Source organism: Nonomuraea sp. 3N208 (assembly GCF_052245935.1).
GTDB lineage: Bacteria > Actinomycetota > Actinomycetes > Streptosporangiales > Streptosporangiaceae > Nonomuraea.
This window is the reverse complement of the sequence record NZ_JBQQBR010000044.1, coordinates 1-54,109: the sequence shown is the minus strand read 5'-3', so window position 1 is coordinate 54,109 and position 54,109 is coordinate 1. Positions and strand designations below refer to the sequence as shown.

The 54,109-nt window shown below is 67.1% G+C and carries 57 protein-coding genes and 8 pseudogenes (1 of these 65 cut by a window edge); 35 read left to right on the top strand and 30 right to left on the bottom strand.

All coding sequences use genetic code 11. From position 1 onward, the window contains the following. Positions 1 to 806, bottom strand: partial view of a purine-cytosine permease family protein gene (locus tag ACTWPT_RS47050; RefSeq protein ID WP_443184051.1) — the 5' portion only. It extends 640 nt beyond the left edge of the window; only the first 806 of its 1,446 coding nucleotides appear in the window; the start codon lies at positions 804 to 806; its stop codon lies beyond the left edge, outside the window. A 211-nt stretch (positions 807 to 1,017) separates the two neighbouring features. Further along, a complete protein-coding gene (locus tag ACTWPT_RS47045) occupies positions 1,018 to 2,043 on the bottom strand; it encodes a methyltransferase (protein WP_443184050.1) in 1,026 nt (341 codons plus the stop codon). Positions 2,044 to 2,409: 366 nt separating this feature from the next. Between ACTWPT_RS47045 and ACTWPT_RS47040 the strand changes: the two genes are divergently transcribed. Continuing rightward, positions 2,410 to 2,952 (top strand): helix-turn-helix domain-containing protein, encoded by a 543-nt coding sequence (locus tag ACTWPT_RS47040; protein ID WP_443184049.1) that lies wholly within the window; start codon positions 2,410 to 2,412, stop codon positions 2,950 to 2,952. A 486-nt stretch (positions 2,953 to 3,438) separates the two neighbouring features. On the opposite strand, the gene ACTWPT_RS47035 is transcribed toward ACTWPT_RS47040, so the two are convergent. The 4 genes from ACTWPT_RS47035 to ACTWPT_RS47020 form a co-directional block, all read right to left on the bottom strand. Further along, on the bottom strand, positions 3,439 to 4,416 hold the full coding sequence (locus tag ACTWPT_RS47035) for a trypsin-like serine peptidase (RefSeq protein ID WP_443184048.1): 978 nt from the start codon (positions 4,414 to 4,416) through the stop codon (positions 3,439 to 3,441). Between the two features lie 106 nt (positions 4,417 to 4,522). Next, positions 4,523 to 5,173, bottom strand: a complete 651-nt coding sequence (locus ACTWPT_RS47030; RefSeq protein WP_443184047.1) for a hypothetical protein — start codon at positions 5,171 to 5,173, stop codon at positions 4,523 to 4,525. 310 nt (positions 5,174 to 5,483) lie between these two features. Then, positions 5,484 to 6,179 (bottom strand): NmrA family NAD(P)-binding protein, encoded by a 696-nt coding sequence (locus tag ACTWPT_RS47025; protein ID WP_443184046.1) that lies wholly within the window; start codon positions 6,177 to 6,179, stop codon positions 5,484 to 5,486. A 374-nt stretch (positions 6,180 to 6,553) separates the two neighbouring features. Then, the gene (locus tag ACTWPT_RS47020; RefSeq protein WP_443184045.1) at positions 6,554 to 7,165 is read right to left on the bottom strand and encodes a hypothetical protein; all 612 of its coding nucleotides are present in this window, start codon (positions 7,163 to 7,165) and stop codon (positions 6,554 to 6,556) included. A 10-nt stretch (positions 7,166 to 7,175) separates the two neighbouring features. Between ACTWPT_RS47020 and ACTWPT_RS47015 the strand changes: the two genes are divergently transcribed. Next, positions 7,176 to 7,337, top strand: a complete 162-nt coding sequence (locus ACTWPT_RS47015; protein ID WP_443184044.1) for a hypothetical protein — start codon at positions 7,176 to 7,178, stop codon at positions 7,335 to 7,337. A gap of 31 nt (positions 7,338 to 7,368) precedes the next feature. Here the strand turns inward: ACTWPT_RS47015 and ACTWPT_RS47010 are convergent, their stop codons facing one another. Both ACTWPT_RS47010 and ACTWPT_RS47005 read right to left on the bottom strand, forming a co-directional pair. Beyond that, positions 7,369 to 8,121, bottom strand: coding sequence for an SDR family NAD(P)-dependent oxidoreductase (locus ACTWPT_RS47010; RefSeq protein ID WP_443184043.1), 753 nt, complete (start codon positions 8,119 to 8,121; stop codon positions 7,369 to 7,371). A 26-nt stretch (positions 8,122 to 8,147) separates the two neighbouring features. Further along, positions 8,148 to 9,017, bottom strand: coding sequence for a helix-turn-helix transcriptional regulator (locus ACTWPT_RS47005; RefSeq protein WP_443184042.1), 870 nt, complete (start codon positions 9,015 to 9,017; stop codon positions 8,148 to 8,150). Between the two features lie 210 nt (positions 9,018 to 9,227). Here ACTWPT_RS47005 and ACTWPT_RS47000 point away from each other — a divergent pair, with 210 nt between their 5' ends. Further along, positions 9,228 to 9,809: a recombinase family protein gene (locus tag ACTWPT_RS47000; protein WP_443184041.1), complete on the top strand. Its 582-nt coding sequence runs from the start codon at positions 9,228 to 9,230 to the stop codon at positions 9,807 to 9,809. Between the two features lie 178 nt (positions 9,810 to 9,987). Here the strand turns inward: ACTWPT_RS47000 and ACTWPT_RS46995 are convergent, their stop codons facing one another. Then, on the bottom strand, positions 9,988 to 10,341 hold the full coding sequence (locus ACTWPT_RS46995; RefSeq protein WP_443184040.1) for a winged helix-turn-helix transcriptional regulator: 354 nt from the start codon (positions 10,339 to 10,341) through the stop codon (positions 9,988 to 9,990). Positions 10,342 to 10,511: 170 nt separating this feature from the next. Here ACTWPT_RS46995 and ACTWPT_RS46990 point away from each other — a divergent pair, with 170 nt between their 5' ends. Continuing rightward, entirely contained in the window at positions 10,512 to 11,387 is an 876-nt protein-coding gene (locus ACTWPT_RS46990) for an NAD(P)-dependent oxidoreductase (RefSeq protein WP_443184085.1), read from the top strand. Between the two features lie 11 nt (positions 11,388 to 11,398). On the opposite strand, the gene ACTWPT_RS46985 is transcribed toward ACTWPT_RS46990, so the two are convergent. Further along, positions 11,399 to 11,980 (bottom strand): TetR/AcrR family transcriptional regulator, encoded by a 582-nt coding sequence (locus ACTWPT_RS46985; protein ID WP_443184039.1) that lies wholly within the window; start codon positions 11,978 to 11,980, stop codon positions 11,399 to 11,401. A gap of 90 nt (positions 11,981 to 12,070) precedes the next feature. On the opposite strand from ACTWPT_RS46985, the gene ACTWPT_RS46980 reads away from it, so the two are divergent. From ACTWPT_RS46980 to ACTWPT_RS46960, 5 genes are all read left to right on the top strand, one after another. After that, complete coding sequence (locus ACTWPT_RS46980) at positions 12,071 to 12,931, top strand: NAD(P)-dependent oxidoreductase (protein WP_443184038.1); 861 nt, start codon at positions 12,071 to 12,073, stop codon at positions 12,929 to 12,931. A 958-nt stretch (positions 12,932 to 13,889) separates the two neighbouring features. Continuing rightward, positions 13,890 to 14,462 (top strand): ATP-binding protein, encoded by a 573-nt coding sequence (locus tag ACTWPT_RS46975; protein ID WP_443184037.1) that lies wholly within the window; start codon positions 13,890 to 13,892, stop codon positions 14,460 to 14,462. Next, positions 14,408 to 15,172, top strand: coding sequence for an alpha/beta fold hydrolase (locus ACTWPT_RS46970; RefSeq protein WP_443184036.1), 765 nt, complete (start codon positions 14,408 to 14,410; stop codon positions 15,170 to 15,172). The genes ACTWPT_RS46975 and ACTWPT_RS46970 overlap by 55 nt, the downstream gene beginning before the upstream one ends. Positions 15,173 to 15,193: 21 nt before the next feature. Beyond that, positions 15,194 to 16,468, top strand: coding sequence for a cytochrome P450 (locus ACTWPT_RS46965; RefSeq protein ID WP_443184035.1), 1,275 nt, complete (start codon positions 15,194 to 15,196; stop codon positions 16,466 to 16,468). Then, a complete protein-coding gene (locus ACTWPT_RS46960; RefSeq protein ID WP_443184034.1) occupies positions 16,465 to 17,163 on the top strand; it encodes an IclR family transcriptional regulator in 699 nt (232 codons plus the stop codon). Before ACTWPT_RS46965 ends, ACTWPT_RS46960 begins: the two co-directional genes overlap by 4 nt. A 682-nt stretch (positions 17,164 to 17,845) precedes the next feature. Here the strand turns inward: ACTWPT_RS46960 and ACTWPT_RS46955 are convergent. From ACTWPT_RS46955 to ACTWPT_RS46945, 3 genes and pseudogenes are all read right to left on the bottom strand, one after another. Further along, positions 17,846 to 18,232, bottom strand: a pseudogene (locus ACTWPT_RS46955) (transposase family protein); the annotation flags it as partial. Further along, on the bottom strand, positions 18,228 to 18,482 hold the full coding sequence (locus tag ACTWPT_RS46950) for a hypothetical protein (protein WP_443184033.1): 255 nt from the start codon (positions 18,480 to 18,482) through the stop codon (positions 18,228 to 18,230). The pseudogene ACTWPT_RS46955 and the gene ACTWPT_RS46950, both read right to left, overlap by 5 nt. Before the next feature lie 53 nt (positions 18,483 to 18,535). Further along, on the bottom strand, positions 18,536 to 19,105 hold the full coding sequence (locus tag ACTWPT_RS46945) for a TetR/AcrR family transcriptional regulator (RefSeq protein WP_443184032.1): 570 nt from the start codon (positions 19,103 to 19,105) through the stop codon (positions 18,536 to 18,538). Between the two features lie 97 nt (positions 19,106 to 19,202). On the opposite strand from ACTWPT_RS46945, the gene ACTWPT_RS46940 reads away from it, so the two are divergent. Both ACTWPT_RS46940 and ACTWPT_RS46935 read left to right on the top strand, forming a co-directional pair. Further along, positions 19,203 to 20,237 carry an aldo/keto reductase gene (locus tag ACTWPT_RS46940; protein WP_443184031.1) on the top strand — a complete coding sequence of 345 codons (1,035 nt, stop codon included), beginning with the start codon at positions 19,203 to 19,205 and terminating at the stop codon, positions 20,235 to 20,237. A 328-nt stretch (positions 20,238 to 20,565) separates the two neighbouring features. Next, a complete protein-coding gene (locus ACTWPT_RS46935) occupies positions 20,566 to 20,877 on the top strand; it encodes a hypothetical protein (RefSeq protein WP_443184030.1) in 312 nt (103 codons plus the stop codon). 125 nt (positions 20,878 to 21,002) lie between these two features. Here the strand turns inward: ACTWPT_RS46935 and ACTWPT_RS46930 are convergent, their stop codons facing one another. The 3 genes from ACTWPT_RS46930 to ACTWPT_RS46920 form a co-directional block, all read right to left on the bottom strand. Continuing rightward, positions 21,003 to 23,009, bottom strand: a complete 2,007-nt coding sequence (locus tag ACTWPT_RS46930; RefSeq protein WP_443184029.1) for a hypothetical protein — start codon at positions 23,007 to 23,009, stop codon at positions 21,003 to 21,005. Positions 23,010 to 23,179: 170 nt separating this feature from the next. Further along, a complete protein-coding gene (locus tag ACTWPT_RS46925) occupies positions 23,180 to 23,722 on the bottom strand; it encodes an NUDIX domain-containing protein (RefSeq protein WP_443184028.1) in 543 nt (180 codons plus the stop codon). A gap of 100 nt (positions 23,723 to 23,822) precedes the next feature. Next, a complete protein-coding gene (locus ACTWPT_RS46920) occupies positions 23,823 to 24,470 on the bottom strand; it encodes a dihydrofolate reductase family protein (RefSeq protein WP_443184027.1) in 648 nt (215 codons plus the stop codon). 650 nt (positions 24,471 to 25,120) lie between these two features. Between ACTWPT_RS46920 and ACTWPT_RS46915 the strand changes: the two genes are divergently transcribed. Both ACTWPT_RS46915 and ACTWPT_RS46910 read left to right on the top strand, forming a co-directional pair. Beyond that, the gene (locus ACTWPT_RS46915; RefSeq protein ID WP_443184026.1) at positions 25,121 to 25,426 is read left to right on the top strand and encodes a winged helix-turn-helix domain-containing protein; all 306 of its coding nucleotides are present in this window, start codon (positions 25,121 to 25,123) and stop codon (positions 25,424 to 25,426) included. 108 nt (positions 25,427 to 25,534) lie between these two features. Beyond that, a complete protein-coding gene (locus ACTWPT_RS46910; RefSeq protein ID WP_443184025.1) occupies positions 25,535 to 25,717 on the top strand; it encodes a DUF1731 domain-containing protein in 183 nt (60 codons plus the stop codon). Between the two features lie 142 nt (positions 25,718 to 25,859). Here the strand turns inward: ACTWPT_RS46910 and ACTWPT_RS46905 are convergent, their stop codons facing one another. Beyond that, the gene (locus tag ACTWPT_RS46905; protein WP_443184024.1) at positions 25,860 to 27,608 is read right to left on the bottom strand and encodes a right-handed parallel beta-helix repeat-containing protein; all 1,749 of its coding nucleotides are present in this window, start codon (positions 27,606 to 27,608) and stop codon (positions 25,860 to 25,862) included. Positions 27,609 to 27,634: 26 nt separating this feature from the next. Here ACTWPT_RS46905 and ACTWPT_RS46900 point away from each other — a divergent pair, with 26 nt between their 5' ends. After that, positions 27,635 to 28,495, top strand: a complete 861-nt coding sequence (locus ACTWPT_RS46900) for a TetR/AcrR family transcriptional regulator C-terminal domain-containing protein (RefSeq protein ID WP_443184023.1) — start codon at positions 27,635 to 27,637, stop codon at positions 28,493 to 28,495. Positions 28,496 to 28,556: 61 nt separating this feature from the next. Next, positions 28,557 to 28,739 (top strand): hypothetical protein, encoded by a 183-nt coding sequence (locus ACTWPT_RS46895; protein WP_443184088.1) that lies wholly within the window; start codon positions 28,557 to 28,559, stop codon positions 28,737 to 28,739. Between the two features lie 74 nt (positions 28,740 to 28,813). Here the strand turns inward: ACTWPT_RS46895 and ACTWPT_RS46890 are convergent. Continuing rightward, positions 28,814 to 29,177: pseudogene (locus ACTWPT_RS46890) on the bottom strand (transposase); the annotation flags it as partial. Between the two features lie 239 nt (positions 29,178 to 29,416). On the opposite strand from ACTWPT_RS46890, the gene ACTWPT_RS46885 reads away from it, so the two are divergent. Next, positions 29,417 to 30,322 (top strand): IS5 family transposase, encoded by a 906-nt coding sequence (locus ACTWPT_RS46885; RefSeq protein ID WP_443184084.1) that lies wholly within the window; start codon positions 29,417 to 29,419, stop codon positions 30,320 to 30,322. 303 nt (positions 30,323 to 30,625) lie between these two features. Here the strand turns inward: ACTWPT_RS46885 and ACTWPT_RS46880 are convergent, their stop codons facing one another. Then, positions 30,626 to 32,800: a hypothetical protein gene (locus ACTWPT_RS46880; protein WP_443184022.1), complete on the bottom strand. Its 2,175-nt coding sequence runs from the start codon at positions 32,798 to 32,800 to the stop codon at positions 30,626 to 30,628. 118 nt (positions 32,801 to 32,918) lie between these two features. On the opposite strand from ACTWPT_RS46880, the pseudogene ACTWPT_RS46875 reads away from it, so the two are divergent. From ACTWPT_RS46875 to ACTWPT_RS46865, 3 genes and pseudogenes are all read left to right on the top strand, one after another. Then, positions 32,919 to 33,317, top strand: a pseudogene (locus ACTWPT_RS46875) (IS5 family transposase); the annotation flags it as partial. A gap of 270 nt (positions 33,318 to 33,587) precedes the next feature. Then, positions 33,588 to 35,579 carry a hypothetical protein gene (locus ACTWPT_RS46870; protein ID WP_443184087.1) on the top strand — a complete coding sequence of 664 codons (1,992 nt, stop codon included), beginning with the start codon at positions 33,588 to 33,590 and terminating at the stop codon, positions 35,577 to 35,579. A gap of 99 nt (positions 35,580 to 35,678) precedes the next feature. Continuing rightward, positions 35,679 to 35,951: pseudogene (locus ACTWPT_RS46865) on the top strand (isochorismatase family cysteine hydrolase); the annotation flags it as partial. A gap of 27 nt (positions 35,952 to 35,978) precedes the next feature. Here the strand turns inward: ACTWPT_RS46865 and ACTWPT_RS46860 are convergent. Continuing rightward, a pseudogene (locus ACTWPT_RS46860) lies at positions 35,979 to 36,254 on the bottom strand (KH domain-containing protein); the annotation flags it as partial. Between the two features lie 103 nt (positions 36,255 to 36,357). Beyond that, positions 36,358 to 36,447, bottom strand: a pseudogene (locus tag ACTWPT_RS46855) (hypothetical protein); the annotation flags it as partial. Positions 36,448 to 36,495: 48 nt separating this feature from the next. On the opposite strand from ACTWPT_RS46855, the gene ACTWPT_RS46850 reads away from it, so the two are divergent. Together ACTWPT_RS46850 and ACTWPT_RS46845 are read left to right on the top strand one after the other, a co-directional pair. Continuing rightward, on the top strand, positions 36,496 to 37,107 hold the full coding sequence (locus tag ACTWPT_RS46850; RefSeq protein ID WP_443184083.1) for a transposase: 612 nt from the start codon (positions 36,496 to 36,498) through the stop codon (positions 37,105 to 37,107). Then, the gene (locus tag ACTWPT_RS46845) at positions 36,996 to 37,901 is read left to right on the top strand and encodes an IS5 family transposase (protein ID WP_443184082.1); all 906 of its coding nucleotides are present in this window, start codon (positions 36,996 to 36,998) and stop codon (positions 37,899 to 37,901) included. The genes ACTWPT_RS46850 and ACTWPT_RS46845 overlap by 112 nt, the downstream gene beginning before the upstream one ends. A gap of 50 nt (positions 37,902 to 37,951) precedes the next feature. On the opposite strand, the gene ACTWPT_RS46840 is transcribed toward ACTWPT_RS46845, so the two are convergent. After that, positions 37,952 to 38,368 (bottom strand): hypothetical protein, encoded by a 417-nt coding sequence (locus ACTWPT_RS46840; RefSeq protein WP_443184021.1) that lies wholly within the window; start codon positions 38,366 to 38,368, stop codon positions 37,952 to 37,954. 654 nt (positions 38,369 to 39,022) lie between these two features. Next, a complete protein-coding gene (locus ACTWPT_RS46835; protein WP_443184020.1) occupies positions 39,023 to 39,178 on the bottom strand; it encodes a hypothetical protein in 156 nt (51 codons plus the stop codon). A 359-nt stretch (positions 39,179 to 39,537) separates the two neighbouring features. Here ACTWPT_RS46835 and ACTWPT_RS46830 point away from each other — a divergent pair, with 359 nt between their 5' ends. The 4 genes and pseudogenes from ACTWPT_RS46830 to ACTWPT_RS46815 form a co-directional block, all read left to right on the top strand. Further along, complete coding sequence (locus ACTWPT_RS46830) at positions 39,538 to 39,999, top strand: hypothetical protein (protein WP_443184019.1); 462 nt, start codon at positions 39,538 to 39,540, stop codon at positions 39,997 to 39,999. Between the two features lie 145 nt (positions 40,000 to 40,144). Further along, the gene (locus ACTWPT_RS46825) at positions 40,145 to 40,753 is read left to right on the top strand and encodes a DUF5753 domain-containing protein (protein WP_443184018.1); all 609 of its coding nucleotides are present in this window, start codon (positions 40,145 to 40,147) and stop codon (positions 40,751 to 40,753) included. Further along, positions 40,754 to 41,029 (top strand): DUF397 domain-containing protein, encoded by a 276-nt coding sequence (locus tag ACTWPT_RS46820; protein ID WP_443184017.1) that lies wholly within the window; start codon positions 40,754 to 40,756, stop codon positions 41,027 to 41,029. It abuts the gene before it with no gap. Between the two features lie 116 nt (positions 41,030 to 41,145). Continuing rightward, a pseudogene (locus ACTWPT_RS46815) lies at positions 41,146 to 41,385 on the top strand (hypothetical protein); the annotation flags it as partial. Here the strand turns inward: ACTWPT_RS46815 and ACTWPT_RS46810 are convergent. Continuing rightward, positions 41,295 to 41,864, bottom strand: coding sequence for a TetR/AcrR family transcriptional regulator (locus ACTWPT_RS46810; RefSeq protein ID WP_443184016.1), 570 nt, complete (start codon positions 41,862 to 41,864; stop codon positions 41,295 to 41,297). The pseudogene ACTWPT_RS46815 and the gene ACTWPT_RS46810 overlap by 91 nt on opposite strands. Positions 41,865 to 41,926: 62 nt before the next feature. Here ACTWPT_RS46810 and ACTWPT_RS46805 point away from each other — a divergent pair, with 62 nt between their 5' ends. The 4 genes from ACTWPT_RS46805 (at position 41,927) to ACTWPT_RS46790 (ending at position 43,526) form a co-directional block, all read left to right on the top strand. Beyond that, positions 41,927 to 42,334 (top strand): nuclear transport factor 2 family protein, encoded by a 408-nt coding sequence (locus ACTWPT_RS46805; RefSeq protein WP_443184015.1) that lies wholly within the window; start codon positions 41,927 to 41,929, stop codon positions 42,332 to 42,334. Positions 42,335 to 42,781: 447 nt separating this feature from the next. Continuing rightward, a complete protein-coding gene (locus ACTWPT_RS46800; protein WP_443184014.1) occupies positions 42,782 to 42,964 on the top strand; it encodes a hypothetical protein in 183 nt (60 codons plus the stop codon). Beyond that, positions 42,961 to 43,251: a hypothetical protein gene (locus ACTWPT_RS46795; protein ID WP_443184013.1), complete on the top strand. Its 291-nt coding sequence runs from the start codon at positions 42,961 to 42,963 to the stop codon at positions 43,249 to 43,251. The genes ACTWPT_RS46800 and ACTWPT_RS46795 overlap by 4 nt, the downstream gene beginning before the upstream one ends. 8 nt (positions 43,252 to 43,259) lie before the next feature. After that, complete coding sequence (locus tag ACTWPT_RS46790) at positions 43,260 to 43,526, top strand: hypothetical protein (protein WP_443184012.1); 267 nt, start codon at positions 43,260 to 43,262, stop codon at positions 43,524 to 43,526. 209 nt (positions 43,527 to 43,735) lie between these two features. Here ACTWPT_RS46790 and ACTWPT_RS46785 read toward each other — a convergent pair whose 3' ends face one another. After that, a complete protein-coding gene (locus tag ACTWPT_RS46785) occupies positions 43,736 to 44,194 on the bottom strand; it encodes a hypothetical protein (RefSeq protein WP_443184011.1) in 459 nt (152 codons plus the stop codon). Positions 44,195 to 44,291: 97 nt separating this feature from the next. Here ACTWPT_RS46785 and ACTWPT_RS46780 point away from each other — a divergent pair, with 97 nt between their 5' ends. After that, positions 44,292 to 44,468 carry a hypothetical protein gene (locus tag ACTWPT_RS46780; protein WP_443184010.1) on the top strand — a complete coding sequence of 59 codons (177 nt, stop codon included), beginning with the start codon at positions 44,292 to 44,294 and terminating at the stop codon, positions 44,466 to 44,468. A 40-nt stretch (positions 44,469 to 44,508) separates the two neighbouring features. On the opposite strand, the gene ACTWPT_RS46775 is transcribed toward ACTWPT_RS46780, so the two are convergent. Continuing rightward, positions 44,509 to 44,838: a putative quinol monooxygenase gene (locus ACTWPT_RS46775; RefSeq protein WP_443184009.1), complete on the bottom strand. Its 330-nt coding sequence runs from the start codon at positions 44,836 to 44,838 to the stop codon at positions 44,509 to 44,511. Positions 44,839 to 44,902: 64 nt separating this feature from the next. Here ACTWPT_RS46775 and ACTWPT_RS46770 point away from each other — a divergent pair, with 64 nt between their 5' ends. The 5 genes from ACTWPT_RS46770 to ACTWPT_RS46750 all read left to right on the top strand — a co-directional run bounded on the left by ACTWPT_RS46770 (position 44,903) and on the right by ACTWPT_RS46750 (position 48,870). Continuing rightward, positions 44,903 to 45,262, top strand: coding sequence for a MerR family transcriptional regulator (locus tag ACTWPT_RS46770; protein ID WP_443184008.1), 360 nt, complete (start codon positions 44,903 to 44,905; stop codon positions 45,260 to 45,262). Positions 45,263 to 45,746: 484 nt separating this feature from the next. Next, complete coding sequence (locus tag ACTWPT_RS46765) at positions 45,747 to 46,181, top strand: DUF3592 domain-containing protein (protein WP_443184007.1); 435 nt, start codon at positions 45,747 to 45,749, stop codon at positions 46,179 to 46,181. Positions 46,182 to 47,151: 970 nt separating this feature from the next. Further along, complete coding sequence (locus tag ACTWPT_RS46760; RefSeq protein ID WP_443184006.1) at positions 47,152 to 47,562, top strand: hypothetical protein; 411 nt, start codon at positions 47,152 to 47,154, stop codon at positions 47,560 to 47,562. A gap of 263 nt (positions 47,563 to 47,825) precedes the next feature. Continuing rightward, positions 47,826 to 48,251, top strand: a complete 426-nt coding sequence (locus ACTWPT_RS46755; protein WP_443184005.1) for a peptidase inhibitor family I36 protein — start codon at positions 47,826 to 47,828, stop codon at positions 48,249 to 48,251. 391 nt (positions 48,252 to 48,642) lie between these two features. Next, positions 48,643 to 48,870, top strand: a complete 228-nt coding sequence (locus tag ACTWPT_RS46750; protein WP_443184081.1) for a transposase family protein — start codon at positions 48,643 to 48,645, stop codon at positions 48,868 to 48,870. Between the two features lie 2 nt (positions 48,871 to 48,872). Here ACTWPT_RS46750 and ACTWPT_RS46745 read toward each other — a convergent pair. The 4 genes and pseudogenes from ACTWPT_RS46745 to ACTWPT_RS46730 all read right to left on the bottom strand — a co-directional run. After that, a pseudogene (locus ACTWPT_RS46745) lies at positions 48,873 to 49,169 on the bottom strand (LuxR C-terminal-related transcriptional regulator); the annotation flags it as partial. 25 nt (positions 49,170 to 49,194) lie between these two features. Then, positions 49,195 to 51,867 carry a tetratricopeptide repeat protein gene (locus ACTWPT_RS46740; RefSeq protein WP_443184004.1) on the bottom strand — a complete coding sequence of 891 codons (2,673 nt, stop codon included), beginning with the start codon at positions 51,865 to 51,867 and terminating at the stop codon, positions 49,195 to 49,197. Next, complete coding sequence (locus ACTWPT_RS46735; RefSeq protein ID WP_443184003.1) at positions 51,864 to 52,349, bottom strand: hypothetical protein; 486 nt, start codon at positions 52,347 to 52,349, stop codon at positions 51,864 to 51,866. The genes ACTWPT_RS46740 and ACTWPT_RS46735 overlap by 4 nt, the downstream gene beginning before the upstream one ends. A 532-nt stretch (positions 52,350 to 52,881) precedes the next feature. Further along, on the bottom strand, positions 52,882 to 53,808 hold the full coding sequence (locus ACTWPT_RS46730) for a hypothetical protein (RefSeq protein WP_443184002.1): 927 nt from the start codon (positions 53,806 to 53,808) through the stop codon (positions 52,882 to 52,884). Positions 53,809 to 54,109 lie beyond the last annotated feature (301 nt).

The window sequence follows — 54,109 nt, the reverse complement described above, 5'->3', positions numbered from 1 at the left end:
GGGATGTAGCTGGCCAGGACCGCGCCGAGCGACATGAGCCAGACCGCCGAGACCGCCGCCCCCGCGTACACCGAGGAGATGAGCCCGGGGGCCGAGACTTTCGCCGGCAGGTAGCGCGTGTAGTCGGAAACGTAAACGGCGTAGCTGATGTTGTAGCCCGCGGCCAGCGAGAACTGCACGAGGAAGGCCGTCGTGTCCCAGCCCGCCTGAACGGCGGCGGCGTCGGGCACCACTGGTGTCGTCGAGAAGTGCACGATCGCGACGACCGTGACAATGGCGAACACCGCGATGAGTATGTACGTCAGCCAGCGCTGCACCAGATGTAACAGGTCATGCCCGACCACCGCGATGGTAATGGAGACTGCGATGAGCACCGGATACCAGAACAGCTTCACGTCCGCGAACATGCCGATGCCCTGCGTGGCCAGGATCGTGTCGAACACCAGGAAGCCGACGTAGACGAAAACCGTGGCGGCGAATGGCACGAGAGCGCCGCGGCTGCCGAACTGAGCGCGCGACTGGATCATCTGTGGCAGCCCCATGCGTGGCCCCTGGTTGGCATGGAAGGCCATGAAGAACGTGCCGAAGCACGCGCCGAGCAGCACGGCGAACACGCTGAACCAGACGTTCAGTCCCATCGCGGGGCCGACGAATCCGGTCGTGAGCGTGGGCAGCACGAAGTTGCCGGCGAACCAGAACGGACCCTGGTGCCAGACCTTTCCTCGGCGTTCGGCGTTGGGGACATAGTTGATCGAGTGCTGCTCGATCACACGGTCGCGATTTGTGGCTTCTGCTGTGGTGGACATCATCATTCCTTCCGGAGTTTCGGGTTCAGCGGATAGGACCGGCGTTCATGGCCGAGAGGATCACGTACGCCGGGTGGGATGCGGCGATCGCCGTTACTACCTGAGCGTGGTCGCGAGCGGGCCGACCTAGGGAAATATGAGGTTGCCGAAGGCGATCGGCTGGTTCGCCGCGTCGGTACGGATGAAGATCCATGACCTGGTTCCGGGCGGTTCAGTGAACGCCAACCCCACGAGCGAGGCGCCGCGAGTGTCGATGGGTGCGGTCAGCGACCTTTGTCGCCATCATCAGGAACTGCGGATACGTGGCGACGAAATGGCCGGCGTGGTCATCGCGCGAGGCTTCGAACCCGTCGGCGACCGTTCTGACCTCGTCCTCGGTGACCAGATCCGGGCTGTTCTTCTGGAACAGCGTGATGACACTCGTCAGGTAGTCACCGAACGCGGCACCCATCTCCACGTTGTTCCGCAGCACGATGTTGAGATCATCGACCGTGAACCCCGCCTCCTCGGCGAGCCGGGGCAGCTTGCTGCCGATCATGCCGTCGGTGCCGCCGGCCGCCGTGACCCTCAGCCAGACATCCCTCGTCACCTGGAACGGTTCCCAATCGGGCCGCGTGGTCAGGAAGGACAGGTCTTCCTCGATCACATAGATCCGGCCGCCCACCGGAAGCGCGTCATGGACGGCCCTCAAGACGCGTGCGGGATCGGAGACGTGCTGCAGCACGAAGCGCAAGATGCACCTGTCGAACCGCCCGCGCACGGCCTCCGGGATCGGGTCCTCGCCGATCTTGGACACCTCGATGCTGTAGTTCGGCGGTGCCGCTTCGCCCCTGCGAAATCTTGCCGCGAGATGCGGGTTCGCCTCCACCCCGAAGATACGGGTGCCGGAAAAGTTGCGGGCAAGGAAACACCCGTAGCCGCCCGCCGCGCTGCCGACCTCGAGGACTCCGCGGCCGGCGCCGAATTCCCCGCTCCGGAGCCAGGCGACTTCACTCTCGCCCAGCGCCCAGGTCTGGACGTCCAGGAGCCTCTCCCACTCCTGGAGTAATTCCTCCTCCTCGATGGCCTTCATCATGCCGGGCGTCAACGACGGGATGCCGTTTCCCGCCAGGACATGCGGAGTCATGTCGCTCGTGGCCCGAGGCTCCGCCCAGCGGCGTTCGGCGTGGGGGGCATAGTCGATCGAGTGCTGCTCGATCACACGGTCGCGGCTGGTGGCCTCTGCGGTGGCGGACATCATCGTTCCTTCCGGAGCTTCGGGTTCAGCGGGTGGGACCGGCGTTCATGGCCGAGAGGAGCACGTACGCCACGTGGGATGCGGCCATCGCCGTTACCTGAGCGTGGACGGAGCAGGTGGGACTTCGACGAGGTCGGCGCCGACCAGGTCGACCGAGCGCGGTGCACGGATCATGGCGAGCAGTTCGCGCCTGCCGTGATTACCATTAGGCACCCTTTGGTGCATATAAGGCAACAGTTTGCGGTAAACTGCTTGCACTGATCGGTTCCTGTCCAGATGGAACGCGCTGGCTTGTCGCGTCGATCATCGAGCTGTGAGGACTTCATGAGGGCCATGCATCCGACACCATCCGGTTCCCCGGTGCGCGTGGGTGCTCGTCTGCGGGCGAGCCGCCAGGTGCAGGGCCTGACGATCGAGCAGGTGGCGGCGGCGACCAACCTGACCAAGGGATTCCTCAGTCGCGTCGAGCGAGACGAGACCTCCCCCAGCGTGGCCACCCTCGTCACTCTGTGCCAGGTGCTGTCGGTGCCGATAGGTTCGTTGTTCGAGGAGCCGGACACCGAGGTCGTGCACATGGAGGACGCTCCGCGCATCAACTTGGGTGGTCGTGGCCTCGTCGAGCGGATGCTTACGCCGCGCAGCCAATCGCGCGTGCAGGTGCTGCGCTCCTCCCTCGACGTCGGCGCCAGCGGAGGCGACGACCTCTACACGATCAACTGCGACGTGGAGGTGCTGCACGTGCTGGCCGGCGAGCTCGAAGTACTCTTCACGAATCGCACGGTCGTCATGGCCGCCGGCGACACTCTGACCTTCTCGGGTCGCGAACCACACAACTGGCGCAACACGGGTTCCACCTCAGCCGACATCATCTGGACCCTCGTTCCAGCGGCTTGGAGCGGCTCTAGCTGACGGGCAGGCAGATATCCCGGGCACCCGGATCATCTTCGGTCCCGGCGGTCACCGGTCCGCGTGCAGTACCCGAAACTGCGCAGGAGTAGGCATGCGCCCTCACCCGCTGGACGCCCTGGGCGAACCCGTCGACGACCCAGCGGTACTCCTCGCTGCCCGGGCAGTCAGGTTCCGACGAAGATAGCGACGATCATCACGATGAGAAGGAGACTCCCCGACGCGCCCGACCAGATGATCATCTTCCTCGAACCCGTCAAGAGAGCACAGAAGAACGCCATGACCGCCAGCCCGAATGCGATGCCATCCCGACTCCGAAAGGTTCCGGCGGTTTGGCGGGCGCCAGAGCCTTCTTGCGGACCGAAGTCTTCCTCGAAGACCGGTTGGCCACGATCCCCAGAGGGGGCTGGGCCATGGTCTTCCTCGCACGGCTCATGCTGTCCACTGTGTGCGCCGGTGTGTGCGCCGGCACTTGAAAGGCACAGCGCCTCAGCTCTGGTTGGCGCCGCGCTCGCCGGCGGTCTCCCACAGCCGTTTGGCGTTGTCACCGAAGAAAGGACCGAAAACCGTTCCACCGATACGGCCTTCGCTGGTCACCGTCGTGACGTAGCCCCACATGCGGTCGTTCCGGTAGTCGTACATCCATGGTCCGCCGCTCGCGCCGTGTTGCGCGATCTGCGGGCAGTCGTTCGCGTAGGGGCTGAGACCGATGGCAACCACGACGGTGTCGCTGCAGTTGTACTGCCAGCCGCCCTCACTCGGCGGGATGCCCGGATAGCCCCACAGAGAACCCGAGTAGCTGAAGTTGCGGTTGAACGACATGCCGTTGAAACCCGTGACGTCACCGAGCACGGCGCCGTCGCCGCGCGGCCAGACGCTGGCGAAGGCGTAGTCGTAGCCGTCCTTGCCTTCCTGGCTCCAGCCCTTGTAGACGTGCATCCAGGCGACCGTCCACGAGCCGTACCACGGGTCGGGCTGTTGGTTGTAGTAGGGCATGTAGATCACCTGCTTGGCCCAGCCAGTGCCGGGGCCGTCGTGGACACAGTGGCCGGCGGTGACGATGACATTGCGCGCCGGACCCGGCACCGCGCCGGCCGAGCAGCTGAAAAGGAGGCCTGCCGAGTCGATGCCGAAGATCTTGCCGACCGTCGGGGTGGCGAAGAACGCCAGCGAGCCGATCGAAGAGAACGCCGGAAGCCGGGCGGGCACGGCGCCGGCCACGGTCTCCTCTCGGCCGATCGCCTCGACCGGCCGGCCGGGCGCGACCCGGTTCGCGCCGTGGACGATGTCCTTCGGCTTGGCTTGGGCCATGCGTTCCGGGGTCCAGTAGGCGCGAATCGATTCCGGCGTGTCGAGCCGTACGCTGTCGACCGTTGTCGCCTCACCGCTCGCGTTCGCGGGAGCCGGGAGCCCGGTAAGCGTTCCGGCGACGAGTAACGTGCCCAGGAGCATGCGGAGATGTCTCATCTCACAGTGATAACGATCACCACTGGGACCTGGGTTGGAACTGGCTGCAAAGGCTGTGCCTACGACGCCGCGGAGCCGGTGGTCGACCGGCGGCCTGTGCCCATGATCACAGCAGTGAGCAGGACCGCCAGGCGATCGGCACGCGCGGCGACCACTGTCCGCCGTCGCCGCGTACGACCACGTACGCGGTAAGCGGCGCTTTGAACGAGCTCCCGCCGCACAGGACGCGCCCCGTGTCGACCGAGTAGCTGCCCGCCGGTCCATTGCCGCCCGACTGCGCGGTGGCACGGCCCTGCCACAGCACCCCGCCATCCGAGGAGCGCTTGACCTGGACGGTGACCTGGGTGCCAGGCGTCAGGTAGTAGCCGCGGACGGCCACGGTCTGGTACGGCCCCTCATTGGTGGTGGAGCAGGTTTCGCCGTCACAAGAGGGCCCCTTGCCGGCGTGATTGCGCTTCATCATGATGACCCACGCGAGCCTGCGGGCCGCGCTGTCGTTGTCGCGCCGCGCCTGGGTGCGGGAGCTGGGGACCACGCACCGGTAGTCGCCGGGGTACGCCTCCCGCCAGACAAACCCGGTCGTGCACGCGTGCCAGACTCCTGACGCGTTCTCCGACCGCGTCCGGTCGCGTACGGACGGGTCCACGCACACGTGGTCGCTGGACCGCGCGCCGCGCCAGACGTACCCGCTGGCGCAGCTGTCGGGGGCGAACGCGGTCTCGGCGCCGGCTCCCGTGACCCCTGTCCCGCGGCCCACCGCCGGGACATGAGTAGCCCCTACTCATATTTCGCTCTCTGGAGTGCGGCTCGTGCTCTGGCCGCCATGGCGCCATCCACCGGGTGCGGTTGGCATGGGAGTGGCCGATCCCGAATTCCGCTCGCGCGTAGGCCTTCCAGCTGGGTTCCTGTCAAGTTCAGCGTGTTGAAGTGGGCGGGCGGGCTTTGGTGTGGGCGGTCGGCGGTTCTCGAGGACTTGGCAGGCCACCCACGGAGTACCGCGGCCTGCCAAGTCCTGCCGCCTAACTCGGCCATAGCCGACAGTGGTTGCGGTCAGAGGCCGATGTCGGTCAGCCACTGCCCGGTGGTGCGGGGGTGACGCCGAGCAGCTTCTGGGCGGAGTTCTCGGGCGTGATCGAGCGGTCCGGGAGCGTGCTCATGGCCGCGTAAGCCCCGGCCACGTCGGCGGCGGGGCCCTCGCCGATCAGGGGGGCGACGGAGGTGCGGAACTGCTCGGCGGTGATCTGCTCGAAGACCACGTTCTTGCCGAAGTGGGCGCCGAACGCCTCGGCCAGGTCCGGTCCGGTGATCGCCGGGTCCTGTCCGACGGAGACTACGCCGGTGACGTCCGGGCGCTCGAACAAGGCGACCGCGACGTCGGCGATGTCCAGGTGCGACGCCCAGGACACGGGGAAGTCCGCCCGGATCGGGTAGGGCAGCGCGCCCCGCTCACGGACCGTGTCGATGACGTACGGCATGAGCAGGTTCTCCAGGTACAGCTCGGACGCGATCACCGCATGGGACGCCCCGCTGTCAGCCAGGTCCCTGACCAGCACCGAGACCGCGTCGTCGCCGGTGGGGTGGATCGGGTAACCGCTGGTGGAGAACACCACGCGGGCCGGGCGGCCCTCGCGGACGGCGGCGACGATGTTGCGCGCGTAGGTCTGGCGATCTTCTTCGGAGACCACCGGCAGGTGGACGAACACCCCGTCGGCACTCCGGTACGCCTCGGTCAGTTCCTCCGTGGAGGAGTATCCGGCGGCCACGACGCGCGCCGTCCACGACGGCGTCCGGGTTGCGGGTCAGAGCGGTCACGGACTTGCTCGCGGCGGCGAGAGCGGCGACGACAGGGGCACCCTGGGCGCCGGTTGTCCCTTTCAGATGAAGTTGGCGGAAGGGACACGTGTTGAACTGCGACACGACACTTAGGCTTGGACGACTTCGCGTGGAGCTGTTCAGGTCTTCCTGTCGGCGAGAATGCCCCCAAGGCCGGTGGTCGTGGCCAGGCCAAAGCGTCGAGGACGCAATGGGCCGTGCGACCAGAGCGGCCGCTGGTGGTGGTTTGGTCATAGGAGGGGGTCAGAACTGGCAGGAGCCGTTGATTGACTGATCTGAGTTCCCGGCCGTTCGGAGCTTTCCATCACTGTGTGTGATCGCCAGGAGCGTAGGTCTTCCATGTTCCGCCGCCCTCAGCTGCGAGGTTCTCGGCATGTTCGACGTGGTAGCCGAGCATCTCGGCGACGACGGAAGCGGGAGCTTGAAGGACGAGCTGGCGGAGGGTGGCGGTCCGTGCGTTAAGCCGTGGAATGTCCGCCTTCCGAAGCCGTCCGTGGAGCGCTTCGGTGGTCATCGGCTGCCCGGCTCGGCGTCCCGGAAAGAGCCAGCGGCTGTTCGGGTTCGTCGCCGTCGCGGTGTTCGGACGTGTCTGGATGTAGGTCTGCAGCAGTGCGGCGAAGGGCGCGGGAACGGGCGAGGGCGGCTCGCCAAGCCGGAGAAAGAGCTGGTCGCCGTCGTGGCTGACGTCGTCGATGGTGAGGCGGACGATTCGGGTAACCGGTTGGGCGTAGAGCAGGATCAGTAACGCGACGACGCGGTCGAGTAGCGGCAGGGTCTCCTCGGTGAACATGCGCCGGATCAGCGTGATGCGACGGTGTTGAGTGAGCGGCGCTGGGTTTTCGGTGCTGTGAACCGGGATCTGCAGGCGTGGCAGGGTGCGCGCTTCAGAGCACCAGCGCAGGAAGGGCTGGACCAAGCGTCGGCTGATGGGTGGGGAGGCGAACCAAGCGTTGCAGCTGTCGCCCTACCTGACCGCGCACATCAGCCGCTTCGGCCTGTACGCGACCGACGTGCTACGGCTGCGTCCCGACGGCTTCGACCCCGACCTGCCCGAGATCGACTTCACCACCCTGTCCGAGGCGGCGTAGCGGTGGGCCTGCTACGACTGTTGTATGGCTGTCAAAGGCGCAGCCCGAGGGGCGCCGCTCCCACGAGGCCGCCGTCGATAACGAGGTCCTGACCGGTGATGTACGACGCGTCGTCCGAGACCAGGAAGGCGACGGCAGCGGCGACATCGTCCGGATGGCCGAGCGAGCCGAGCGGCACCTCCGCCAGGATGCGGGCCTCCGCGTCGGGGTCGATGGCGGACCGGTACATCTCGGTCTCGATGTAGCCGGGGCTGACGGAGTTGACGCGGATGCCACGCGGCGCGAGGTCGGTGCCGAGCGTGCGGGCGAGATTGTGCACGGCAGCCTTGCTAGCGGCGTAGATCGAGGCGGCCGGGAGGCCGCGGTGCAGGGTCCAGGATGCGTTGATGACGACGGCGCCTCCGTCGCCCATCAGCGGCAGCGCCTTTTGGATCGTGAAGAACACTCCCTTGAAGTTGATTCCGACGGTGTGGTCGAAGTCCTTCGGGGTGAACTCTGGCCTGAAGTCCGCAATACCGGCATTGGCGAAGACCGCGTCGAGGGCACCGCGCCAGGTCTCGACGCGCCGCACGAGGAGATCGAGGTCGGCGTCAACGCTGACGTCCGCGCGGACGGGCAGGACCCGCTCGGAGCCCAGGCGTTCTGCCGCGGTGTCGAGGCGGACCTGGTCGCGACCGGTGATGACGACGTACGCGCCCTCATCGAGAAGCCTGCGCGCGGTCGCGAACCCGATGCCGCTGGTGCCGCCGGTGATCAAAACTGTTTTGTTCGTGAATCGCTTCATACCGACGATCCTCGAGCGGCGGGAGCTTACGCGGCAGTGTTGGCTGAACCTGGGTCTGACACCACCACCAAGCGCTCCAGCAGGGCCTCCGTTCCCGTCCCAGGCGCGGGGGTGTGCAGCCACAGGCGGTGGCCGGGCAGTTCGGGCAGCGGCAGAGTGGTGGCCTCGAAGGTCAGCGTCCCCAGGCCGGTAATCTCCAGGGCCTTGGTGCCGTGAGTGGGACCGCCCACAGGGAGTTCCGCCCAAATCTCGGCGAAGGCGGGGCTCGCGGCACACATGTCCGCGGCCAGGCGGCCGAATTCGGGATCGTCGGGGTAGCGGGCGGCGTCCGCCCGGAACAGGCCGACCATAGCTCGCGCCGCGTCGTGCCAGTCCACGACTGCCGCACGGTAGCGGGCGTTGGTGAAGAAGCTGACCAGGCAGTTGTGGTCGTACTCGTTGCACTGGAACACGATCTCCGCCCCGCGGTTGACCGCGAGGACGTTCCAGTGCCGGTCGATGACGTACGCGGGCCGCGGCAGCCAGCCCTCCAGCAGCCGCCGCACGGCATCGGGGACCCGTCCTTCGGACGGCGCCGCCTGCGGCGGGTTGAGGCCGGCGAGGAGGTACAGGTGCTCGCGCTCTGCGGGCTCCAGGCGCAGCACCCTGGCGATGGCGTCCAGGACGTCGGCGGAGACGTTGATGTCGCGTCCCTGCTCGAGCCAGGTGTACCAGGACACTCCTACGCCGGCGAGCACCGCCACCTCCTCCCGCCGCAGCCCGGGCGTACGGCGGCCCTCGCCTGCCGGCATGCCCACGTCAGCGGGCATCACCCGGGCTCGCCGCGACCGGAGGAATGCGCGCATCTCGGAACTGCGCCGCTGCCGCGCATCTGTGGAGAGCCGGGAAATGCCCATCAGGTCATGCTATGTCGTGATTAACAGACCTCGTCTGTACGGCGCGCCCACGCGTGTCGCTGCCCGGGGGTGCTGCCGGCCGGGCCGCCTCGTGCGCGAGCGCGCTGTGCCGCGGCGTTTTCTGGATAGAGGTTTCTGGACGGTGTCGCGCCTGGTCGCTAAGGTGTCCGGAAAGGTATATGTTTCTGGACACCGCCGGGAGGGTGGCTGATGACCGTCTGGGCGTACGCACGCGTCTCGACGCGTGATCAGAACCCGCAGCTCCAGCTCGACGCCCTGGCGGCCAGCGGCTACGACGAACTGGTCATGGAAAAGGAGTCGGGCAAACGCGGTGTCGCGCGGCCGGCATGGGAGGCGCTCCTGGCGCTGCCCAACGCGGGCGACACGCTGAAGTTCTGGAAGTCCGACCGGTGGGGCCGCTCAGCGGGACACGTGCTGACAACCGTCAACGAGCTCCGCGACCGCGGCATCACGGTGGTGTCGCTGACGGAGAACTTTGATCTGGCCACTAAAGAGGGCCGGTTCATGTTCGCGGTCCTGGCCGCAGCCGCGGAATACGAGCTGGAGCTGCGCGCCGAGCGCCAGGCCGAGGGAATCGCCGCCGCCAGGCGCCGCGAAGCCACCGGTGCCATGCTGCCTGGCAAGAAGAAAACCGGCCGGCCGCGCGTCATCGGCCCCGCCGAGCTGGCCACACTACGCCACCTGGTCGACGACGGTGTCTCGGTCACCGAGGCTGCCCGCACCCTCAAAATCGGCCGCTCCACCGCTTACGCGGTACTCGCGGGACGCTGACCAGCAACTATCCAACCCGCATATCACTTCTGCCCCGGGGCGCCCCAAGCAAGATCATTCTCATCGATAACGGCTGATCGTCTCGCCGAGTCGGTAGGCCGGGTGCGTGGCGGTATCGACGGTGGGCGGGAGTGTAAAGCCAGGCGGTGATGAGGCCTGCCGATCCATCCGCGCCAGTTCACCCCACCTGGTCCCACGGGATGGCCTCGATGCGCTCGACGTGCTCCTCGCCCCACTCCCCGAGCGGTGCCATCGCGGTGTTCAGTGAATGGCCAAACTCGGTGAGCGAGTACTCCACCTTCGGCGGGACCTGGTGATAGACCTCACGATGCAGCAGCCCGGTGGTTTCCATCTCCCGCAACTGCAGGATCAGCACCCGCTCGCTGATGCCGAGCACCGCGCGCCGCAACTCCCCGAAGCGCAGGGGACCCTCCTGGAGCGCGAACAGGATCAGTCCCTTCCACTTGCCTCCCATGACGGCGATGGCAGCGTCGAGACCGCAGGTGAACGTCCGCTTCTTCGTCTCCTTCACCGGCCCATACTTACACTTATGTCAGTACCCGGCACAAATGTAGGTACTTGAGAGAATGCAGGCGCTCCGGCCAGCATGGACCAGGCCCGCGTCAGGCCACAACGGTTTCCAAGACAGCGCGCCCGTCTCCTTATCCCTGTGGCTGGAGTATGCATATGACTGCAAAGAACATGACACCCGTGACCGTCATCGGACTGGGCTCGATGGGCACAGCACTGGCCGAGGCCTTCGTCAAGGCCGGACACCCGACCACCGTCTGGAACAGAACCGCCGCCAAAGCTGCGCCCCTCATCGCCATGGGAGCCAGGCATGCGGAGGCCATTGAGGACGCGGTAACGGCAAGTCCCCTGGTCATCACCTGCCTGACCACCTTCGATGACACCCGGCTGGCACTGCGGCCCGCCGGCGCGTCGCTGTATGGACGGGCCCTGGTCACCCTCAACAGCGGTTCCCCCGCTGGCGCCCGCGAGACGGCCGCCTGGGCCATCGACCATGGCGCCCGGTTCCTGGCCGGCGCGGTCAAGAACGTGCCTTCGGCCGTGGGAGCGCCGGACACCCTGCTGTACTACAGCGGCGACAAGGCGGTCTTCGAGGAGTTCGAGACGACCCTGAAGGTGCTGGGCGGCGACACCGTCCACCTCGGCGACGAGGCCGACCTGGCTGCCCTGTACGAGATGGCGGTGGGTGCCATGCTGCTGCCGGCTCTCGTCGGCTTCTTCCAGGGCGCCGCCGCGGTCCAGGCGCGCGGGCTGGAGGTGAACACGATGGTGCGCTTCGCCGGCAAGTGGCTGGACATGATCAAGTCCCTGCTGCCGATCTACGCCAAGGAGATTGACAGCGGCGACTACACCGACGCCGCCTCCTCGGTGAACGTCTTCCTGGCGGCGGCGGCCCACGACGATGACCTGGCCAGGGAGACGAACGTCGACACGGCCTGGCTTGCCCCGCTCCATGACCTGGTGAGGCGGGCAGTTGAGGCGGGCTACGGCGATCAGAACATCTCGGCCCTCACGGAGGTGCTCAGAAAGCCGGCGCGACAGCCGTAAGCCGGCTCAACTCATCGGTAGGAGTCGATAAGCCGTGCGAGGTGCCTGCCGGCGATCTCCAGCGGCGCCTCGCTCTGGGACACCTGCGCCGACAGCTCCGCGCCCTCCAGCATGTTGATCACGCTGTGGGCGAGGTCGTGCGCCACGTCGTCGGCGAAGCCGGAGCGGGTGAGTTTGTCGCGGACCAGCGTGCGCCAGTTCTCATAGGCGTCCTCTGCGGCCTGCTGGATCTCGGGCACCCGGCCGGCGCTCTCCAGCGCCGTGGTGGTGACGGGGCAACCGTCCAGCCAGCCGGACGCGCGCAGCCCCTTGGCCAGGTCGCGGGTGCAGGCGACGATCGCCGCGGCTGGATCGTCGTCCGTGTCGAACGCCGCGCGCAGGAATTCCGTGAACTCTCTGTCCCCGTGGCGGATCGCCTCGACCGCCAGTTCCCGCTTGCCGCCAGGGAAGAAGTGGTAGACCGAGCCGAGTGTGGCCTGGGCCTCCTGGGAGATCTGCTTGAGGCCCGTCGCCTCGTATCCCTGCCGTTGCATCAGTCGGGAGGTCGTACGGACGATCCGCTCCCGGGTGCCGATCTCGTGCTGGGTCCGCATGGCCCCATCGTACTAGGTAGAGCGTTCGTTCTAGCGTGTGCTAGCGTGCCTCTAGATAGAGCGTTCGTTCTAGTCTTGAGGAGTGCGTGGATGAAGTCTGTGACGGTGATCGGGTTGGGCCCCATGGGGCAGGCCATGGCCGGTGCCTATCTCGACAGCGGCTACGAGGTAACCGTCTGGAACCGAACGCCTGCCAGGGCGTACGACCTGGTGGCGCGGGGCGCGAGGAGGGCTGAGTCCGTCGAGGCGGCGCTCACCGCCAACGAGCTGGTGGTGCTGAGCCTGATCGACTACGACGCGATGGACGCCATCTTGGCGCAGGCCCCGGGGGCCGCCCTGGGCGGACATACCCTGGTCAACCTCACCTCCGACACCCCGGACAGGGCACGTCAGGCGGCCGCGTGGCTGGCCGAGCGCGGGGCCGTGCAAATCACCGGTGGTGTGCAGGTGCCGCCTCCGGGCATCGGCACGCCTGATGCCATGACCTACTACAGCGGCCCGAAGGACGCGATCGAGGGGCGCAGACCCGCGCTGGAGGTGCTGACCGGGATCGAGTACCTCGGCGAGGACCCCGGACTGGCGGCGCTGTACTACCAGATCGGGATCGACATGTTCTGGACGGCGCTGGCAGGCTACCTGCACGGCCAGGCGGTGGCGGAGGCCAATGGCATCTCGGCCGAGGATTTCCTGCCACACGCGGTGAAGACCATGGACCTCCGCTATTTCCTGGAGTTCTACGCGCCACGCATCACCGCGGGCAACCACGAGGGGGACGTCGACCGGATCTCCATGGGCGCAGCGAGCATGGAACATGTGCTGCACACCACACAGGCATCCGGCGTTGATGACTCAATTCCGGCCGCCGTCCTGAGGATCTTCCGCCAAGGCATCACCTCCGGCCACGGCCAGAACAGCCTCACGAGCTTGATCGGCGTGCTGAAGCAGCGCTGACGTATCACCGGTCCAGCCCCAGGAGAGGGCCTCGACGCTTCCATGTGCGCTTGCCTGCTCGGGGGGAGTGTCAACTTAGTTTTACAGTCCCCCACTGGCGACTCCCACCGCCTCGCCGAGGCCCTCGCCGGCAAGGGCGCGGTTCCCTTGCACTGACACCCCCAACCCCTCAGGAACACCACTGGCCGCAGGCATGGATTTCTGATCGCCACCAGCCCGGACAACCAACGACTGGCTGGCCGGGGTGAGCGTGCCGTCCTCATCCCGCATCGTGGCGTTCCTGGTGTCCTACCTGCGGGGCAAGGCCCCGCAACGGGCACCCCCAGCGGCCGCCGGCCTGGCGGGAAGCCCAGCGCACACGAGCGCACCAGGCGCGGCGCGCCGGTCGTGGCGGCCGCCCCCGCACCCGCACACCGTCCGACATTGACGGCCCGCCGCCCGGCCGCGCGGCCGTGCGCAGCCACCCAGCCCGGCCCCGACCACATTCGCCGCCGCCCTAGGGCATCGCCAGCCGAGCCACCTGGACACGACCGTCACCCTAACTCCGTGCCGCGGTCGCGACGCTCGCTTCGCGTTTCGCTGCCGACCTCACGGACCAACGCTGACAGCGATGTCTTCGGCATGCCACCCCACAGGAATGTCTCCGGCATACCGGCCTCAACACGAATGATCCACATTTTGTGCCATTCGCGTTGACAGCAGCCTTATTCCGATCGATGCTTTCTTCGCTGCGCGCCCATCTTTTGACCATCATGCCCAATATTTGGGCATCCCGGGGAGAAGTTCACGCCGTGTTCGCGATGCATTGCCTGAAACCCGAGGTCGGACCTGCCGCCGCCTTATCAAGGCGCCTCATGGAGAGTGGCGCGGGCCCGGGAGCCACCAAGGAGAAAGGCGTCGCGCGGTGCCGTAACGGCACGCCACCCTGCCCTTCACCGCCAATCGGAGCGAACACGCGATGACCGTCGTCACCGACCTCACGAGCAGGCGGCTTTCCGGCTGGTGCGATCTGCCCTGCTCCCCGATCGCGTCATCAATCGCTCGCCGCTGGGTGTCGGCGATGCTCGCCTCCTGGGATCTGCCTCTCTGCGCCGCCGTTGAGGCGACGATCATGGAGCTGACCAGTGAGTTGGTCACCAACGCGGTCCAGCACGCGACCCCTCCCGCTCGGGGATCCTCCGACATAAGGATCAACGTGCGGGCGGGGAACACCACGGTCTGGCTGGCGGTCTGCGACACCGATCCGACCCTCCCCACGCAGCGAGCCCCTGACTTCCTCGCCGAAAGCGGGCGTGGACTGTTCCTGGTGGAGGCGCAGGCCGACCAGTGGGGCGCCGTCCGGCACGAAGCCGGCAAGTACGTCTGGTTCAGCCTGGAGTGCCTCGGCGACGCCCGACGGGCGGGCGAGGTGCCGCCTGGCAGGACATTCGCTGAGCGTTCCCCATCCGGCGCCACGAACACGAAGGAGAATCCCTCATGTCCCCCGTCGTTCTTCCCCACGACGTCCACGGCTCCGGGCCACACCGCGTAATCGCGTTGCACGGCTGGTTCGGAGACCGCGGCTCCTTCAGGAAGATCCAGCCCTACCTGGACAGCGACGCCTTCACCTACGCCTTCCCCGACTACCGGGGGTACGGCGAGGCCCGCGACCTCACCGGCGAGTACACCCTCGCCGAGATCGCCGCCGACGTGACAGCACTCGCCGACAAGCTGGGCTGGGAGACCTTCTCCCTGGTCGGTCACTCCATGGGCGGCACGGCGATGCAGCGGGTGATGCTGGACGCGCCCGGCCGGGTCCGCAAGCTCGTCGGCATCTCTCCGGTGCCGGCCTCCGGCGTGCCGTTCGACGACGACGGGTGGGCGCTGTTCTCCGGCTCCGCCGAGGAGCCCGCCAACCGTCGTGCGATCATCGATCTCACCACCGGCAACCGGCTTCCGGGCACATGGCTCGATGAGATGGTGGACAACTCGCAGCGAAACTCCACGGTGACCGCCTACCGGGCCTACCTGGACGCCTGGGCGCGCACCGACTTCCACACCGAGGTGGCCGGCGCCGCCACGCCTGTGCTCGTCATCGCCGGTGAGCGCGACCCCGCACTTTCCGCCGACGTCATGCGGGGTACGTGGCTGCAGTGGTACCCGAACGCCGAGCTGCTGACATTCGCAGACGCCGGCCACTACGCGATGGATGAGACACCGTTGGCCCTGGTGTCCGCCATCGAACGTTTCCTGTCCGCCTGACGATCTCCAGATGGGATGTCCATGACCGACACAAACACGACGGTCAACGTGTTCGACCCGCGCATCTACACACAAGGCATCCCGCATGAGACGTACCGCTGGCTGCGCGACCACGACCCCGTGCACTGGCAGGAGGAGCACGAAGTCGGTGACTGGCCGGCAGGGCCCGGGTTCTGGGCGGTGGCCCGCCATGCGGACGTCGTACGCGTGCTACGCACGCCGATCGAGTACAGCTCCTGGCTCGGCGCCACCCAGATCCGTGACCCGGACCCCGCCGACCTGTCGTTCATCCGGCGCACGATGCTCAACCTCGATCCGCCGGACCACGGCCGGCTCCGGCGGATCGTCTCCGGCGTGTTCACCGCCGGGCGCATCGAGCGCTTCACGACCGGCATCGCGGCACGGGCGCGTCTGCTCGTCGACGAGATCGCTGAGCGAGGCGAGTGCGACCTGCCGGTGGACGTGACCGACGACTACCCGATCCACAACCTCGCGGATCTCCTCGGCATCCCCTCCGCCGACCGCGGCCAGATCCTGGAGTGGACCAACCGCGTGATCGGCTACCAGGATCCTGAGCACGCGACAGTCGTTCACGGCCCGGACGGCAAGCCGGCCAACCCGCGATCCCCGGCCATGCTCACCGACATGTTCGAGTACGCTCACTCCCTCGCCGCCTACAAGCGCCGGAATCCGGCAAGCGACGTCATGACCGCGCTCGCCACAGCGGAGGTGGACGGGCAGCGTCTCACCGATCCCGAACTGTCGATGTTCTTCTTTGTCCTGGTCATCGCGGGCAACGACACTGTGCGTTCGGCCCTGCCCGGCGGGATGCTCGCCTTGCTCGACCATCCCGACCAGCATCGTCGGCTGCTCGATCAGCCTGAGCTCCTCGACTCGGCCATCGAGGAGATGCTGCGCTGGCATCCCCCCGTCCTCAGCTTCCGGCGTACCGCTGTACGCGACACCGTCCTGGCCGGGCGGCGCATCGCCGCGGGCGACAAGGTCGTCGTCTTTCACGGTGCCGCCAACTTCGACGAGCGGCAGTTCCCTGACCCGATGCGTTTCGACATCGCACGCCGACCCAATGACCACATCTCGTTCGGGGACGGCCCGCACGTGTGCCTCGGCTCCCGTTTCGCCCGGCTGCAACTCCGCGTGTTCTACCGGGAACTGCTCTGGCGGCTGCCGGACGTCGAACTCGCCGGACCACCGGTCCGGCTGGTGTCGAACTTCATCGGCGGCATCAAGCACCTGCCCGTGCGCTACACCCCCGTACCTCGCCAAGGCGTCCAATGACCGCGGAGCAACACAGCACGGCCGCCTCCATGGCGGGCTCGAAGACGATCGACACCGGACTGCGACTCCTGGAGATCCTCAGGGACCATCCGGACGGTTTGACGATCACCGAACTCGCGCAGCTGGCCGGGATCCATCGCAACGCCGTCTCCCGCCATCTGGCCGCCCTCGGCAACCACCGGCTGGTCGCACGGATCGGCACCCGCTACACCCTCGGCCTGGGCATCGTCGAGCTCAACGCCGCCGTGCAGCACAGGCTCCGCAGCGCGGCCGCCTCCGCGCTCCAGGTGCTGGCCGACACCTGCAACGCCACCGCTTTCATCACGGTGCTCGACATCGACGAGAGCCAGGCGGTCGTGCTCGCAGTGGCCGAGCCGCGCGCCTCACAGATCCACGTCAGCTATCGCGCCGGCACCCGGCATCCCGCGAACCGCGGCGCCTCGGGGATCGCCATCCTGGCCGGCCGCCCGCCCTGCCCTGGCGAGCGCCCGGCGATAGCCGAGGCCCGCGTCACCGGCTACTCGGTCACCGCGGGTGAGCTACAACCCGGGGCGTGGGGTGTCGCCGTCCCGATCACCACGCCCGGGCGACCGGCTGACGCCAGCGTGGGCGTGGTCACCATCGGTGTGCGCGATGAGAGCACGATCGTCCCACTGGTGCTCAGCGCCGCGACCGAGATATCGCGGCTCCTCTAAGCGTGACAGAGCAGGCCGTCTCGCCCTGCACCCCCATCGAAGAGGATTCAAGGGCCGGCTCTGCATGCTCCGCCGACCCGCACCTGGCGTTGATCGCCAGCCGTCGGTTCGACGAAAATCTAGCCGCCGACTAGCGACGCCTTAGCGCCCCACTAGCGCCCCGCTAGCGCGGCGGCCATGCCGTTCGGCACACCTTGCGCACCTCTTCCGCAGCGGTCTCGAAGGCGTCGACGGTCGCGCGATCACCAGGTACGGCTCTGCCTAGCGCAAGAGACAGAGGTACCCGCGCTCGGTCCCGCCGTCCGCTCGGACGATCCAGCGGCCGGTCTCGAACGCCCCACCTGACCAGGGGCCCTTCTTGCGACGGCCTGGTCGAGTGTGACGAGTGCCCATGCGGTCCTCCTGGATCACGGAAAATACCTTCCGCTCGATGCCGCCGTTGAGGATGGAGTACGGAGGCTGCTCGGTGCGGAACCGGGTCAGGACGCGCCGCTCGGAGCTCAGGCCTGTAGCCGTCCGAGTCCGTCCATGCTGGGCATGTCCTGCGTGCCGATGACGGACTGCAATTCCAACTGGGTGGCGCCCCCCGCTAGATCACGGCTTTACCTCTTGCTCTGCTGTGCGCACGAGATCATCTCAATGAACCTTTCCCTGTAACCGCTGGTTGCGGTTCGTGATCGCCTTACACGGTTCGTCCGTGCTTCAGTTGAAGCAGGACGAGGGCTGCGGCGGCGATTTGGGTGATCCGGCGCGGGTCGAGGCTGACTCGTCGTAAGGCTTTGAACGTGGTCTTGAGCAGGGTGTTTGCCCGTTCGCCGATCCCATGTATGCCTCGTATGAGCTGGTTGAAAGCGCGCTGCGGCTCGGTGAGTTCGCCGTCCTTGGGCTTCTTGAACGGCTCCTGAACACCTCCCTGGCCCCCTCGTAGCCCAGGTGGGTGAGCGTGATCAGGCCGGTCTCGGTCGCGGTGAGCGACAGGGCCTCCAGCATGCCGTGGGTGCGGGCGCAGGTCATGTCGTGTTCTCGGCCCGGCCCGGACTGCCGACACCCAGATCGGCCAGCCGTCAGGCTTCATCGGCGGTAACGTCCTGGCCATCGTGCTCCGGAGCATGCACCGGCGCGTCGGACTTTCTCCGAAACTCGGGCGAGCGCTGGTCACGGTTGGGGTGATCGGTCTGGTTTCGATGGTGGCCTACTTCGCCGACCTCATTTCCGGGGGCGACGTCCTCGTCGAACGCGGCGCCGTCCATCCGTTCCTGATCGGCCTCATCTGCGCGGGGAGTTTCATCTGGAATCGCCGGTCCCTGGACAGGAGCCATGAATCGTGGTCGCGGCGAAGGAGCGAGTCGCGTTCTGGTCCGTCGGCCAGGAGCTAGCGGGGGCGGAAGCCGTCAAAGAGAAGGGCAAGGGCGGTGGATTGCAGGTCGGCGGGCCACTGATTGCGTTCAGCGGCCATGCAGATGGCGCTGAGCAGCGCTAGGACTTCGGGCATGTGAAGGTCCTGGCGTACGGCTCCGGCCTGCTGGGCGTGGGTGAGCAGGGCCTCGATGGCTTCACGCATCTGGCGGCGGATGTCGGACAGGCCGGCCTTGTGGTCGATGCCGGCGTCGGCCAACCCGTCGGCCAGGGTCTTCTTCTGCTTGGCGTTGTCCACGATGCGGGTGAAGAAGCCGAAGAAGGCCGCCCCCGGATCGTCGGTGGTGCGCAGAGTGTCGGCTTCGGCGATGAGACGGCGCATGCGCTCGATGATGATGGCCTGGTAGAGCGCTTCTTGGGTGGGGAAATGCCTGTAGATCGTGCCCAGGCCCACTCCGGCGTGCTTGGCGATGGTGCGCATCGAGGCCGACAGGCCCTCGCGAGCCAGGATCTCGTCGGCTGCCTCCAGTACGCGGGCCTGATTGCGCCTGGCGTCGGCGCGCAAGGGTTTGGCCTGGTCGCTCATCGTCGTCCTTTCCGCGGGCATTGACATGCGGAACGCTTGTTCCGTATGTTAACCGGAACAAGCGTTCCGATCATAACGCTGCGAAAGGGTATCCCCGATGGAGTACCAGACACTCGGCCACTCCGGCCTGAAGGTCTCCCCGGCCTGCCTGGGGACGATGAACTTCGGCACCACCGGCGGTGTGGGAAGCTGCGACGAGCCGGAGGCCCGACGCATCGTCGACACCTTCCTCGAACTCGGGCACAACTTCGTAGACACCGCCGACGCATACACCGGCGGCCAGTCCGAAGAGATCCTGGGCCGGGCCATCAGCGGCAAGCGACCCTTGGTCGTGCTGGCTACCAAGGCCTACCTGCCCACCGGCCCAGGGCCCAACGATCGAGGACTGTCCCGGGTCCACCTGACCCGAGCGTTGGAGGCGAGCCTGCGCCGGCTCGGCACCGACTACATTGATCTCTACCTGTGCCATCAGTGGGATCCACACACCCCCATTGAGGAGACCCTCGCCACCCTGGACGGCTTCGTGCGCGCGGGCAAGGTGCGCTACCTCGGCTGCTCCAACTTCACCGCCAGCCAGATCGTGGAATCCCGCTGGGCCGCCGAACGTCTGGGCCTCACCCCCTTCATCGTTCTCCAGCCGCAGTACTCGATGGCGGCCCGGGCAATCGAGGCGGAGATTCTGCCCGCATGCGAGCGCCACGGCTTGGGCACCATGATCTGGTCGCCACTGGCCGGCGGGGTGCTGGCCGGACGGTACGCCCGCCACGCCGTCCCCGCTGCCGACAGCAGGATGGGTCGGCTACTGGCTTCACCCGTGCCGATGGCCCGGACCTGGGCCGAGGGGCTGCTCAACGACCGCACGCTGCACATCGCTGATGAGGTCGGCAAGGTGGCGGCCGAGTTGGGCACCACCTCCACCGCCGTCGCCCTCGCCTGGGTACGGCAGCGCCCGGGGGTGACCTCTGTCATCATCGGCCCACGCAATCTGGACCAACTCCACGGCAACCTGGCGGGCTTCACCCTCGACCTTCCGCCAGACGCAATCGACCGGCTCGACGAGATCTCCTGGTCCCCCGACATCACCGCGGTTACCGGGATGAGCCTGGGCCAGCACCAACAGCCACACTCCTGATGCGTGACGCTTTCTGCGATTTTGCATGCGAAGTGTGATGTCTTGGGCACGGTGTGCTTGAGCGGCAATCGACGTTTCTGCTCGGAACACTCTGTCGGCAGGGGCCAATTGCGAGCAAATTACCGTATGTAAACCCAGTCAAAGACGTTAATGTCCAGCCAGGACCACTCGGGAGAAAGGGAGCGCGACGTGTACACAACCGTCCTCTCTGCAGCGCTCTCTGGCGCCTCGGTCGGCCAGTTGAGGCACTGGAGCGCCACACAAGGTTCTCTACTCCTACAGGGACGTGGTCGCACTCCGATCCATCGTCTACCTGCGAGAGAACGACGTGACGTCGCTGCAGAGCATCCGCAAGTCGATCAAAAACCTGCGGACTCTGGGCAAGGTCGAACACCAGTCGCAGTACAAGCTGGTGCGCAGCGGGAGCACCATCGTTCTCGTAGACGGTGAAGAGGCCATCGATCTGCTGCGCCAGCCGGGCAACATCGTGCTCGCCGGTATGGCGGATGTCTTCCGAGAGTTCGATGGGCGCGTGGGACATGTCCTGCCCTTCCAGCAGCCAGTCCCGGGAGTGGTCGTCGATCCGGAGATTCGGAGCGGCTTCCCCGTGGTCGAGGGACCGAGCGACCGAGTTGCTTGATGAAGATCCTTCTCGATGAGAACCCCGGCGCTCCCCCTTCCCGTCCTGGAGGGTCGCTGCGCTCAGCTGCCCGGGCCAGGGAGAAGCCGGGGCTCAACGGTCCTGGCAGCGTCTTGATCCTGAGATCAGCGCCTGCGTTTCTTGCCATGACCGGAACGGCGGCCGCGCGCCCCCGGCCGAGGTCCTTCGATGAAGCGGAGCCTGTGGGAACGAGCACGCATCGGCTCGGCCACCAGCTTGCGTAGCTCCTCCATGCCGACCGTGGCGGGATGACCGGATTGCGTCACCACCTCGATGATCTGTGGCGCCTCTCTGCCCGCCATCTGGCTGAGCTGCGTCACGACCTCCTCTGGACCAGCCAGCTCCAGCAAGTTGAGCAGGCCTTCGGTCATGAGCAGGAGTTGTTCTGACGAGGACAGATCGTCGGGTCCCACGGCTCCGGCGTCGTGCAGCAGGGTGATGGCGATGGGGCCGAGCACGCGGTCCCCGCGCATGCCGGCGAGGAGCGACCGGCCGTCGGGATAGGCCCCCACAAGAGTGGTGAGCATGGCGGACGCGCGGGTGCGGAACGGGCAGGCCCGTATGGCGTCCAGCAACGGCTCGACGTCCCCGCCGTGTGCCGCGAGCCAGCCCTCCAGCTCCGTCCTCGCCTCCTCCTGCGGGTAGTGCTCCGCGAGCACGCCGAGCAGCTCGCCCGGCGCCGCCTCCGCCAGCTCTCCCACCAGCGGTGCGTCCCGGCCCTCGGCGAGCATCCGCTCGCGCACGCCCCGCATGCCGAGCGGCGTCAGGCTCACGAGCAGGCCCGGCTCGGTGAGGATGGCACGCAGCCGGGTCCGCGCTTCGGGTGGCAAGGGCTGTTCTTCGTCGTCATCGCCCAGGTCGCTGAGGTAGAGGGCGTCGGCGACGCCGTGGCTCAGTTCGACGGCGCCGAGGTCGGCCAGTGCCTCCAGCGCCGCGACCAGGTCCTGGTCGACCTTCCGCCGCCACAGGTCGTGCGGCCGATCGTCCAGTTGCAGGTATTCGTGGCAGGCCAGCCAGACCGTCTCCTGGAGGCGGACCACGGGGACCCGGCCAAAGAGGCCGTACACGCTGTTCAGTACGTCCGCCATCACCTCGTCGAAGACCTCCGCCAGCAGCGACTGGACGTCCCACCCCGAGGCGGAGGCGCCGATCAGCGGGCCGAGGTCGAAGAAGACCTCGAAGGCCCGCGACCACAGCCGTTCCGGGTCACGCAGCAAGGGTGCGGCCTTGGCTACCCGCAGGAGGCGACCTTTGCTCACGCGGACCAGGCGGGCGCCCTTCGCCCATTCGACGAAGAGGTGCACTTTGGGCATGTGCGTGGCGCTGCGGACCTTGAGGTCCTGTTCGCCGGTGCCGAGGAGCTCGGCCAGCTCGCGGGCGTCGGCCACGCGGAGGTTTCCGGCGGTGGTCATTGGCCGGCCCTCCGCTCCGGCCCAGTCGGCCAGCACCGCCAACCTCCGTACGGTCTCACTTCGCGCCGCGGCCGCGGCGATCTCCAGTGCGGGCGGCAGGACGATGGGCGGCTGGGGGAACGCCCGCTCTTCGTCGGGCCCGATTCCGAAGAAACGTGCCTCCACCACCTTGTCGAGCACGTCGGCGTCGTACGCCACCCGCCCCGCGTCGACGTCACGCTGGAACTTCGTCAGGGCTTTGTGATCGCTCGGGTCGACACCGTTGTCGATGGCCACCTGCGCCCAGAACCTCGCCAGCCCTTGGCGGTGCGGGTCCTCCAATGCCGCCGGATATTCCTTAACAGCCTCGGCCACGGCCTTCTCCAACGCGTCCGTCGTGGCGCCGCGCGGGTCGCGAATGCCGGTCGCGTCGAGGTAACGCAGCAGCGTGATCAGGCTTTCCGGGGCGGCGTCGAGGTCCTCCCGGGGTGCGGCTACGTACCGGGGGATCCACTCCAGCAGGAACCGCCGCACCTGCGCGGCATCCCAGAAGGCCAGCCGTCCGTCTCTGCTGCGATGGCGGGAATCCAAGGCCGCCGTCAGCACCAAGCCGGCGGCGGCCAGTCCGCGGTCCCCGGCCCAGTCCCGGCAGCGGCGGATCAGCAGATCCTTGGCCGCCTCGAACTCCTCCTCCTGGTCCGGCTCGAAAAAGGTCCGCATGATTCCCCACAGTGGTTCCGGCTGTCCCGGGGCTTGAAGCCGCGCGGGCCGATGACCCTCCATGATGGACCATCAACCCGCTGTGCGCGCCCTGCCGGGAGAATGATCATCGGCCATCGACGGCGACACGCCGACCGCCATCGCTCCGGGGAAGTACACACTCGTCTACCTCATCCGCGAAGATCGGCCATGGCAAACAGCACGCGGACATGACCGGCAAGAAGGACAGCCACCGCATCAGGTAGCAGGTTCAAGCCGGCAACGGCGTCACGCGTCAGCGGTGTGGTCTGCAGGAGGTATTGGCCCCGGGCGGGATCGTTGAACTCCGGGCCGGACCGCGCCCCGATATCCCAGGCGTCAATGCGCGCCAGGAAAATATATTGCCGCTGCCCAGGCACACTGCCGTCGATGTGGATGAGGGAGTGAATGACGGCCTGACCGCCGAGTTCTTCCTCGATCTCGCGTAGCAGCGCCGCCTCGAGGCTGCGGTCGCTGTCTTCGACACCGCCGCCGGGCAGGACGGAGTAGAACGCATGTCCTGGCCGGATTCGCCCGATGGTCGCGGGCGGGTGCCCCACTTTCATCAGGGCGAGGTCGCCGTACGTGGTCGTGTGACCCGGCAGGCCGATCGTGCCCACCCCCGCTCTCCAGTTCGTCCAGACGACGTCCCCGAAGGACAGGCCGTTCGGCTCCACGCAGTGACCGGCCGTCATGAACAGGTTGTCGGTTTCCGTCCCTTGGTCTCTCTAACGCCAGGACCTGGGCCTGTCTGCTAGTGCGGGGATAGTCCGGACGCCCGGGTTCTCCCCTCATTCAGGTCGTGGCGGTCTCGTACTGCGGGCGACCGGTGGTGCGGTAGGTCTGGATCGTCAGCCCCTTCGGGGTGGACTGCAAGTCGATCAGCTCGAGTCCTATGTCCGGGCCGGTGGCGGGGAAGAGCCGCGTGCCCTGGCCGACGACCACGGGATAGGTGAGCAGTACGACCTGGTCGACCAGCCGGTGGTTGAGCAGCCAGCGGATCAGGGTGCCGCTGCCCCACACTTGCAGCTCACCGCCCGGCTTGATGGCTCTCAGCTCGTCGATGGCGCCCGCGATGTCACCGGACAGGACGGTCGTGTCCGGCCATTGCGGGTCGGTGAGCGTGGTCGAGGCGACGTACTTGGGCCGCGTGTTCAACGCCTCTCCGACGGGGTTTCCCGGATCCATGCCTGCTCCCCAAGAGCCGGCGAAGATCTCGTAGGTCCGCCGCCCGAACAGGAACGCGTCGGCTCGCTGGAAGGCCTGGCTGATGAACGTCGAGGCCTCATCGTCGAGCAGTGGCGGGGCCCATCCGAAGCGCCCGAATCCGCCGCTGCCATCCTCGTCCGGCGCGCCGGCTTCGCGCCGGGTCCCTGCATCAATCCGTCGATGTCCCTGCGTCACTCCGTCGACGGAGACGTTCGTGACGGTCGTCAGTTTCATGGTCGCAGTTCCCTTCGCGCTGGGTCGTCGTTGGGTACGACCGGCCCGGGGCGCCGATCTCATCGGTCGTGCACGATCTGCCGCGAGTCGATGGATACCCCCACTGGGCACAACCGTCCCCTAAATCACACACCGCGACGCGAGGGTGGGGGCAAAACACCACGCTGTCGAAGCCATCGTGTCGATGGTGGTGATCCGGTGCGGGAGGAACTGCGGCCGGTCCAGCTGATAGCGCGGTCTCACCAGGGTTACTCATTCATCCCTCGACACTTGAACGACAGTTGAGCACTCTACAGTTAGTCAAGTAGATGAGCGGGAGGAAACATGACCGAGGCATGACGACTTGTCAGCGGAGGCCGCCCTTCGTGAGGTGGACCGCGCGCAGGGTGCGGTACGGAAGTCCAGTCTCCGGGGCGCACGGTTCTTCCTGGGGATGTGGCTCGGGAACACCGCCTACTGGCTGACCACGCTGCTCGGCCCCGAAGCGATCAAGGACTACGCCATCTGGATACCTGCTGCCCTCGTCGTGGCCGGTGCCCTCTATATGGCCCGCCAGCGGGCCTACGGTCGGTTGCAGTTCCGGCTCTCGCGCTCCGTCACCTATGCCTGCTGTATGGCGCGGTGCGCATATTCCGCTCCGCGGAGGACCGGTGAGCCATCCACGGCACGCGCTCGACGAGATCATCCACGCCCCGGTGCGCCTGTCCATCATGGCCATGCTCGCGGCGGCGGAAACGGTTGAGTTCGGCCTTCTGAGGGACACGATCGAGGTCAGCGACTCGCTCCTGTCCAAGCACATCAACACGCTGGAGAAGGCAGGCTACGTGCAGGCGACGAGAGGCTTCGTCGGCAAACGCCCCCGAACCTGGCTGGCATTGACCGACGAAGGGCGCGACGCCTTCCAGAACTACACATCCATACTTCAGCAGATCACGAAGGGCACCCGTCGCGCTTGAGACACAGAAACGACTGGCTGTGGCAGGCATGTTGGGCGGCGCGGCGCCTACAACCTGGTCGCGCCCCAGGAGGTACGGAGCCGGCAGTTCGCCGAGACACTGGCCCAGGTGGTCCATGCGGATCCGCCGAGGCCGACGCCGGCCGTGCTGGCGCGCCTGTTCGTCGGAGCCGGCGCCGACATCATCCTGGGCGGCCGACGGGTCGTACCCGCACGGCTGACCCAGGCCGGATACGAGTTCATCCATCCGGACCTGCACGGCGCCGTGCAAGCCTGCGCCCAAGACGGGTAGCAAAGTCCCGCGTGCGCGGAGAGCATCCTCCGGTCAACGTGTGGAGCTCTCACAGCCACGTCGCCCCCACCTGCGTGAGATCGTCCACACGAGAGGCGCACCCATTCGGGCTCGGGCTCACGGACGATCTTGACTCAGCCGACTACGCCTGCACCGCACGGCGCAGCCCCGCCCGTGCGCGGATGCCGGCGGTGGCCGCCCGCAGTTCCTGCTCGTCGGCGATCGTGCGGTTGCCCTCGTAGGTGACGCCCGCGGGCGGATCGTCGCTGCCCAGCGGGTCAGCGTCCCAGAAGTTGCCCCGGTAGACAACGTTCTCCAGTGGCGGATGGACGGTCAGGACGGCGGTGCTGTCCGCGCGCGTCACGACGTTCTCCTCGACGGTCACCCACGCGGCGCCGTAGTCGGTGTAAAGCCCGAAGTTGTACGGCGTCCGCGTGTCCTCGATGACGTTGCCCGCGATGACGGCCCCGGTCTCGGCCGACGACCCCTGCGGGTGGGACAGGTAGATGCCGCCGCCGTCGGCCAGCACCTGCATGGTGCCGGTGGTCAGGTTCCGCAGAATGCGCGTGCCCTCGCCCGGTCCTGCCACGATGCCGCAGTGGGGCACGTCCGCCACGTGGTTGCCGACGACCGTGCACCTGCGCGTACCGGTCAGCGCGATGCCCGGGGAGCCGGAGTGGTCGAGCCCGACGTGGTGGATCCAGTTGTCCTCGACGAGGACGTCCTGCCCGTCGCTGACGGAGATGGCCGAGGCCGAGAGCGTGTCGAAGTCGCACCCCCGCACGCTCAGACCCGACCCGCCCGACAGCCCCAGCCCCGTCGCCCCTAGCCTGGTGAACCGGCAGCCCTCGACGCGGACCTCCGCGGCCCCGTCGAGCACCACGCACGCGGGCACGGTCTCGGATCGTCCCGGCACCGTGACCCAGGCCTGCCCTTCGACCACCGTCACCCGCTCGATCGGCCCGCCCTCGTAGTAGCCGCTGCCGTGATAGTGCAGGAACCCTCCGGTACGGCTGGGCCGCAACCAGGTCGCGTCGGCGAAGCCGAGCCCCAGGAAGGCGACGTCCCTGGCGTCTCGCAGGTGCACCAGGGTCTCCAGGACAGGAGCGACGACCCGGGTGCGGCCGGGCTGCTCACCCGCGCGCGGCAGGTAGTGCAGGGTACGGCGGGAGCGGTCGAGCGCGAACGTGCCCGGCTCGGTGAGGAAGCTCGCGTCGTTCTCCACGCGGGTCGGCAGACCTGGGCCTGAGGAGGTCTGGCCCTCCCAGGTGGAGTTGTAGAGGGCGTAGGCGCGCTCGAAGGCGGGCTCCGCCATGCTGATCCTCACCCCGGCCCCGACGCCGGGGCTGCCGGCGACGGCGGTGACTCCGATGCGGGCCTCGGTCCAGGGATAGAGGCCACGGTAGACGAACTCGACGTCGGCCGGGCTGTGCCAGCCCAGCGGCTCCGTGCTGTCCGTGACGTAACCCGTCTCGGAAACGCTCACCTCGCCGGGCAGGGCGTCGAGGGCGGCCCGTTCGGCCCTGCGCCCGTCCACGTAGAGCTGGCGGGTGTCGAGGTCGCCGACGTCGGCCAGCCACCGGCCGCCCTCCTCGCGCCAGCCGGTGATCTCGCGGCCGCCGCTCAGGGTCACCTCTTCCTGGTGGGCCGTGCCGTACCCGTGGGCCTGGTAGGTGGTGCCCGAGTCGGCCTCGGTCAGCTCCAGGGGCCGGGTCAGGACGTGCGTGCCCGCCCGCAGGTGAACGGTGCCCCCGCCGGCTGCCCTGGCTGCCTGGGCGGCGCGTTCGACGGTGGCGAAGGGGTGCTCCGCCGTACCGGGGGCCGAGTCGTCGCCGTCTACAGCGACGTAGAAGTCGTTCATGAGAACCGCCTCGATGTTTATGGTGTACATGAGGTATAACACCGTAAACTAGCGGCATGCAAACGGGGGAAGATCCGGACCGCAAGGTCGAGCTGCTGTGGCGGGATGTCGAGCGGGAGCCGCGGCCGGGGCTGAGCGTGGGGCGGATCGTGGCGGCGGCGATCGAGCTGGCCGACGCCGAAGGGCTGGCGGGGCTGTCGATGCGCAAGGTCGCCGAGCGGCTGGGGTTCACCACGATGTCGCTCTACCGGCACGTGCCCGGCCGCGACGAGCTCGTGGACCTCATGGTCGACGCGGCCCTGGGCGAGCACCGCCCGCCCGCGCCCGCGCACGAGCCGGGTGGCGGGTGGCGGGTGCGGCTGGAGGCGAGCGTGCGCGCGGGCTGGGAGCTGCGCACCCACCACCCCTGGCTGGCCGAGGTGCGCGGCAGCAGGCACGTCCCCGGCCCCAACGCCCTGGCCGTCTACGAGCACCTGCTGAGTATCGTCGCCGAAACGGGACTCCCGCCCGCCGAGGTCATCGCCGTGGTGGACCTGATCGGCCGCTTCGTGGAGGCGGAGTCGGTGCGCCTGGTGGAGATCGCGGAGGCCGAGCGCCGCAGCGGGGTGAGCGAGGGCGAGTGGTGGGGCGCCCGCGACACGCTCTATGACCGGCTCTACGCCTACCCGACCGTGACGCGGCTGTGGCAGGAGGGCGGCTGGGACCGTCCCGAGGACTCTTTCGAGTTCGGCCTCGCCCGCCTGCTCGACGGCGTGGAACTGCTCATTCAGCGGCGTGATGAAAGTCGTGACGAAACGGTGGCCTGTCCCATCTGCGGCAAACCCGTGGAGCAGCCCGCCTCCGGACGCCCACGGGCCTACTGCTCACGCGCCTGCCAGCAACGCGCCTACAGAAAGCGGCGCTCAAGCTCCGGCTGATCCCACGGGCGGAGCCTCGGTCTCAGGCGCCCGCGACGCCATGTTCGCCGCACGAGCCGCGATGACCGCGACGAAGGACATGCACCGCGCCACCACCTTCGAGGCCGCCAACCCCCACTCCATCGCCCGCCAGGAGTTCGCCACCATGGCCCAAGCCGCCGACGAGTGCATCACCAAGGTCGCCGGCATCGACACGGTCGGCGGCCAACCGCCTGGACCGCAATCATGGCGACCGTACTGCTGAGCACGAGCGCTGTAAGCGCACCCGCACACGCCGACAAACCACCACCTCTTCCAGTGTGCCGAGCTGGCCTCACCGACATTGCCGGAGGTCTTCACGCTCTGCGCATCGATGATCGCCGCGGTGGGCGCGGGCTTGCGCCCCTTGGCGACGCGGACCTGCTCGCGGAGCAGGTCATGGACCGCTTGGGTGGTGCCGTCGGCCTGCCACTTGGCGTAGTAGTCATAGACCGTCTTGTACGGCGGGAAGTCATGCGGGAGGCACTCCCATGGGATCCCGGTCCGGCACATACAAGATTGCATTCACGATTTCCCGCAGGTCGTGGACCCTTGTTGCGACACCGGGGCCCCGACGAGCAGCCCGCCATGCCATCAACGTCGGTTCGATCAACGCCCAGCGGGCATCGGACAGGTCGCTGCGATAGGGACGCCGAGACACCATGTGATGATCAACGACGCAGCCATCCCTCCGACACGGACAGATCGTTACGAAACAAGATCAGATGCCCTCTGAGTGGGTATCTGATGATGACCTGTCATAGTTCGTCCCGATTTTGTCCTGGCCCGAGATATAGGGATTGAGGGCATTCACCGCATTCAGCCTCCCCGAAGAGGGGCCATCGAGCTGGCATTTTGTCTGATGAGACACCTCCTGCCCGTCCGATCTCGGGATGCCCTCGAATCGCCCAACTCGACAGATGCGGGCCTTCTGATGCGACAGTTGCTAGCACGAGGACTACGACCTCACGCCGTCCATACCCCTCGGATCTATCCGATGCCCGCTGGGCGTTAATCGAGCCGACCCTGAGCGCCTGGCGAACCGCACGCATGCAGGCCCGTGCGCGGGCCGGGATCACCGTTGCAGACCCGTCGACCAGCCTGCGCGACATCTTCGACGCCATCCTCTACGTCAACCGCACCGGCATCGCCTGGAAGCACCTGCCCCACGACTTCCCGCCCCGCACGACCGTGTACTACTACTTCTCCGCCTGGGCCAAGGAAGGCATCTTCGACCGGTTAGGCACCGACCTGACCGGCCTGGCCCGCACCAAGGAAGGACGTAAGCCCGAACCCAGCGCCTGCGTCATCGACAGCCAGAGCGCCAAGACCTCAACCAACGTCCCACTCGACACCCAAGGCATCGACGCCGGCAAGAAGATCGTCGGCCGCAAACGGGGAATCCTGACCGACACCCTCGGTCTGCTCCTGGCCATCACCGTCGTCGCCGCCGATCTGTCCGACAACGCCATCGGCAAGACCCTGCTCACCCAAGCCAGCCGGACCTATCCCACGATCACCAAGGCCTGGGTGGACACCGGCTTCAAGAACGCCGCCGTCGAACATCGCGCCCGCTTGGGCATCGACGTCGAGGTCGTTCCACGGCGCTCAAACCAGCCCGGACTTCACGTGGTCAAGCGCCGCTGGGTCGTTGAACGCACCCTGGGCCGGCTCATGCTCCACCGCCGGCTAGCCCGCGACTACGAGACGCGGCCAGACCACGCCGCAGCCATGATCCGCCTGGCCTCCATCGACAACCTCGCCCGACGCATAACGGGCGAATCCACCCCAACCTGGCGATACACGTAACCGGCAATCAATCACAAACTTCGCACTTCAGACGCCCTCTCAGGCCCGGGCCGGAGGCCGGGTCGGGCGGCCCGGGGGCGGCGTGAGGGCGGGGCGGCGTGGGGTCGGGCGGCGGGGTCTGGGGCCGGGCGGGGTCGGGGGTTTCCGGGTGGGGTTCCGGGGTGGCCAGCTGTCGGGTGACCGCCACCCGATGACGACCAACCGCCGGTGACCGCCACCCGATGACGGCCAGCGGGGCGGCGGCCAGCGGGTGACGGTCAGCGGGTGGCTGGTGTCGAGGTAGCTGGTGTCTCGAGGTGGCGGCTAGCGGACTGCTGCGATGATCCGCCCCGCCTCCCGAGCCGTGATCAGCCCAGAAGCCGCCAGCTCCGCACTCTTCCTGGCCACATGGGTAACCAGCTGCCCACCGGAATACTTCTCGTCCTCGATGAGATCCTCGACCGTGCAGCCATCGGCCCGGTACCGGTTGGCGACCCCGCTGTCCCGATCCTTGATCGTGACCGTCGGCGACAAGTCCGAACGCGGACAGGCATCGACAGGCGGCGTGTAACGCAGCAGCCGAGCACCACCCTGGATGGCACCGTCGGCGTCCTTCGTGCCACTGCGGAACCAGACGTTACCGGCCCCGTCCTGCGCACTCCGGTGAACGCCCGACTCCACCGCCACCGTGACCTCCTTCGACAGCGGGTCGATCCGCAGCAGCTTCCCGTCCAGCGCGGCGTAGACGTGCTCGTCCGCGTTGAGGTGCAGCTCGTCGGGCACGCTGCCCGAGCCGGTGCTCAGCTTCACCCGTCGTACCACCTCACCGGTGGCCGGGTCGGCGAGGAAGAGCGTGCCGTCGGCCAGGCCCCACAGCAGGCCGTCCGGCCCCTCGATCAGCGAGGTGATCGTCCGCGCGCCCGGGACGGGGGTGTACTCAGCGCGCTTGGCGCCGGTGGCCAGGTCGTAGGTGAACAGCTTAGTCTCGGTCGCCCTCGGTGTGGTGCCGCCGCCGCCGTTGATCGACGTGCCGCCCCACAGCGTGCCGCCCAGGACGACCAGGGACGTGACGCCCTGGTCGGTGACGGGCGCGCGCAGGACGGTGTGGGTGCGGGTGGTCTCGTCGTAGACGGTGAGCGCGCCGCCCCACAGGCCGTAGTCGGGGGTGCTGCCGATGTAGACCTTGCTGCCGGAGGAGGCGAACGCCACGGGGCGGTTCTGGCCGTCGCCGATCAGGCGGAACAGCTCGCGCGGGTTCGTGCCCGACACGAAGGGCTGCGCCGGGTCGTAGTGCATGATCGAGCCGTTGGGGTAGACGCCGAGGTAGAGCTTGCCGTCCTTCCAGAACCACCCGTCGGTCTGCCCGGTCCGGCCGAGCTGGGTGACCGTGCCGGTGGCCGGGTCCAGGACGGCGAGGTTGCCGTTGATGAACAGGTTGGTGTAGATCCTGCCGTCCGGCCCCGCCGTGATGTTGGCGATGTCGATGGGCTGGTGCGGGAAGGGCAGCTTGAAGCGCTCGGCGGCGCCGGTGGCCGGGTCGTAGGAGAAGGCGTCGCCGCCATAGTTGCCGATCGCGGCGTAGAGCTTGCCGTCGACGAAGCCCCAGCCGACCGCGGGGCCGCCCGCGTTCACCGGGCCGGGCACCGGCTCGGGCCGGTCGGCGGCCAGCTCGTAACGCCACAGCGCGCCGCTGGAGGTGAAGTAGACGTAGCCGCCGGCGGCGGTCTTGGTGGTGCCGCGCGAGTTCATGGTGAACCCGTCGGCCAGCACGGCCCCGGTGTCCGGGTTGAGCACGAGCGCCTGGTTCTTGCTGCGTTTGACGAAGAGCTTGCCGGCCACGAGGTTGATGTCGTAGGGGTAGCTGGCGTCGCCGCGCAGGGCCTCGGGCCAGATGTCGCGCTTCTCGCCGGTGGCCAGGTCCAGCCTGATCAGGTGGCCAGCCGAGCCGATGGCCGCCCACAGCAGCTGCCGGTCGGTGTCGACGGCGACGTCCACGGTGTACTGCTGGCCGGGGAACATCGCGCCCAGGTCGCGGAAGCCGACCGACGGCGAGTAGGAGAAGGCGTGCGCCCCGGGGTAGGTGCCGCCGTAGACGGTGCCGTCCGCCCCGGCCTGCAGGCCGTAGGCGTACGTCTCGCCGGGCACCACCTGGCCGAGGTCGGTCGCGACGTCGGCGCCGGGCTTGAAGGAGTAGAGGTGGCCGTTGGGATAGGTGCCAGCGTAGACGGTGCCGTCGGCGGTCTGGGTGATGCCCCAGCCGCCCGACGAGCCGGGCAGGGGCACGGTGTCACGCAGCTCGCGGGTCACCGGGTCCACCTCGGCCACAACGCCGGGGGTGCCCATCTGGATGGCGAAGACCGCGGGCCGGCCGTCCTGGCCGGTGCCGAAGTGGCCCTCGTGGACGGTGAGCGCGGCGGACTGGACACCGAAGTCGGTGACGGTCCCCTGGACCGGCGAGGCGGCTAAGAAGGTGGACAGCACGACGGAGAGGATGCGCATAGCAAAGGGCATAACGGGCCGGACCGTAATTGTCAACGGTCCGGTCCTAGCAAAATGATCTAGGCCGTGTCCCGCGACGCTGCCGGTCGTTGATCTTCGTGTGAAGAAGGGCGAGCAACTGCCGTGGATCGTGCCGGACAGTCTGTGGGAACGGATCGAGCCGCTGCTGCCGAAGGTGGAGCGGCGCCGACGTCATCCCGGACGTAAGCGGCTGGATGACCGGCTGGCGTTGCAGGGCATCTTGTTCGTGCTCTACACCGCGATCCCCTGGGAGTTCCTGCCGCAGGAGCTGGGCTTCGGCTCGGGGATGACGTGCTGGCGGCGGCTGCGCGACTGGCACGCCGCTGGCGTCTGGGACCGGCTGCACCAGCTCCTGCTCGCCGAGTTGCACGCCGCCGGCCAGCTCGACTGGTCCAAGGCGGTGATCGACAGCTCACAGGTTCGGGCGCTCAAGGGCGGCCCAAAACCGGCCCGAGCCCGGTCGACCGCGCCAAACCGGGCTCGAAACACCACGTCATCACCGAAGGAGGAGGCATCCCCCTCGCCGTCTCCCTTGCACTGGTTCCGCCGCCTGCGCATCCGCTGGGAGATCCGCGACGACATCCACGAAGCCTTCATGACTCTCGCCGCAGGGATCATCTGCTGGCGACGCCTCGTCCGCTGATCTTTCTGTTAGGACCTCTTAGAGGCATTGACGTACTTTCGGTCCATACCGATATTCTCATGGGTGCCACAGATCTCCTGCCAACGGGCCTTTCGGTCCCGGCCGAAGCTGGAGGACCCCGCTATGCTCACCCGCCGCAGCCTGTTAGCCGCCGCGATCCTGGCGCCGGGCGCCCTCATCCCGACCCCGGCACGCGCCGTGTCCGTCACGCCGCTCGGCTCCCCGCTCCAGGACGTCACGCTGGTCGGCGGCGCCATGGCGCCCGGCCCGCACGGCAAAAAGGTCCTGTGGTCGGTCGCCACCGGCGAACCGGCCAAGCTCAACGCCGTGGACCCCGCCACCGCCAAGACGGTGCTCACCCAGCCGCTGACCGGGTCGCCGGGCGCGTACGCGGTCGTCGCCACCCGCGACGGCACCCTCTACGTCGGCACCTACGACACCGGCTCTCTCTACCGCCGCAAGCCGGGCCCGGACAGCACGCCGGAGAACCTCGGCCGCCCGCTCCCCTCCGAGCACTACATCTGGCGCCTGGCCATCGACGATGAGGACCGCCTCTACGGCGGCACCTATCCCGGCGGCCGCGTCTTCCGCTACGACCACCGCACCGGCCGGGTCCGTGACTACGGCCAGCTGCTGCCCGGCCTCCAGTACGTCCGCAGCATCGCCGTCTGGGGGTCCTACATCTACGCCGGGACCCTGCCGGACGCCCACGTCATCGCCATCCACAAGGACACCGGCGCCAAGCGCGAGCTCCCCCTCCCCGAGGGGCTCGGCGACGGGACCGGGCAACTCGTCAACGACCTCAACGCCTACGCCGGAAAGCTCTACGCCCGCTTCGGCACCGCGATCAACGGCAAGCTCGGCGTCTACGACCTCTCGGCCAGCAAGTGGATCGACCTCATCGACGGCGTCGCCGGCCTCGACGTCTCCTCGCCCGGCCGGCGCGGCGAGGTCTACTTCACCCGGAACAACCGCCTCACCCGCTACCAGCCGCGTACCGGGAAACTCACCGCGGTCGGCCCCGACATCATGGGCCGGGTCGCCAACAACCGCGGCATCGGATGGGCCGACCTCGGCACGCGCGACTGGCCCGGCGAGACGGTCACCGGGCTCCTGTGGCGCGGCGCGCTCTTCCGGCACAACCCGATCACCGGCCGCGGCGAGCTCGTCCAGACCGACGTGCCCGGCGACCCGGTCCTCATCCTCACGCTGCACGCCGGTCAGAGCGGGACCGTGTACGCCGGCGGGTTCCTCAGCGGCTTCGCCGAGATCGATCCCGGCACCGGACAGGCGGACTATCACAGCTTCGGGCAGATCGAGAGCATCCGCGAGATCGGCGGCGCCGTCTGGATCGGCGGGTACCCGGACTCCCGGTTGTACCGCTACGACCCGTCCCTGCCCTGGTCGAGCCCCGAGTACGCGCCCGGCCCGCCGGGGACGGCCGACAACCCGGTGAAGATCACCGATCTGAAGGCGCAGCACCAGGTACGCATCCGCGCGATGACCGACGCGGGCACCGACCTGGCCTACGGCACCATGCCGGACGGGACCACGCTGAACGGCGCCCTCGTCATCGTCGACAAGACCACCCTGGCGGCAGCCGTCCACCTGCCGGTAGTCACCGACCAGTCCATCGTCAGCCTGGCCTACCAGGACGGCACGATCGTCGGCGGGACGTCGATTCACGGCGGCTACTCGACGCCCACGCCGACCCAGCCCGAGGCCCGCCTGTTCGGCTGGACCGTCTCGGCCGGCAAGACCTTCGAGATGACGCCGGTCCCCGGAGCCCCGGCCATCCCGGCGCTCCTCCAGGACTCCACCGGCCTGTTGTGGGGACTCGCCGACGGGCAGCTCTTCGCCTTCGACGTGGCCTCCCGGCAGGTGGTGCACCGCCTGCAGCTGGCCCCGGACACGGGTTCGACCGCGGGCGAGCTCGCCCGTCCGGCCGCGGACGGCCGGATCTACGCCCTGGTCCAGCGGCACCTGCTGTTCGAGATCGACCTGGCCGGCCGTACCGGCAAGCTGCTGCTCGACCGGCCGGCGCAGAACCTGGCGGTCCACCCCGACGGGCGGATCTTCCTGGCCGAGGACACCGTCCTGACGCGCGTCGAGTGACCACCACGATGTCGATCATGGACAAGCTGGGCCCCCGGCGTACCGCGCTCATCCTCATCGACCTGATGACGCGCAACGTCGAGCAGCCCACGGCGCCGCATGCCGGTCCCGCCGTGGTGGCCCGCTCCCTCGACCTGGCCGAGGCGGTGCGCCTTCCACGACACCGGGCTGGAGGAGGCTTTGCGCTCGCGCGGCATCGACACTCTGATCATCACCGGGATCGCCACGAACTTCGGCGTCGAGCAGACGGCGCGGTTCGCCGACGAGTTCGGCTTCCAGGTCATCGTCCCTGAAGACGCGGTGACCGCGCTGGACGCGCGGGCCCACGAGTTCGCCTTCGACTACATCTTCCCGCGCATCGCCACCGTCTCCACGACCGCGGAGGTGGTGGCGGCTGACTCAGTCGTAGAAGCCCAGCCGCCGCAGTTGCTTCGGGTCGCGTTGCCAATCCTTGGCCACGCTGATGCGCAGGTCCAGGTATACCCGTGTCCCCAGCAGCGCCTCGATCTGCTTGCGGGCCCGCGAGCCCACGTCGCGCAGCCGTTCCCCCTTGTGGCCGATCACGATCGCCTTCTGCGAGGGGCGCTCGACGAACATGTGGGCATAAATGTCCAGCAGGTCGTCTCGTCCCTCCCGGGGGAGCATCTCGTCGACGACCACCGCGATCGAGTGCGGCGAATCCCCTGGTGGCAGGATCGCGGCGGACGACTTCGACGTCGATGCCAAGGGCGGCGCCGCCCTCGATGACGGTGTTGCGGTAGGCGCTGTCGGCCCAGGCCTTGGTGATGGCCGGGTTGTCTGCGGCGACCTGGGTGAGCAGGGGGAGACCGGCGGCGCTGTCGGAGACGCCGGCGGCGGTGACCAGCACGGCGAGCAGCAGGCCGAGGGTGTCGGTGACGATGCTGCGTTTGCGGCGATCTTTTTCCCGTTATGCCGGTCCAGACATAACGGCAAGAAAGTACCGGGTCGCAAGCGTGGGCTGGCTGTGGATGTGCTGGGCCTGGTCATCGCGGTGGTGGTCGTGGCAGCCTCGATGCACGACAACGCCATCGGGAACGCGCTGCTGGACCGGGTCGCCGCCGCCACACTGCCTGGCAGTGTCCAGACCGCCTTGGTCGATCAAGGCTTCAAGAGCAGCGTGGTCGCCCACGGCGCCACCCACGGCATCGACGTGAAGATCGTCGCGCGTAACCCCGCCGAGGTCGGATTCGTCCCGCAGCCCAAGCGGTGGGTGGTGGAGCGGACGTACGGCAGGATGTCCCTGCACCGGCGCCTGGTGCGCGACTACGAACACGATCCGGCCAGCTCCGAATCGCGGGTGTACTGGGCGATGACCGACGTGATGACTCGCCGGCTGACCTTGGCATTTTGTCTGATGAGACACCTCCTGCCCGTCCGATCTCGGGATGCCCTCGAATCGCCCAACTCGACAGATGCGGGCCTTCTACGGCGACAGTTGCTAGCACGAGGACTACGACCTCACGCCGTCCATACCCCTCGGATCTATCCGATGCCCGCTGGGCGTTAATCGAGCCGACCCTGAGCGCCTGGCGAACCGCACGCATGCAGGCCCGTGCGCGGGCCGGGATCACCGTTGCAGACCCGTCGACCAGCCTGCGCGACATCTTCGACGCCATCCTCTACGTCAACCGCACCGGCATCGCCTGGAAGCACCTGCCCCACGACTTCCCGCCCCGCACGACCGTGTACTACTACTTCTCCGCCTGGGCCAAGGAAGGCATCTTCGACCGGTTAGGCACCGACCTGACCGGCCTGGCCCGCACCAAGGAAGGACGTAAGCCCGAACCCAGCGCCTGCGTCATCGACAGCCAGAGCGCCAAGACCTCAACCAACGTCCCACTCGACACCCAGGACATCGACGCCGGCAAGAAGATCGTCGGCCGCAAACGGGGAATCCTGACCGACACCCTCGGTCTGCTCCTGGCCATCACCGTCGTCGCCGCCGATCTGTCCGACAACGCCATCGGCAAGACCCTGCTCACCCAAGCCAGCCGGACCTATCCCACGATCACCAAGGCCTGGGTGGACACCGGCTTCAAGAACGCCGCCGTCGAACACGGCGCCCGCTTGGGCATCGACGTCGAGGTCGTTCCACGGCGCTCAAACCAGCCCGGACTTCACGTGGTCAAGCGCCGCTGGGTCGTTGAACGCACCCTGGGCCGGCTCATGCTCCACCGCCGGCTAGCCCGCGACTACGAGACGCGGCCAGACCACGCCGCAGCCATGATCCGCCTGGCGTCCATCGACAACCTCGCCCGACGCATAACGGGCGAATCCACCCCAACCTGGCGATACACGTAACCGGCAATCAATCACAAACTTCGCACTTCAGACGCCCTCTCAGAAGAAGTTCAGCCGCAGTGCACGTTGTTGAGCTCGGTGACCTTCCCGGCCACTACCGTTCCGGTCACGTCAATGCACTGGCCAGGCGCCGAGACGTACACCGGGCCGGCGTAGTACTTGTAATAGTCGGCATCAGGGTCATACCCGCTGCCGTCAGCTCTCGATATCGAGACGCCCTTCCACGTCGTGGTGCCGTAGGTGGAGCCGTAGCCGTAGGCCAGGGCGCAGTTCTTACCGGTGCTGGAGCTGTAGTACACCTCCAGAGTGCCCGTGCGGGTCCCGCTCTCGGGGATGGCGTAGACGCCGACCCGGGAGTAGCTGCTGCCGCAGGGTCCAGCCGCGCTGGCCGGGGCGGCGCCCGCAACCAGCGTGGTGGAGGCCAGGGCCGCGCCAGCCAGGAGGGTCGCCAGCTTGCGTGTGCGCACGAATATCCTTTCGATTGCCAATGGTGTGATCATGAATACCACTGGGCTGACGGCCGCGACCCACGAGTCGTGCTCAATGTGACAGTTCGCACATTTCCTCCCGGCTGCCCGTTTTGTGCGTGCCGAGGTGCCCGACATTGGGTCAGCTCGCTCACTCCGGCCGGTCGTTCATGTCGCTCGTATTCTCCGTTTCCGCAGCAGCTCCCCGGCCTGATCACACCCCGGCTCCGGACACTCCGGCGGCCACGTCCACTCCTCCAGTAGAGCCGTATGCCCCCACCGGCACGCCACATACAGCTCGAACGGCCAGAAGACGCCCGTTACGTGCCCGCATCTACGACCACGACCCGCACTTGGCCGTTGGACAGCCACCGGCGTCAGCAACACCGCAGACTCCACACCGAGCACTTCCGCGAGCGCCACCAGCTCGTCCACATCAATGCGCCGCTGGCCCTGCTCGACGCTGGCGACCGTGAACCGGGCCCGCGGCGAGCGTCTCATCGTGCGCGCGGGCCAGGTAGGCGGGCAGAGCGCCTCCGCCCCCTGGTCAATCTGGCCACGCCGACATCAGGTTCGGGCCCGCTGTTCCACAAACGCATCCGCCTGACTGCGGCATAAACCCACAGCTCAGCTCACGAATGGAGACTGCCGTCGCTAGGCCGCCTCGGGTTTGCATTTATGTATCTCGCCGTACCGGCTTCGGGCGATGCGGAGCAACTCGATCGAGTCCGCGACCACGTTCCGTCCCTTCGCCACCTCAGAGAAGTCGATGCCCATCCAGGGCCGCTCGTCGCCGCATCGGAACAGCATGAACGCGACGTAGGGACTCGTTCTGGGTTCGCCTCCCGTGTAAGCGACCAACCCCTTCGACGTGACATTGGCGCGGACCAGCAGGGCCAGCGTGGCCGGCAGCTCGGTTATGCCCTTGGCTCTTCGTACTCCAGTGACACTTCGCCAGCATCGTTGCGACCTCGCGTAGTGGCCCACCCCGCAGCGACATACCCGACTTATACCGGTGCTCGCTAAGCTGCGGTACATGATCCACACCTGGCGGCCTTAAGCGCGACGGCTGGGCGCCGTGAATAAGGGAGAACAACATGCGCGGGCGCCTCAGCCGTACCGGGCATTCCGCAGCCTCAACCGTGCCAAAGGTGAGTACAGGCCATAGAGTGACCGCGATCGTCGCCGCTCTCCTTCTGGGGGTGGCAGGATGCACTGCAAACAATGAGCCGCAATCCGTCGTGACGGTCACCGCGTCTCCCGAGCCCCTTCCCGCCTATCGAGGCCCCCTCACCCTGAAATCCTTCAAAGTCGAGGACGTCGACTTCGACTCCAAGACCCTTACCGGCAGCGACGCCGAGATCGACATCCATGCCGCCAACATCATCTGGAAGTACGCTGACGTGGACTTCGAGGCCATGAACGACACCAAACTCATGGTCGCGCCGGGACAGGTGAACTCCCGGGCCGAGTGCGAGGCCGTGGCCCAGGCGGGGAAGGATGATTATGTCATTACACGGACAGACGACATTCTCTGCGTGAGAACCGCGAACGGGACCGTCGCCCGGCTCCAAGTGATCAAATTCGGCAAGGAGACCGTCACCTTGGACGCCACCGTCTGGAGACGCTGACCCAGGCGTGCCGCCCCAGGAAGACGTAGACGTCCGCCTCGTCCACCCCCCGGAAGGACCCCGGTGGCGGCGCGGCCAGCATGTGCGAGTTCGCGGCGTATCGGGCTCCAGGCGCGACGCTCTCACGGATCTCGCGCGAACCGCTATGCAGCGCGGCTGGTGGGATACGTACGAGACGATCTCAACCGACTACGCGAACTACATCAGCCTGGAATCTGAGGCCACCGCCATCCAGTGCTTCTCTCAAACTCTCATCCACGGCCTCCTACAAACCGAGGACTATGCACGGGCGGTCATCAAGGCGGCCCTGGTCCCGTTCACGTCCGCTTCTGAGGTTGATCGTCGCGTCGAGATCCGCATGACGCGGCAAAGAGTCCTCCATCTGGACAGCCCCCTCAGCATTTGGATGGTCCTGGATGAAGCCGCCCTTCATCGCCTGATCGGCGGTGCGGACATCATGAGAGCCCAGTGTGAGTCTCTGATCCAACTGTCGGAACTGCCCAACGTGACGATCCAGATCCTGGCCAGCTCCGTCGGCGCCCATCCCGGGGCCAACACCCCGTTCTCCATCCTGTCGTTTCCCGAGGTGTACGACCCTGACGTGGTCTACATCGAGACCATGACGAGCAGCCTCTGGATTGAGGACGATAGGGAGGTTCACCGCTATAGCCTCGCCTTTGACCAAATGCGCGCAATGGCGCTTAGCCCACACGAATCGGTAGAGCTGATCTCAGAAGTGGTTGGCCGTCTATAGATGAAAGAGGATCTGCCAGACATGCACACGAGTCCAATCGATCCCACCACTCTCATCTGGCGGAAGAGTCGGCGGAGCGACGGCGGCAACGGCTGTGTAGAGGTCGCGCTCTCCGACGGCGCCCCAGCGGATGCACCCCACAAGGCCGACCGAGGACCCTTGGTGCTCTTCCGCGACAGCGAGAACCCAGCTGGGCCTGTCTTGGCTTTCACTCGTTCTGAACTTCAAGCATTCTTTGGTGGCGTCAAGGACGGGGAGTTCGACGATCTAACTTGAGCAGCTGAATCTGGCAGAACGCCCAGGCACCCCCAGGTGATCGCCGAGGAGATGATTGAGAAGGCCGAGGCGTTCATGGCCAGGGCGAGGGCTGGTAGCGGAGGGCGGTCCCCGGCAATGTGCTCACGTACGTGGTCAAGGCCGTCAACAAGGGCCCCAACACAGCCACGTCCGTGTCGCTGACCGACACGCTGCCCACCGGCGCGGAAGCTCGGGATCTAGCGCACGTCTCGCGATGGTTACGTTTCGATCTTGAGCGCGGCTGTCATGCATTTGGCAGCGAGAGTACTGCGTGGCAGGCAGATGTGATCAGCTCATCGACCAGTGGTGGCGGCGGGCGTCGTTCCAGCAGATAGCGTCGGACTGCGCCGTATGGGACATCGACCGTGGCGAAGGTCAGCCGTTCGCGGTCGACGCCGGGATGGCGGGCGATGAAGGAGTTCAGTGCGTCCGAAACCTGGGCGTTCAACGTGTCGAGGTTCGCGCCGAGTTCGGCAGGCCATCTGGTGGCCAGTTCCTGTCGGCGATGGAGCAACAACAACGCGGCCTCGGCGGGATGCCGGCGGCACCACCTCGGTGTGTGCAGGGCGGCCGCCTGAGCGTCGCCGGTGGCCAAGGCCTCGACGAACCCGCGTTGAAAACTCCGCACGCTACGTATCCACAAGGTGGCCAGCAAGAGATCGCGGGAACTGAATCGGTGGTACAGCGATCCGGTCGGAGCGCCGAGCCGGGCGGCGATGGCGGCCATCGTGGCGGCGCCCGGTCCGTCCTCGGCCGTGATGGCCAAGGCCGCATTGAGAATCTGGTCCTGGCTGAACTTGGCTGCTCTTCCCACTGGGCGTCTCTCCATGATAGTAGTGAGTCGATTCTAGAATGTATCGTCTACTAAGGAGAGACATGCCCACGGGGTCCGAAGTCGTCCAAGGCTTCTACAGCGCCGCCCAAGCAGGCGACGGCGTCGCGATCCTCGCCCTCCTCCATCCGCTGTTCCAGGCCCACACCGCACCGGGCATGCCATGCGGCGCCGGAGGCACCTTCCAGGGGCCACAGGAGACGCTCACCCGGGTCTGGGGCGCGGTCTTCGCCGAGTACGACACCGCCCCCTTCGAGGAGGCCTGGCATGAGACCACCGACGGGATCGTCGTGGTCACCGGGCATTACCGAGGCGCCGCGCGAGCCACTGGACGCGCCTACCAGGCCGAGTTCGTCCACCTGTGGCGCGTCACCGATGGACAGATCTCCTGGCTGCACCAGTACACCGACACCGCGCGCTGGCACGAAGCTCTCGCTCCGGTGACCGATTGAAACGCCACCATATCTGCCCCGGGTGACCCCCATGCGCCCGTCACCTGGCCGATCCGAGACAGGCCCCTCCTTCGCGTGCGGGCCTCACCGACTCTGTTCAGTCGGCGTTCTCGGGCCTACCCTTCGCGCATGAGGGCGCGATCTGGCTGGTCTCGGGCGCGTGGTTGGGTCGTTGCGGCCGCAGTGCAGTTCGCCGCTGCTGGCGCGTTTCTGTTCATGGCGCCAACCCCCAGCAGCGGCCACACGGCCTTGACCACGTTTCCCTAGAGCTGGACACGAACTGTGGCGTCGCGCTGCCTTTGCGAAGGAATGAGCCTTAGCGCTGTGCAAGGCATCGAAAGCGAAAGCCAGTTGAGCAGCAACCATCCTGAATGAGAACTACGGGCCCGCCCAGCGGGGCAAGCGCTGAGACGGGCCCTTACAGATCGGACACCGGAGGTCCGACCCATGGGCAACTCAATCACAGACGTACGATTCACGCCCCTCCTGACCGCGGAAGTCCAGACCGTACTGGAGAAACACGGCTACCGGGTGCCCTCCGAGGGCGATCACGTCCACGAGCTCGTCATGGCTCGCGTCGACATCGCGCTCAAGAACCTCGTCGAGGTCTTCGAAGGGAGGACCTGGTGACCTGGCGAGACGAGATCCCCGACTTCCACGGCCCGCACGTCGAGCCGCCCAAGCCGGGCCACGTCACCCTCCCCTGGTACGAACCGGCCAACCGAGCACCGCGCATCCGCGTGGTCTCGCACACGTGCGAGTGCAAGGTAACGACGTACGAACTGTGCACCGCCGCCGGCCAGGGCTTCGTCCGCCGTACAGACCGAGAGAAGGGCACCGTCCGTGAGACCGCCTGGACGTTGATCGCGACCGCCAGGCACACCTTCGATCAGATCCTCCAGAGCGAGGCGCGATGAGAAGGGAAATGAAGACCTTCACCGTCACCATCGCCGGCACGGAGCGATTCGACGGCGAGGCACCCTATACCTGGGTCGTGGAGGCGCCTGACGTGATGAGCGCCATTAACAAGGCCCTGGCCTACCACGCGCTTTCGCAAGAGCAGCGATTGTGCGACCTGGAAATCGACGCCCTCCACACATTCGAGGGCCTTCCCCCTGAGAACTGCGACTACCGCTGGAACGACCTACGGCCCGCTGTCCTCGATGTGGACGGCGCCGATGGAGCAGGTTGAGTGCTGGGGACGGCGCCAGTCTGCTTGCGGGTGCGGAGGCTTCACCGCCTGACCGCGTTGTCCTCGCTGCAGCGGAGCCGGTATTTACTGCGGCGGTCGCGGCGGCTACTCGGCTGCACGAAGGTACGCGCGGCCCGATGACTCCGAAGGTCTCGGCCATCTCTCACCGAAACTGACAGCCATTGGCGACCCGACTGCCGCGCCTCAGATCAGGGGTAGAGCGTGTAGGTCTTGGTGTTGTTGCACACGATCGTGCCCGGGAGGCAGCGCTTGGCCCTGATCGTAATCCGGTCGAGGTTGGTGCGGGTCGTGGACCATTTGAAGCTCTTGTGGCCCTTGTTCCGGCCGGCCTCCTTGTACCCGCCGTAAATTTCGTTGCCGTTGCTCTTCTTGAAGGAGACCTCGACCACGGTCGTCCAGACGTCGTTCTTGGTGTCCGTCACGCTGCCGCGCGCCTCGCCGTAGCCGTTGCTGCAGAGCTTCAGGACGTAGCTGACGAAGCCGTCCTTCGTGTTCAGCTTGCTCCACTTGTCCTTGCAGCCAGCCGAAGAGACGCTCGAGGAGGCGGTGGTGGAGGCCGTGGCGGTCGTGGCCGGCGTCAGTACGGCGAAGGCCGCAGAGACCCCGACAACAGTGGCGAGCATCTTCGAGGGGGAGAGCTTCCGCATGAGATTCGATCCTTGTCAGTTAACGAGAACTTCGCGGTGCTCCGCCTGTGATCAGAGCACCGCGAAGAATGCGAAACACCGGCGGTATAGCAGTGGTATGTCCACAGCATGTCGTGGGTCGAACCCCCTGCCCCGGTGGAGCGGCCAGATATCGGCGCTGTTGCACTGGTTCCGCCGGCTGCGCATCCGCTGGGAGATCCGCGACGACATCCACGAAGCCTTCCTCAGCCTGGCCTGCGGCATCATCTGCTGGCGTCGACTGGCCAAACTCTGACTCCGTCAGGAACTCTTCGAGTCTGCTGCAAGCCCTCCGGTCAGGCCACGATGGCCGGATAGGGACTCCTCATCGCGCCGAAGTAGGCCTCGGGCGCTCCTTCGATGTGCTCGGGCAGTTCGTCCATGAAGGCGCGCAGCAGTGGGGTCGCGTTGTGCCGGTCGAGGTCCTCCTGCGAACGCCAGACCTCATAGAGGAAGAAGCGATCGTCCTCCTGCTCGTGGAGGTGGTATTGAAGGTTGCCCTCGTGCCCTCGAGACGGCTCGACGAGGTCCATCAGGAGCTTCCTGAACTCGTCGGCGTGTCCGGGCTTGGGGGTCAGGAATCCGTAGAGCGAAACGGGCGCTGGTGTAGTCGAAGTCGTCGTCATGTGAGCAACGTTAGGATGTGACACTGGTGTCAGATTCAAGCCGCTGCCCTATGAGGTGGGTCACATGAAGATCGGGGAGCTGTCCCGCGAAACAGGCGTGGCCATACGTCTCCTGCGCTACTACGAGGCCCAGGGGCTGCTCACCTCCCACCGCAGCGAAGGCGGCCACCGCCATTACGATCTCGAGGCTCCCGCCACCGTCGCCCGCATCCGCACCCTGCTCGCCGCCGGGCTCTCTACCAAGGTCATCCGCGAGCTTATGCCCTGCTTCGTCGGCGACGGCACCGCGCTCCAGGCATGCGTTCTCGATCACCTCAGAACCCAGTACGCCGAGCTGGACTCCCGCATAGCCGACCTCACCCGAGCCCGCACCGCTCTGGGCGGCATCCTCGAAGCCTCCGCCCGAGCACTCACCCACGTCTAAACCGGCCGTCACGCGTCGGGAAGCCGTGACCCAGCCTGCGCCAAAAATCGATGATCAACCTACAGAACAGACGATCAATGGTTCGGCCTCGACGACCTGCCCGCCGACGTCGTCAGCTACGTCCGCACCGGAATCGACGCTTATCGCTGCGGCCAGGTTTTCAGCCTCGACGGCTGGCCCGCGCCCGGGCACCGCACCTCTAACCCCTGGCAAGGATAGACGGGATTGAGTGCGTGACCAGGCCATTGCTGCCCTTCCGACGGACGCCCGGAGGACCGTCGGCACACGGGAGCGCGGCCGGGCAGCGAGATGTCCATCTAGCGGGCGCGCTTCCCACCGCCAGACGAGGAGCCACAGGTCCTTGACGGCCTCGGCGCTATGCCCGGGACACTGAGCCTTAGGGCCCATCGCGGTCCCTCGCCCTTCGTGAAGGAGCAGGATCATTCCTTGGGCGTACTTCGAGGAAGGGAACGGGGTCACAGCGATGGGGAGCCTTCTGCTAGCTCTGCTGGCATTCGCGATCAGCGGCACCGCGTTCTGGCAGGTTCGTCGCATGTCCGCCTCACATCGGCGTACACGCGACTGGCCGACCATAACCGGACGTATCATCCATAAATCGATCGCCGGAGAAGGCAGACGTTTTCGGGCTCTGGTGGCATATTCCTACACGGTCGACGGTGTCGAGCACACCAATGACAAGATCGGACGGATCGGCTTGTCCTACGGTCCGCAGAACTCGATCCAAGCGTTCGTCGACCGGCTGCCCGATCAGCCGCACGTTCACTACAATCCAGCCGACCCAATGGAGTCGTATCTGTTCGACCCGCCGAAGTGGCTGGCCTGGATCGTGCCGACCATGGCACTGTTCGCGTTATTCGTGGGCTTCGTCTGGCTGTCCGATGCGATCGGGTCGGCCTGACCCCCCGTCCCGGCCAGCCCTCAAAGAAGCCGCAACCCGGGTGGCTCTGAATGAGAATGTTGGATCTGGATCTGGTCCACGCGTGGTCTCACACGCCTGCGAGTGCCGCCGAACGACGTACGAGCTGCGCGCCGCCGGCCAGGGCTTCGTCCGCCGTACGGACCAAGAGAAGGGCACCCTCCGCGAAACCCCATGGACGTTGACCGCGACCGCCAGACACACCTTCGATCAGATCCTCCGGGGTGAAGCCCGATAAGAGCAGCGCGGCGGACGCCTACGCGGGCGCGTCCGCCGCGCCTTTCGAAACGGAGCGCGAGTCCTTGATCGGGACGAATCCGGAACTCGTGCTCAGGTGTTCAGTCCGCGCTCCAGGCCCCAGGCATCGAGTCTCCGCCCTCCCTCTGCCAACCGCACGCCGTGCCACTGAACCGTCTTCACCAGTGCGAGAGTCCCCATCCACTTGGACTCTCACCTCATGGTGCTGCACGCCGAACGATCGAGGAGCCACAGGAGATGATGAAGACCTGCACAGTGACCATTGCCGGTACCGAACGATTCGACGGAGAGGCGCCCTACACGTGGGTCGTGAAGGCGCCTGACGTGATGAGCGCCATGAACAAGGCCCTGGCGTACCCAGGGCTGAAGCGTTCTCGTCTGGTGAGACGGTCGCGGCCCGGGGATAAGTGGATGGTTGAGGGTGCCCGATGCGGAGATGTCGAGCGCGACCCCTCATGATCGTCATTGTCTAACCAGTCGATCAAGAACAGGGGTCGCGTTCGTGTGCCGTCATCCCCTGATCGACGTGCTCGGCCGCCACGTGGGACACGTCGCCACCGCCGACAACCCCTACCCGACCCGTCCGATCTGCCACCGCTGCGAAATCACACTTATGACAGAATTATGATTCGGGCGTGCGATGGTAGCGGCACCGGCAATCGGCCCACCGCAATCAAACAGCCACGGGGTGGTCATGAGAAAACGCGTAGGCGCTGCCATCGTCATCGCTCTATCCATGCTGTTCATGGTCACGGCACGACCCGCCTCGGCGGACGACGACCTATTAGGCTTCGTCGCCACCCACTGCTATTACGGCTATCCATGCGTGGGTAATGGCTACAGCAGTGGCGGGGCCAAGGTTTACAACGGTCGCTGCGGCTTCCAAAACATGGAAGACGAAACTAGCAGTGACACTATCCCGTGGGATAGGGACAGTGTGTACAACTACCGAACCCACGGAAACCCCATGATCCTCCTCAACTATGTCTCTGGCGACCCAGCCCACAGGAGCAGCTACGACTGGGAGCACGGCCTGGGCATCGCGGCATGGGAGTCCGGATCGGTCAGTTTCCACGGCTACGACGCCATGATGGTGTGGTGCTGACGACCGGCTCACAGCGGTCACGGGGTGGTAATGCCTCACTGACAGCAGCTCCTTTAAGGCAACCCCAATCAACAGGTACACCATCGCCACCTGAGTCATCCATGCGGCTGCGGGTGTGCCGCCTGACGCCACTGGCAACGGCCGGGCCGACATGCTTGCGGGGTCGGGTCGTTGTTCTACGCCAAGACCGGAGCCCTATATCAATGCGAGAGACTCATCTGACCTTAGGGTTCTAGACGACATCACAACAGGGAGGTAAGCCTGTGGCAAAGAGAGGATTAGCTACAACCCTGGCTCTCTTGGCAGTATTTCTACTCCCGGAAGCAGCTCACGCTCAGGAGCCGCCGGACGCGGAGGATGTAACTGCACAGTTTGTGTATTCCACGCCAATCTCTTCGGGATACGCAAGCTGCCCAGACGGCTGGTTCTGCGCCTGGAGCCAGCCCAACGCTGGGGGATACGGAACTGCCTACGCGAACGACCTGTGCAGAATCCGCTTGAATTTTACCGACAAGTACAACGACTGGATCGATTCAATCCGGAACCGGCTACCCAATAATACCTGGGTGCATGTCCAGAACTGGAATGGGCAAACCTGGGACGATCTTTGGGTGTCGGGACCTAACAACTGGGGCAATTTGCCGTACGAGGCACGTAATAGGGCAGACGGCCTTTACTTCAACTGTTAGCCATCGCCCCTACCCAGGACTGAAGCGTTCTCCGGTTGGTGGGCGCCTGCGGGGATGACGCGGCCGAGTGCTTGAGGGGCACCCTCGGGCGCGCATGACGAACGCGACCCCCGATAATCGTCGGTTGTCTAAGCCAGTCGATCAAGAACAGGGGCCGCGTTCGCGTGCCATCATCCCCGATCGACGCAGGGCCTCGGCATAGTGGCGTTGAAGGATGTGATGTCCGGTTCGCGGGGTGACGGGCGCGAGCCCGGCCGGGTAAGCAAGCAGGCACGATCTTCGAGATCATGAGGGTCTCTACGCCAAATGATCAGAGAAGGCCGTGCCTGCCCCCTCATCATTGCCGATCAACCCTGTCCTGGACCAACTGGCCGAAGTGGCCTGCGACTCCATGCCCGTCGTAGTCGCCGAGTACGCCAGCCTGCTGGATCACTTACGACAGGTTCCCGATCCACGCGATCGACGCGGGATCCGACACGCGCTGGCTTCGATACTGGCGGTGGCCGCGGCGGCGGTCCTGGCCGGAGCGCGATCCTTCACCGCGATCGGCGAATGGACGGCGATGACGAGCTGGGCCCGGTCGCGGGCGTGCAGTTTGGCCAGGAGGCGGCCGATGTGAGTCTTGACCGTGCCGACGGTGAGGTGAAGGTGTTCGGCGATCTCGGAGTTGGACATTCCCTTGCCGATGAGGGTGAGCACGTCGCGCTCGCGTTGCGTGATGTCGTTGAGGTCTCGCACGACCGGGGCTGGGTGAGCGCCCCGCAGGAATTCGGCGAGGACCCGCCGACACCCGGCCGCCTTGAGCGCGTCCAGCTGGCGTTCGAGGTTCTGGCCGGCGGTGGAGACGCGGGCGTAGCCGATGCGGATCTCGCTGCGGTGAGCACCGAAGGCTGCTCTGTTCCGTGAGTTCAGAGACACACCACTCTTGATCTTGTACCTACGACTACCTCCACCCCCGAGCCCTTCGAAGAGCAGCCTCGGAGGTGACCACCACCAGATTCCCCCTGACGACACGGGTCATGGGATGATCACTCCCCAGCACTCGCTCACAATCGGTGAGGGTGGTCGTGTACAGCGCGATGGCCGGGCCCAGGTTCCCCGCCGCCCGGTAGGCACCGGCGAGGTTGCCGCGGGAGGCCAGGGTGTCGGGGTGGTCGGGGCCGAGGACGCGTTCGCGGTCGGTGAGGGTGGCCTCGTACAGCGGGATGGCCCGGCCCAGGTTCCCCGCCGCCTCGTAGGCGTCGGCCAGGTTGCTGCGGCAGGCCAGGGTCGAGGGATGGTCGGCGCCCAGCACCCGCTCATGGTCACTGACGCTGGCCTTGAGCAACGGGATGGCCCGCTTCAGATCACCCGCCGCCCCGTAGGCGATGGCAAGGCTGCTGCGGCAGGTCAGGGTGTCGGGATGGTCGGCGCCCAGCACCCGCTCATGGCCGCTGAGGGCGGCTTCAAGCAGCGAGATGGCCCGATCCAGGTCCCCCGCCACCTGATAGGCGTTGGCTAGGTAGGTGCGGGAAGCCAGGGTGTGGGGGTGGTCGGAGCCGAGCACGCGCTCGCGCTCGGCCAGCGTCTGCTCATACAGCGGGATGGCCTGGTCCAGGTCCCCCGCCACCTGATAGGCGTTGGCCAGGTTGGTGCGGCAGGTCAGGGTGTCGGGGTGGTCGGGGCTCAGCACCCGCTCATAGTCGCTGACGGTGGCCTCGAACAGTCGGATGGCCCGCTTCAGGTCCCCCGCTGCCTGGTGGGCGCTGGCCAGGTTGTTGCGGGTGGTCAGGGTCGAGGGGTGATCAGGGCCGAGCACGTGTTCGCGGCCGGTGAGGGCGGCCTTGAACAGTCGGATGGCCCGGCTCAGGTCCCCCGCCTCCTGGTAGCCGATGGCGAGGTTGTGGCGGGAGGCCAGAGTCTCGGGATGGTCGAGGCCGAGCACCCGCTCCACGTCGGCGAGGGTGGCCTCGAGCAGCGCGATGGCCTGCCGCCAGTCCCCCGCCGCATGATAGGCGGCGGACAGGTTGTTACGGGTCATCAGGGTGTCGGGGTGGTCGGCGCCCAGCACCCGCTCACAGTCGGCCAGTGTCGCCTCATACAAGGGGATGGCCCGGCCCAGGTCCCCCGCCTCCCGGTAGGCGAAGGCGAGGTAGGTGCGGGAGATCAGGGCATGGGGGTGGTCGGGGCCGAGCACCCGCTCGCAGTCGGCGAGGGTGGCCTCGAGCAGCTGTACGGCGCGGGCGAGCTCGGCCAGGTCGTGCAGAGATCTGCCACACCAGATGCGGAGTGCCAGGAGATCCTCTAGGAGCTCGTCGGCGGGGACTCGCCGGTAGAGGGCGTCGCTCTGGTCGATGAGCATCTCGACCGCGGCGCGGGCCGCCCAGGTCTGCGCGCCGTCCGGCAGCGTGTCGGTGTAGTCCTGGAGCAGAGCGATGGCCTGGTCCAGGACGGCGTCGAGGTCGCCGTGGTGGGCGGCCCGGTCGCACAGTACGCGCTGGATGAGGCGGTGCATCAAGACCGTGGTCCCATCCTCACTGAAGGTGATCAACGAGGTATCGGCCAGGTCGGCGAGCATCTCTCGCAGGCGTACCGGCTCGATGCTCCCCCCGCTCCCCGCATCGCTCAGGGCGGACAGGACCTGCAGCGGGACGCCGGAGGGCGACAGCACGGCCACGATCGACAGCAGGTCGTGGGCGAAGGGCAGGGCGGACTCGGCCTGGGTGACCGACAGCATGATGGCCTCGGCGGTGCCAGCCGGGTAGACATCCCCGTGCTGGGCGGCCAGCTGGTCGCCGACGGGGAGGCCGTGCAGCAGCTCCAGGTAGCCGGCACAGCTCAGCCGCAGGCGGACGATCACCGCGGCGGCCTGGGCCAGCGCCAGCGGCAGGTATCCCAGCTCGCGAGCGAGCTCGGCAGCGCCGTCGGGGTCGGTCAGGCCGGTGCGCCGCCGCAGGAAGGCCTCGGCCTGCCCGGGGGTGAACACCTCCACCTCAAGCGGCACGTAGGCGCGGGCGAAGGCGCGGTTGCGGGTGGTGATGACCACCCGGGCCGCGCCAGTGGCCGGGCACCAACGGCGAATGGCCGCCACGTCGGTGGCGTTGTCGAAGACCAGCAGCGCCGGCTGGGCGGTGGCAGCCAGCCACGCCTTGGCGCGGCGGGCGGCCGCGGCGGCGTCCTCGTCGGAGCGGCGTTCGCCCAGTCGCTCGGCCAGGGCGGCCAGGCCGGTCAGGATCTGGTCGGTGGTCTCGGCGGCGATCCAGGCCACCACCGGCCAGCGGGCGGCCTGGCAGGCCCAGGCGTAGGAGGCGGCCAGCATGGTCTTGCCCACCCCGGGCGTGCCGGCCAGCGCGCAGATCACCACCGCTCCGCCACCGGCGCTTTCCTGCCCGTCCTGCACGGGCTCGCCCAGCAGGTCGGCCAGCCGCTGCAGGAGCTGCGGACGCGGCTGGAAGCCCGGCGGGCATTGCGGTATATCGCCCTCGACGATCTGGCCCGGTTCCGGCCGGGGCGGGTAATGGTGGTTGATGATCTGGTCACCGGCCGCCTGATACACGCGGCCCTGCCCTGAGGCGGTGGCGTCCATCTGGACAAGCGGCTGCCGCTGTGGGGAATCAGCCGCTGGAGGCGTGGTCATCGCTCATTGATGGTCTGGTCGCCGCCGGCCTGATACACCCGGCCCTCCCCCGAAGCCTCCGCCCGCATCTGCACATTCCGCGCGCCATCACCGGTGGAGACGATGCCGGAATTGTCGCCGACGATGGCGACCGACCGCTCCCCCGAGGCCGACACCCGCGGCGGCGCACCTGGCTCGGCAGCCGGCGTGCCAGGCGCGGTGCCGGCAACCGACCGGCGTTCGGCGCGGGCCTGCGCCCGCAACGCCACCACGGCGACTACCAGCCCGGCCACGCCGACCAGCATGCCGGTGAACATGCCGACCACGCTGGCCCGCTGGTCCAGCACCTGCAGCACGTCCTCCGGTAGGTGCAGCGGATCGGCGAAGAACCAGACAAGCCCCGCCCCTAATGAGGCTGCCAGCACCACGACCGCGGCGATCACCACACCCCGCCACAGCCGCGAACCCGACATACGTCCCGCCCCCGGCGTCGTCTTCGACATGCCTCCAGAGTGTGCTACCGAACCGGCACGAGCGGGACCCATAGTGACGAACGCGTTACCTGCGATCGCGCCTGCTCGAATCGGTCGTTTGCGGGACGGGCATCGGTGGGCCGTGTCGTGATCGCGTTTCCGCAGAAACGATCGTCCCGAACCCGTTGTCGATGTCCGAAGTCGAGTGCACGGGCGACCTGGGGCTACGGGCAGATGTGCAGAGGAGTGCGGATATTCGGCCTCAACAACCTCCAGCAGCGCCGCGCCAGCAGCGTGTCGGACGCGGACGCTAAAGATTGCTCCTGATAACCGTCCTTCTCCGGAGCAAGTCATGCTCCGCGCCGTTCACCGCCATGTACGCGAGCTACGCCACGATCTGGTCGCGTTCGAGGCGACTCGTCAGGCATGCGAGAACGTCGGTTGGGGGTATCGATGTCCTGCAAGGGAGGATGAGCCTGATCGTGTTCCGTCTAGCGCTCCGCGGCACATCGCTGCCGCGGTGAAGGCAGGGAGGGGGCCAGGCCCGCCGTACTTCTGCTGGTCACGTGAGCATGGCAAGCTCGTAGGCCGAGATGGGACGGAAAGTGGACAGCGCTGCCACCAGGTCAGCCTCAGCAATGCTCGAACCGTTGAGCATGACCAGCGCATCGCCCGACCTGGCGAAGACGGTGACCCAGGAGGACCCGGCACCGGTCCGGACCCATCGGTCGCCTGGGAGCGATTTGCACCGCAGCGGAATTCCGTAGTCCTCGGTGACCGCCAGGCAGGAATCTCGCGGGTTTCCAGCCGCGGCGGGCCAGACCGTGACCTGGATCTCGGAGAATCCCCGATTCGGCGTGGCGTCCCGCCAGTACTCCAGCCAGGTGGACGGTTCCGATTCCCGCTGCCCGGCGGCATTGAGATCCACGTGAACCAGCCGGTAACCCTGGATCGCTGGAGCGATCAGCGGCACGCCGGACCTCTCGAAGCTGCGGACTTCAAACCAGGCCAGGATCTGCGGCTTGTACTGCGCCGCGCCCCAGGATCCAATGGGCACGGTTACGACCAGGGCTACCGCCCACCAGCGAAGGGGCGACATTAACGACCACGCCGACAGGGCGAAGCCGACAGCACCACCGACCACGTAGACAGGGGCGACAAGGGCCGGTAGAGGTCCGAACAGCTCCGGCTCCGGGACCGGCACCAGCACCGCGAGGGCACCGATGAGCAACCAAGTCGCAGAGCCCCCGACAAGACCGACCATGCCCCAGCGCGGCAGCCTGGCCATCTGCGCACCCACTGTGCCCAGGATTATCGCCAGGAGGAACATCTCCGGCAGGAGAGCGGTCCCGTCGAGCTCCTCCTCCTGCATGTCCGCCCAGATGATGGCCGTGGGGATAATGCCCGTCACTAACCCGATGAGGGCAGCACGCCTCAGGACAGCTCTGGTCGATAAATCCTGCATGTTCCTATTGTTGTCGCTGGCCATGCCAGAACGAGTTCAGAACAACTCGATCGAGGGCGTAGGTGAGCTGGTCAGCCATCGCGGGAGAGCCGCTGACCTTGTACTGATCAGCGGCCCGAACCCGCGCCGCGCAACGCGCTCCAGGTGACTTCGGCGAACAGTTCGCGTCGCAGGTCGCCGCCGTGTGGAACGACTGACCGTACGTGGCTGGGTCAGCGGGTGGCGCTGAGCTGGTCGAGCAGCAGCGTCAGGCGGGCCTCGCGGCCTGAGGCGGGGAGTCGGCCGCCGCGGGACAGGACGATCAGCCCGTGCAGGGCGCTCCAGG

Coding starts and splice junctions, on each gene's coding strand:
- ACTWPT_RS47005 (WP_443184042.1), bottom strand. CDS start 9,017: ATGGGCATTTCCCGGCTCTCCACAGATGCGCGGCAGCGGCGCAGTTCC.
- ACTWPT_RS46940 (WP_443184031.1), top strand. CDS start 19,203: ATGGAGTACCAGACACTCGGCCACTCCGGCCTGAAGGTCTCCCCGGCC.
- ACTWPT_RS46980 (WP_443184038.1), top strand. CDS start 12,071: ATGAAGTCTGTGACGGTGATCGGGTTGGGCCCCATGGGGCAGGCCATG.
- ACTWPT_RS46985 (WP_443184039.1), bottom strand. CDS start 11,980: ATGCGGACCCAGCACGAGATCGGCACCCGGGAGCGGATCGTCCGTACG.
- ACTWPT_RS47035 (WP_443184048.1), bottom strand. CDS start 4,416: ATGAGACATCTCCGCATGCTCCTGGGCACGTTACTCGTCGCCGGAACG.
- ACTWPT_RS46975 (WP_443184037.1), top strand. CDS start 13,890: ATGACCGTCGTCACCGACCTCACGAGCAGGCGGCTTTCCGGCTGGTGC.
- ACTWPT_RS46900 (WP_443184023.1), top strand. CDS start 27,635: ATGCAAACGGGGGAAGATCCGGACCGCAAGGTCGAGCTGCTGTGGCGG.
- ACTWPT_RS47045 (WP_443184050.1), bottom strand. CDS start 2,043: ATGTCCGCCACCGCAGAGGCCACCAGCCGCGACCGTGTGATCGAGCAG.
- ACTWPT_RS46990 (WP_443184085.1), top strand. CDS start 10,512: ATGACACCCGTGACCGTCATCGGACTGGGCTCGATGGGCACAGCACTG.
- ACTWPT_RS46800 (WP_443184014.1), top strand. CDS start 42,782: ATGGGCAACTCAATCACAGACGTACGATTCACGCCCCTCCTGACCGCG.
- ACTWPT_RS46905 (WP_443184024.1), bottom strand. CDS start 27,608: ATGTACACCATAAACATCGAGGCGGTTCTCATGAACGACTTCTACGTC.
- ACTWPT_RS47010 (WP_443184043.1), bottom strand. CDS start 8,121: ATGAAGCGATTCACGAACAAAACAGTTTTGATCACCGGCGGCACCAGC.
- ACTWPT_RS46895 (WP_443184088.1), top strand. CDS start 28,557: ATGACCGCGACGAAGGACATGCACCGCGCCACCACCTTCGAGGCCGCC.
- ACTWPT_RS46960 (WP_443184034.1), top strand. CDS start 16,465: ATGACCGCGGAGCAACACAGCACGGCCGCCTCCATGGCGGGCTCGAAG.
- ACTWPT_RS46760 (WP_443184006.1), top strand. CDS start 47,152: ATGAGAAAACGCGTAGGCGCTGCCATCGTCATCGCTCTATCCATGCTG.
- ACTWPT_RS46780 (WP_443184010.1), top strand. CDS start 44,292: ATGTCCACAGCATGTCGTGGGTCGAACCCCCTGCCCCGGTGGAGCGGC.
- ACTWPT_RS47000 (WP_443184041.1), top strand. CDS start 9,228: ATGACCGTCTGGGCGTACGCACGCGTCTCGACGCGTGATCAGAACCCG.
- ACTWPT_RS46930 (WP_443184029.1), bottom strand. CDS start 23,009: ATGCGGACCTTTTTCGAGCCGGACCAGGAGGAGGAGTTCGAGGCGGCC.
- ACTWPT_RS47015 (WP_443184044.1), top strand. CDS start 7,176: ATGGGTGGGGAGGCGAACCAAGCGTTGCAGCTGTCGCCCTACCTGACC.
- ACTWPT_RS46945 (WP_443184032.1), bottom strand. CDS start 19,105: ATGAGCGACCAGGCCAAACCCTTGCGCGCCGACGCCAGGCGCAATCAG.
- ACTWPT_RS46820 (WP_443184017.1), top strand. CDS start 40,754: ATGAAAGAGGATCTGCCAGACATGCACACGAGTCCAATCGATCCCACC.
- ACTWPT_RS46825 (WP_443184018.1), top strand. CDS start 40,145: ATGCAGCGCGGCTGGTGGGATACGTACGAGACGATCTCAACCGACTAC.
- ACTWPT_RS46750 (WP_443184081.1), top strand. CDS start 48,643: ATGCCCGTCGTAGTCGCCGAGTACGCCAGCCTGCTGGATCACTTACGA.
- ACTWPT_RS46785 (WP_443184011.1), bottom strand. CDS start 44,194: ATGCGGAAGCTCTCCCCCTCGAAGATGCTCGCCACTGTTGTCGGGGTC.
- ACTWPT_RS46870 (WP_443184087.1), top strand. CDS start 33,588: ATGCTCACCCGCCGCAGCCTGTTAGCCGCCGCGATCCTGGCGCCGGGC.
- ACTWPT_RS46925 (WP_443184028.1), bottom strand. CDS start 23,722: ATGACGGCCGGTCACTGCGTGGAGCCGAACGGCCTGTCCTTCGGGGAC.
- ACTWPT_RS46970 (WP_443184036.1), top strand. CDS start 14,408: ATGTCCCCCGTCGTTCTTCCCCACGACGTCCACGGCTCCGGGCCACAC.
- ACTWPT_RS46770 (WP_443184008.1), top strand. CDS start 44,903: ATGAAGATCGGGGAGCTGTCCCGCGAAACAGGCGTGGCCATACGTCTC.
- ACTWPT_RS46880 (WP_443184022.1), bottom strand. CDS start 32,800: ATGCGCATCCTCTCCGTCGTGCTGTCCACCTTCTTAGCCGCCTCGCCG.
- ACTWPT_RS46775 (WP_443184009.1), bottom strand. CDS start 44,838: ATGACGACGACTTCGACTACACCAGCGCCCGTTTCGCTCTACGGATTC.
- ACTWPT_RS46965 (WP_443184035.1), top strand. CDS start 15,194: ATGACCGACACAAACACGACGGTCAACGTGTTCGACCCGCGCATCTAC.
- ACTWPT_RS46920 (WP_443184027.1), bottom strand. CDS start 24,470: ATGAAACTGACGACCGTCACGAACGTCTCCGTCGACGGAGTGACGCAG.
- ACTWPT_RS46805 (WP_443184015.1), top strand. CDS start 41,927: ATGCCCACGGGGTCCGAAGTCGTCCAAGGCTTCTACAGCGCCGCCCAA.
- ACTWPT_RS46735 (WP_443184003.1), bottom strand. CDS start 52,349: ATGTCGAAGACGACGCCGGGGGCGGGACGTATGTCGGGTTCGCGGCTG.
- ACTWPT_RS46740 (WP_443184004.1), bottom strand. CDS start 51,867: ATGACCACGCCTCCAGCGGCTGATTCCCCACAGCGGCAGCCGCTTGTC.
- ACTWPT_RS46730 (WP_443184002.1), bottom strand. CDS start 53,808: ATGGCCAGCGACAACAATAGGAACATGCAGGATTTATCGACCAGAGCT.
- ACTWPT_RS46950 (WP_443184033.1), bottom strand. CDS start 18,482: ATGGCTCCTGTCCAGGGACCGGCGATTCCAGATGAAACTCCCCGCGCA.
- ACTWPT_RS46790 (WP_443184012.1), top strand. CDS start 43,260: ATGAAGACCTTCACCGTCACCATCGCCGGCACGGAGCGATTCGACGGC.
- ACTWPT_RS46765 (WP_443184007.1), top strand. CDS start 45,747: ATGGGGAGCCTTCTGCTAGCTCTGCTGGCATTCGCGATCAGCGGCACC.
- ACTWPT_RS46835 (WP_443184020.1), bottom strand. CDS start 39,178: ATGCTGTTCCGATGCGGCGACGAGCGGCCCTGGATGGGCATCGACTTC.